Here is a 57,671-nt window from a genome sequence, read left to right as displayed (position 1 = left end):
TTTTTGTAAGCATTATAAAAAGCTGCCCAGTAAGGGTCTTTGCTGTAGTAGGGCATCGGGCTTGCTTTGCCATTTTCTACCAATAAGCAGCCGTGCGCTTGTTCTTTCAGTTCGCCTACGATGGTCGCGCTGATGCCCTGCGCTTGCATTTGCTGAACTATTGCAGGAGCATAAGCCGGGTCGGCAGCCATTACCATAGCACCCGCGCCAATGCAGAAACGGGGATCAAGATCAAACAATTCGCAAATTTCTCGCTGTGCTTCGCCGACGGGGAGTTGATCATTGTAAATCAATACGCCATTGCCCGATGCTACAGCCATTTCGTAAATAGCGCCCAATACACCGCCTTCGGTAACATCGTGCATGGCGTTCAGTCCTGATGAGCTGACTGCTTTTGCCGCGAGGGCGTCAGGTAATGAGGATGTTTGATAAAAAAGCGCGCAGCCATCGTTATAAACTTCGGTACCGAGTTTGTTCTTCACCGTTTCCGGGAAACTCATGGCCAATATAGCGGCAGATGACATGGCGCATTGCTTGGTAACAATAATTGCATAGCCGGGGCGGGCATATTTGCTCAATAAAATCTCGTGAAAAGGTGCGGTTAGCACCATGGTGCCGCCGCCTGCAATAGTAGAGTTTTGCCCTTCAATGCTGCCGGTATGCCCGCCGGTTATGGCTACGCCAATAGCTTTACAGTATTGATGCACAAACTCCCAATAGGTTTTAAAATCGGTTTCGGTGAGGGTAGGCGGCAGGTTAAGCACCATTTGCGCGTATTGCGGAGCAAAGCCGGTGGTAGCCATATCATTAGCCATAAGGTGCACCGATAGCCATGCCGACTCCTGCAAACCAAGTGATGGAATAAGCGACAACGGGTCGCTGGTGAGTGCCAGCCCGAGTTTGCCGGGCAATTCAATAAGCGATACATCAACCCCAAAGGCGGGGCCGCTTTTTACCTCGGAGCGATGGTGCCCGCAGTAAGGTAAAATGATCTGCTCAAAACCCGGATGGTCTATTTTTCCTGATAATGCCATGGGTGTAAATTAATCGAGCAGTTTAACATATAAACCGAAGAAGTCGCCAACGGGCACACCCCACTGTTGCACCGGGAACCATTTTGGTAAGCCTGTACAAGTCCACTCTACACTATACTGACGGCCTTGCAGGGCTTCGTCTATTTTTTGAATGAGCAAAGCCGGTGTGTAAAAGGTAGCCGTAACATAAAACGGGTTTTTACCGAACATTTGCTGCACACGCCTGCGCAATACTTTGGGCGAATTGCGGTTCATCATGCCAAAGGCAATGCCATGCTTGCCAACACGGGCAGCCTCGCGTATCACCTGCACTGGGTCGCGGTAGTATTCAAAAGTAGTTATGAAGGCTACCGCGTCAAATGTATGATCCTTAAACGGCATAAAGTGCGAGTCGGCATTTACCAGGTCGCCGTTGAACAGGTGCACGGCCTGCCCCAGCATAAAAGGGGAGATATCGCCGCCAGTGGCTTCAATACCTATCTCATGCCACCAGCGGGTAAAGCGGGTAGTGCCGCAGCCAAATTCCAGCAGTTCTTTAACGCGGGTATCCTTGCCCAATAGCTGGCCCATTACTTTCTTTTGCCATACTTCGGCACGTTTGTAACGGCCCTCGTACCATTGCTCGTAAGTATCGGTATGTTCGCGGTTAAAAAACCATTCTTTACGGCCCTGCCAGTTGCTGAGGTCGCGGGTAATGAGTCCGAAATTGTTTTGGGGTAATGTTTCCATAAATGCTGTAAATGTTAAAAGCCTTGCCCGCTGCGCCGGTAATGCGGTACAGGGGACAAGGCTTTTTAGTATACAAATACAGCTTATGCTGAAACGTGGATCTAATTATGCCCATGCATTCCTACGCCGGTATTATCCGTATCAGGTTATCGGGTATTATCTCAGCCTTTACCAAAACAGTAAAAGCACCCCGTGCAAGTATGAAAGCAAATATAGTTAATTTGGCGGCTTGGCAAAACGCATATTAAACCAGTTTTTCCAGTTTAAAATAACCCAGGTGAATCTCATCTTCGGCCAAGCCCGGGGCAGGTGTTATTTGAATATGGTACTTAGCTTTTTGAGCCGGGCTTAATATTTCTTCTATCCGATAAATATCATCCACATCTATACCGTACTTTTCATCGATATGTGAGTTAGCACCCTTAATGGTATTGGTTTTAAAGAACACGGTTTTCTTGGCATGCTGTACCGCCAGCGCCCTATCTGTTTGCACGGTGAGCAGGGTATAATGCTGCTCTTCCAGTTTACCATGCTGGTATCCGCCTAAATTGATAAAAAAGAGTTGCTCCGCGGATTCTGCACCGGCATTCTCCTTTAACACCGCTTTGATTCGGTATCCTTCTACCACGTTCACTTCGCGCCAGCCATCTAAATGGATGCTGTTGCCGGCTTCGGGCCAAAAGGCTTTTATTTCGGGCACCAGTTCTTTTAAACTCGTTGCTATCGCGAAAAAATAATCATGCTGTTCTACATTGCGCTGCGGCGCTTTTGAGCCTAACAGCAGCAGGTATAATTTAAGTTGGGGCGATGCCTGTTGTATGGTAGTCATATTAATAATAATTGAATAGCCGGACAGATCAACTGCTCAGCATACTTTTAGCAATACAATCAGAAGCGGTATCGCAAAAATCAAGCCCGGAGTAATCGGGGTTGTAGCCGCCAATATAAGGTACGGCCATCATGTAAATACGTTCGTTATATGCGCCGTAGCTATCCACCACCTGGAAACAATCGTTAATGGTAACGCCCGGCACTTTTAAATAATAGTTCCCTTTGGCATCGGCTTCAACATCGGTATTGCCTTTCTCCATTATTTCCCGTGCGGCATCATTATCCCTGAACTGCAGCTTCGCCGGACTGACTGTATGCTTGTCGATCAAACTTTTATAAGGCAGTTCACTGAAAGGCAGCGGCGGCTGTCCTACGCTATCAATAAAGGTTTCGTAATGCTTGTCGCATTGCTGCCCGTCGCAATCGGTATAATGGTAAATGATGCCGCCTTTTTCAACAGGTTCAACCCGGCTGTCGTCATCTACCGATATCAGATCGAGCACCCCGGCCTCATGAAGCGCCAGTATCACTTCTGCCGAACTTTGGGGCACAAAAGCTATAACGATGGAGATCAACGGCATCAGCACCTTTTTCAAGCGCAGCATATCCTCGGCCGAAAAGTATTTGGCAGGATAGTTCATCACGTAGCTCAACTCGGCCAGCATTTCTTTCCAGTAGATAGATTCGTGCCGTTTTATTGATTGCTCGGCTTCTTCGTATTCGGCTTCAAACAGTTCAAAGGCATCACGTTTTTCGCGGTGGTCCATCATAGCCGTCACAAAATCTTCCATGCGCATGTCTTTGATCTGATCATAAATCTCCGGTTGTTTATCGCGAAAGCTAACCTTAAAGCTCTTCTCAAATACGTAATCCAATTGCAGAAAACCCTCGTTGGCATCGCGGTTGGCCTTAATCTCTTCGGGACTAAGCAGCGCGTCCTGCGTAACCAGCGATTCCTCTAAATGGAACCTGATAGCGGGCAGCAAGCCATTACGCGAGTGCATCACAATTTTAAAGTCGGGACTGTCATCGGCTAATTTAAAAACCGGGCGCTTGTTACCTTCGTGCACAAAAGTACCGTTATGCATGGCCAGCGTACGTATGGCATCAATAGCAGTTAAAGATGCTCCCTTTATAGCCACCGGATGATTGGCCCTGAATTGTAACTTTGCCGGGGGATAAGGCGAATCAAAATAACCCGGTATAGTACCCTCGTGCTTTAAAGGCCAGCAATGCCCGGTACTGACGATCACCCTATCAAACTCAAACTTGCCATGGTCGGCAGTATCAACAAGGGTGATGTTTTGCTCGGGATAATCTGCCACATCGGTTACCCGGCAACTGAAACGGGCGTTTACCTCGATGCCTTTCTCTTTGGCTATCTGCTGTAGCAGCACAAACTGATGCGCAAGGTACCTGCCGAATAACAGCCTTGGCAGCACTTCGTATTCATGAAATTCGTTGGGATCGATTTTAAAGCGGTGCAGGGTATCACGGTCAACGGTTTTTATCCAATCAACAATGGAAGTAACCAGGTGCGGTATCTCATTGTCGGATATGTTGGTGATGTGTTCATCGTTAGCACCATCGTGGCTGTAGGGCATGCCCGGCCCCAACTGTTTTTTCTTCTCGAAAATATCGATAGCGATGTCGTCCCTGCCGCTATCGAGCAGTTTTTTAAACAGGAACAAACCGGCCGGGCCGCCACCCAGTATGGCAATACGTAAAATAGTTTTCAATTAAATTATAGTAAATGGTTGAACGGTATCAGCAGGAAAAGCACAATAGCATAAATGCTGAATAAGTACAAACAGCCGGGCTTGTTTGTTTGGAAAAAATAACCTTTTACAAGTTAACCATATACCTCGTTGATATCCTCAAATAAGGATAATTACGGTTTACGTCGGGGTAATCCTTATAAGTTCCGCGCAGGGTAAAATAGCCCGGTTCAACGGCAATCAGCAGGTCTTTCACAATGGCATAACTCACTTCGGTTGATACGGTATGCAGAAAATAACTCGACTCATTCCCGTTAAGTGTTCTCATCCAGCCGCCACGGTAATAAAAGTTGTAAAAGAATTTATTGGCTATGTTAAACCCGCCGCCGCCGTTAATAGCAAAGCCCGGTCCGTAATTATAGTTGCGACCTTTGTACAGGTAGGGGTCGGGTACGGCGGCCAGTATCACCGGACCGGCTCCCAATGTGGTGTTCGCTTTTATTTTTTTAGAGATGTTATAGTTGGAGTACAGGTTCATTTTTACGCTTTGCGCGCCGTAAAAGAATGCTTCGTTACGGATATAATCGTAATTGGCCGATAGTATTGCGAGATGCTGCGTACGCCCTGTCGATTTTATTTCCCAGCCTGCCAGTGAACCATACACGCTGATTACGTTCACCTTGGTACTGTCATCCTGCCCGAACTCGGCATTAATGGTAATGTTACTAAAAGGGGTATCATAATCTTCATAAGGCGTGCCATAAATAAAGCGCGCATGGCCATACCAGCCAAACCTGCCGGAGGTAATGAGGTTGCTTTCATCGGCATTAAACTTTCTTAAACCAATATCAAATTCGGCGCTTATTTTTGATGAATCGCGCTTTGCCAGTCCCGATACCTTGCCCCATTTACCATCCAAAATGCGGTTCAATCCATTCATCGGACTAACGATAAAGCCCATTACTTCGCTCACCTGCCTTTTAAAACCACGGCTATTATTGTTCACTATTTTGTTGGATAAGCGATAGGTCATTTCGCCCAATACAATACCGCCGAAGCTGGTATTCACAAAATCGTTAGGAGAGGGGGCCTGATTCTCGGCGAAGGTTTCCCATAAATAACTGCCCACTACCGCCGCTGGTGCCGATTGCCAAAAGCTGTAACCATTGGTACGAAAGGAATTGAAGAACTGGCTGCCATGGTAAGGGTGCCCAAACTGGTTGGTTTGAAAAGGGTCGTTATCCCAGCTCCAGCTACCGGGCTTTATATTATGCCCTACGGTTTTCCATGATATTTTAGCGTAATCAACCTGGGCTACGTAGCGGTCATAAGTCCAGGGAATCACTTCTGCAAGGCCCAATTCAAACGCTGCCCGGCCGAAATGCTTTTTTACTAAGGAGGTGTCTTTTACAGGCTTTTTAAACAAGTTGGTTTTAAATACCTGGTCGTTATAAATGGGAGGCTGTTGTGCAAATGTTTTTTGGCAGATAAACAAAATAGCTATAAACAGTAGTCTTTTAGTAGTTGTAGAGATCATCAAATAAACGCGCTGTAAAATTTCGGCAATCAATTTTTTTAATGAGGATAATACCCTGTTAACCTACCGTTTGTTTTACGCTAATATAGCCTTAATGCCAAACTGATGCTGCTAAGCCCGTTTTATTAAATTAATTTGACAATTGTCGTATTATCACGCTATCAGAACGGCCTGAACCAAGGCCTGCTGATAAGCGGTGAAAACGCCCACGGAATTGATGATAAGATAACCAGCAAACCTATGGTGAACCATATAGCCTGTGTACGAAATTTATCATTATCGGTAAGTTTCCTTTTGGCTTTTGCCGAACCTATGGTAACGAGCACAATGCCGGTGAGCATCATGGTAACATGCTCCATACCAAAAAAGCGGATCTGGCGCATGTGTACCGCCTCTTTAAAGTTGTGCAAAAAGTAGCCGACAATAGGGCTGATAAAATATAAAGCTACACCAATAATCAACTGTATATGCGCAATGGTGGCGGTAATGTGCCTTACCGTATTATCAAAGCCCGTGTAGGTTTTCTTTTTTAACCAGCCACTATACGAGCGGAATATAACGAATAGCAGGCTCAGCAAAACCAGCCAGCGCACCAGCGAATGTAAAGCTAAAAACAGGGGATACATATTATGCCTTTTTTACTTGTCGTTTTAAGGTGATCACTGCTATTTCGGGCCATATACCCACACGGCCTTTTAACCCCAAAAAGCCGAAGCCACGGTTTACATACAGGTACTTGCCGCTTTGCTGATATAGCCCGGCCCATTGCTTGTACACGTATTTGATAGGGCTCCATTTGAAGCCAAACAGCTCAATACCGAACTGCATACCGTGCGTATGACCTGCAAAGGTTAAGTGAATATGCTGCTGATGACCAAGCGTTACCGCTTCCCAATGTGAAGGGTCGTGCGATAGGAGGATATTGAACGAGTCGCCGGATATTTGGGCAGTGGCTTTTTGCAGGTCGCCGTATTTATGGAAACCGCCTTTGCCCCAGTTTTCTACGCCGATAAGCGAGATCGACTGGTCGCCTTTATGTATCTTAACGGTTTCGTTAAGCAATAGCTTGAAACCGATATCGCCATGCACTTCCTTAAGTCGTTTTAAATTATCCTGCTGAAGTTCTTTGCTTTCCCATGGGATGTAGTCGCCGTAGTCATGATTGCCGAGCACCGAATATTTGCCAAAAGGAGCGCTTAGTTGAGAGAAATATGGGATCCACGGATCCATTTCAGATGCCTTGTTATTTACCAGGTCGCCTGTAAAAAATATGATGTCGCTTTTCTGTTCGTTCACCAGGTCGATGCCTTTTTGCACTCCCTGTGCATCACTGAAGCTTCCCGAATGAATATCCGATAACTGGGTGATGGTGAAGCCGTCGAATGCCTCCGGCAGATCGGGGAAGTATATGGTTTCGCGGCGCACCTTATAAAAATGCCTGCCCCTGGTAATACCAAATAGCAACGAGCCGAAGATGAACAAGGCCAAAGCCAATGTCAACTCGCTTACTATAGCCGAACGTGGCGGGAAGCCCCTGAACAGGCGGGTAATGTCTTCAAGTAACAATAACGGCATCGAAAAGAGCCTCGGCACAAATGATAACAGCATCAGCGCCATTAACCAGGTAACCAATTGCTGCGGGTTGCGGTTAACGCGGCGCGCAAATATGACGGCTATAAGCCCGGCGATAAGTGTGAAGTCAACAAGCCAGTAACCCCAGCGCAGCAGGTTGTTATGGGAGAGGGTTTCAATTGCGTTATAAAAATAAATATCAGTAAATAACCAAAGGAGGAGTATTAGGGGAAGTCTTTTTGCCATGTAGAAATTAAAAAATGCAATGTGTTTGCTTATATAGACGATTGCCGCTTCAAAACATTTTAAGCAATCGTCTATATTTTTTGCTACAGGTAAATTAAAGGTTATTTTAAATACCCATCGTCATTTTTTAATCAGGAATATTTACTTGGTTTTCGGCGTAGCTGCCATATATAATTCGAGCTGACCACCGGCGATTATATCTTTAAAGCTGATGTAATTAGCATTCAATACCTTACCGTTCAACTTTACCGACCGGATGTAAATATTCTTGGGCGAATTATTGTATGCCTTGATAATAAACTGCTTGCCTTTAAAGTATTTAGGGTTCAGATTGATCTTAACGTAATTAAAAAGCGGACTGGTAAGATCTATCCGCAGATCGGGCGAGGTGCCGCCGTTCATTTCAAATATCCCGAGCGAGCTTAGCACAAACCAGGCACCCATCTGACCTTCATCTTCATCACCATTCCAGCCTACGTAGGGCGAATCGTCATAAAAAGTATCCAGCAGTTTGCGGGTATAATATTGGGTAAGGTATGGTTTTGAAGTATAATTGAACAGATAAGCCGCCTGCATGTTCACCTCGTTACCGTGGTTGATATAGTACTCGGCAGATTGCTCCATGGTGCGATCAAGTGCGTGAGCGGCGAATTTATGTTGCTCTGATTTTTTAAAACCTGTTTCGAGCCTGTTTAAAAAGGTGCTTTCGTTAACAAATTTTACCAAACCCTTTACATCATGCGGAACATAAAACGAGTACTGCCACGAGTTACCTTCTACAAAGTGGTTAACCGAAAATAGGTCGAAATTATCAATGAACGAGCCATCGGCCTTTTTGGGGACTACATACCTGCTTTTAGGGTCGAAAACATTCTTCCAGCTGTCAGCACGTTTCAGGAAGAAGTTACAATCATCGGTTTTGTTAAGCAGTTTCGCCATTTGGGCAACGCACCAATCGTCGAAAGCGTAATCGAGTGTTTTGGAGGTAGCACCTTTTTCAACCGGCACAAAGCCCAGTTTAGCATAAGATGTGATCTGCGGATTACCCGGATTGCCACCACAGGTAGGTTGCGGCTCTACTTCCATGTTCTTTTTCATAGCGGCGTAGGCCAGTTCGGCATCGGTTTTTACAATGCCTTTCAGGTAAGCGCTGGTAATGAGCGCCATTTCGTGCGAGCCCTCCATGATTCCCGAATATTCCACACCGGCCGGACCTTTTGAGAGCCACCCTGTTTTTTCGTACATCTCCAGTTGTGTTCCGGTCAGGTCTTCAACAGTTTCAGGCGAAGTGAGCGTCCACAGCAGGTTCAAATTCCAATAGGTGTTCCAGAATGCATCGCCGCCTATCATCGCTTTACGATGGGCAGGGAGTTGCTGCACATTTTCACAGGCATCGGTATATTTGCCGTTGGCATCACTCATGATCATTTTGCCGGTAAAGCAACGGTAAAAGTTGGTGTAGAATTTAGTTTTATCTGCTTCGCTCTTGCCATCAACAACAATCGTTTTCAAAATGCCGTTCCACTTAGCGCGGTTGCTTTTTACCAGCTTATCAAAATCCCAGTTAAAGTCTTTTAGTTCGATGTCGAGATTTGATCTTGCCTGATCTATACTTACAAATGAGATCCCGGTTTTGATGATCAGATGCTCGGGTTTGGCGGTAGGGTAGGTTACATACGCGCCCACGTCTTTGCTGCCTTTTACCTCTTTATCGCCCTTGGTTTCCTGCTGGTTCACATAGCCATGAAAGCCGGAAAATGCCTTGCTGAACTGCATTACAAAATATAAGGTATACTCGTTAAAACCCGCGCATGATGAGCGGGCGTAACCCTGTACTTCTGTATTTGATACTTTGGTGATCACAGCATCGCGTAGCTCCAAACCATATTCGGTAGGCATATTGAGCTGTATCATTACCCGGTTGCTGCTGTCTTTAGGCAGATGATAGCGTTGCACGCCGGTTCTTTCTGTAGCGGTAAGCTCGGCTTTAATGTGCGAATCGAGCAGGTATACCGAATAATATCCCGGTGAAGCATGCTCCTGGTCGTGCCTGAAACGGGAGTGGTAGCCTGCATTTGCACCTTTGAAAGGTTCGTCGGGTGTGCCTGGTTTCAGGGCGAGGTCGCCGTTGGTGGGCATGGTGAGTAAGCCCGCCATTGTCCACCCGTGGATATGCGTAAAGCCATGTATACTACCCACCGAATACTCATAACCGCCCTGCCAAACATCGCCCTGGTTATCCGGACTCAATTTTACCATCCCGTTAGGCATGGTAGCCCCCGGAAACAACATCCAGCGGCTGTTGGAGGTGCCGATAAAAGGATCAACGTAATCAACAGGTTCTTTTTTTACCTGCGCGTAGCTATTGACATAAACTCCCGAAAGCAGGCAAAACAATAAGGCGGTTTTAAGTATATTCATGTATGGTTTACAGACTAATAAAGTACAAAAACGCCTGCAATATAGCACTTCATTTTAATTGTATGTACATATATACATAATTAAATAAAAAAATGGTTTTAAACAATATTGTCATTGCGAGGGACGAAGCAATCTCGTCGCGTTTTAGTCCGCTTTCTATCACTATCGTCATTGCAGTATGAAGCAATTTCTACTTAGGTTAAGCTTGTGCTGTAATCAATGTCAGCCTGCTCCTGGGCGCAGTGCCCCATTACTTTTGAGGGTAAAAGTAACATACTAAGCGAAGCGATCTCATGAGCACCAATAAAAAACAAACAACAGCGAATAAACCCTTGTCCAGCAAAAGGCTTCTTTGCCGCACAAGGGCCATCGCCCTGCAAACCGTGCAGAACTTAGGGCTGGAACTTTTGCTCCTCCGCTCATTTCCTTCCCGCATGCAACAAGTTCACTATGCCCGCCTTTGCGCGCGTGGCCAACACAGTTCTGCCCGTTTTCGCCCGAAGCTGTTTGCTGACGGTAGGGGCGAATTGAACGCCTGTCAATGTAATGACAGGCGTTCAATAAGACTCAAGATTTACTCTTAACCCGGAAAGCTTATGCCTGTAACTTCTTCAGCAAGTTCCCATAGTTTTATGGCAGCGGCTTCATCCACTCCGTTAGCGGTAATAACCGATTGTGCGGGAAAGCCACGGTAGCCGTTATCCTGATCGGGTCCATACAATGCGCCGCCCAACGCGCGGGCATTAACGGCGGCGTAAAGCTGCGATAATGTGCCTTGCCATGGTTCCATCAGTTCGCCAACACGTTCAATCGCGGCCTTGTATTCCTCATCCGTCATGTGGCGGGCAAGGTCGGTTTTATTGGCGCCGGGCTGGGTCGCTATGGATAGTACATTATGTTTTGCCGCATTGATGCGACGTTGCAGTTCGAGCGAGAAGAGGAGATTGCCCAGTTTGCTTTGGCTGTATTCGCGCATGGCATCGTAAGATACCTCTGATCTTAAATTATCAAAATCAATACTACCGCGCAGGTATGCGCCACTGCTTACCGTAACTACCCGCGAAAAGGGCGTTGCTTTAAGCAAAGGATACAAACTGCCGGTAAGCGCGAAGTGACCTATCACATTTACCCCGAACTGCAATTCAAAGCCATCCACAGTTTTTGATGCCGGCGGAATCATCACACCCGCGTTATTAATAAGTATGTCCAATTGCCGGTGCGTTTTTAAAAACTCCGCAGCGAATTGTTTTACCGAATCGATACTGCCCAGATCGAATATCGCGGTTTCTAAAGAACCTGTTCCGCTGGTTGCCTGCAAACGGGTAACCGCCTGTTCTGCATTGGCCGCGCTGCGGCAGGCGAGTATCACATGCGCGCCTGCTTTGTATAGTGCAAGCGCGGTTTCAAAACCAATACCTGTATTTGCCCCGGTTACCATGGCTACTTTGCCGGTTAAGTTGGGGATGTTTTCTGTTGTCCACATAATTAAAATATTTATGGCACAAAGTTGAGGTATTATATGGCGACAGTTTAACGGATATAAATCCAAAAACTACAAAAATCAATCAATATTCAATTGACGAAACTTTTTGGGTGTGGTTTGAGCCATCTTCTTAAAAAAGCCCGAAAAATGATTGGGCTCCTTAAAGCCGAGGCTCCAGGCAATTTCATTGATGGTCCAGTTGGTACTTTTCAGCAGGATCTTGGCCTCCTGTGCTACGCGGTGGTTAATGAGCTGTGAGGTACTTTGTCCGGTAATTTCTTTCAGTGCTTTGTTGAGGTGGTTAACGTGTATGTTAAGCTGTTTGGCAAAAGCCGATGGGGTGTTGAGTTGAATAACCTGGTCTATCATTTCAATAGGGAATTGGCGTTCCAGCAACTCTGCAAACAATGAAGCTATGCGTTCCGCGGCGTTTGAGCCGGTGGCCGGGTTGCCAATTGCAGGCTGCATTTTTTGCGCGCCGTGTACTATCTCCATTAACAGGTTGCGCAGCAGGTTATACTTATAGGCATAATCGCCGTGCAGTTCATCAAACATCCTGTTAAACAGGCTGGTGTAATATGGTTTTTCATCGGCTGATAATGGAATTATGGCCGCATCGGCAGAATGAAAAACGGGATAATCCTTAATATGCTCGAACCGGTTAAAAAAGGCTTCGGTAAAAATACACACATAACCGCTGTGCTGTGCGCTTATGCGTTCCCAAAAATAGGGGATCAGCGGATTAGTGAAAACCAGCGCGGTATCGGCCACCTCAATACACTGATCGGCATAATATATTTTGCTGTGCCCGGTAACCAAACTTATCTTAAAAAAATTACGGCGACTATAATTAACCGGTCGCTGTTGCTGTGGCAGCAACAGGTCTTCTACCTTGAAAATATTAAAATGGCCTATCTCATCAGGCACCGGTCTTAAATTTTCGTTAAGCAGTTTATAAAAAGCCGGTAATTCAACAAGTTTCATTAAGTACAAAGGTACATAAATCAAATGGTGAAGGGGCAGTGAGTGAGTGAGTGAGTGAGTGAGTGAGTGAGTGAGTGAGTGAGTGAGTGAGTGAGTGAGTGAGTGAGTGAGTGAGTGGCGGTTGGTTAGTGGGGAGTGGTGAATTGATAGTGAATAGGGGTGACAGAAACGCGAAAATGTCATTTTGAACGAGGTACGAGGAGAAATCTTCTTCACTGTAAAAGTAGAAGATATACAGAGCGAGGAAGATCTCTCCATGCTGTTCGGGATGAACCGGTTTCGGTACCTATAAATAATTATTTAATTAAGCTTCAGTTGCATCGTAAACGATCACCTTTTCCCATAAATGGCTGTAGTTTTTTACGAAGGCCAGGTGTACGGGGTGGGTTTGATAAGTGGCTTGCCCGGCAAGGTCTTTAAAAAATATCAGTTCAGACACGCCCCAGCTGTTATCAACCACGTCGCGTTTTTCGGTGCCGGCCACTATGCCTACACGCAGCGAGTGTACAGTTTCAATTTTTGATAGTGTTTTTACACCTTCTACCAGTTTGTCCCTGTCGGCAGTTGAAGCCGGGTTTTTAAGCCAGAAGAATACATGGTGTACAATTGGGTAAGTCTCTTTGGTCATAACTAAATTGTTTGCTGATGCCGCGGCGGCGGTTGTTGCTAAAACCGTACCTGTGGCTATAAATTTTCGCCTGGTTATTGCTTTCATAATGGATATAATAAAAGGCTTAATTTATGTATAATTTAATAAAGTAGGGATGATGCACGGCTATTCAATTTATAATTTAATATAACGACGATGTTTTAAGTTTTATATTAGCGGTATACGGTTGTGGCCGTAAAACTTAAATCTTGCTTATGCGTGTACAGTCGTTTACATCAGCCTTGTTAATTATTGCGGTAAGTATCATTAGCCTTAATAGCTGTAACCGTTCGGCCAAGAAAGCCAAAAAGAAGCGGGATACCGTACACAAAGCCTGGAACAAAACCATTCCCGGCAGCTTTAGTGAGCAAACTATCCTGGTGTTTGATAGCGGGCAGGTGGCTACTTTTTTAACCCAATACCCCGAACTGGATGCTTATAAAAGCGATATCAGAAACTTCTACACCAAAAGAAAATACGCATACGCTTGGTTTGAAAAGAACGCGCTGATTGAGCAGGCGGGCAACCTTGCCAACCGGGTAATGAACATACAGCAAGAGGGCATTTACAAAGCGCCGCCCTATCAAAAGAAACTCGATTCTTTACTATATACGGTTAATTCGGCTAAAAAGCAAAAGCCCAACCCCGAGCTGGAACTGATGCTTACCGCGCAGTATTTCGTATTCGCTAAAATGGCTTGGAACGGTTTGAGCAATGCCGAAAGCAAAGCCAGCAGCTGGTATGTGCCACGCAAAAAAATATCTTACGATCAATATCTCGATAGCCTGTTATCGGCTAAAGGGCGTTCGGCTGATGAGCCTGTTTACCGCCAGTACGATCTGCTTCGGGGCTTCCTTAAAAAATATACACAACTGGATACCCTCGAAAAATGGGTGCCTATAGTGGCTGCCAAAACATTAAAACCCGGCGATTCATCTGCAGTGATAGCGAAGATAAAACGCCGCCTTTTCCAGTTAAGTGATTTTAAGGGCGATACCACCGGGGCTTTGTACGATACCACCTTACAGGCATCGGTAAAACAGTTTCAGGAACGCCACGGGTTATACATCAGCGGGCAGGTGAACAAAGCCACGCTAACCGAACTAAATGTAACGCCTAAAGACCGCATCAGGCAAATACTGGTTAATATGGAACGCAGCCGCTGGTTGCCGGTTAGTGTAGATAAAGATTACCTGGCAGTAAATATCCCCGAATTCAAACTACATGTATACCATGCCGATAGCCTGCTTTGGAGCTGTAATGTGGTGGTGGGGCAAACGGTGCATCAAACCACGGTATTTTATGGCGAGGTTAAGTATATAGTATTTAGTCCGTACTGGAACGTGCCGCCGGGGATCCTGAAAAATGAAATATTGCCCGGCATGCGCCGTAACCCCAATTACCTGGCCGCCCACAATATGGAGCTTACCGGTTATGAGGGCAAAACCCCTGTTATAAGGCAAAAGCCAGGCGCATCAAACTCCCTGGGTTTGGTGAAATTCCTGTTCCCTAATAGTTATAATATTTATTTGCACGATACACCATCTAAATCCCTTTTCGGCGAATCATCCCGTGCTTTTAGTCATGGTTGTATCCGTGTGGGCGAACCCGCACGACTCGCCGCTTTCCTGCTAAGGGACAAACCCGAATGGACTCCCGAAAAAATAGACAAGGCCATGCACGCCGGTAAAGAGCAGTACTACACCCTAAAACAAAAGGTGCCTGTATTTATAGCCTACTTTACCGCCTTTGTTAACCGCGATGGCCGACTGAACTTCCGTAAAGATATTTACAAGCTGGATGAGCGTTTGGCAGCTACCATCATGTCGGGAAAAGGTAGTTATTAATAGATTAGCTGCTTAGTTAAATCTTCCTGATCCTTCTTAATAGATTGACGTGTTTAATGGCGAATGGCTTTGCTATAGCTATTCTTTTATCGGCGATAAATCAATTTGCAACCAATTTTAAAAAGTGCCGAACATCACATTTTACCCTGACGCCCATCATCCCGCAGGCCGTAAAACCATGCCATATTTGTACAACAAAACAATTAAAGGATTTTCAATCATGGCAACTTTAAAAACTATAGCACCCGCAACATTTAATACTGAGCATACTATTGAAATTGGTCATCTTAATTTATGGGCCAGGTTTATGAACTATGCCGATACACAAAAGCCAAATCATACACTTTGGTTTTTTATTACCCTTATGGTACACGGCGTTTTAATACTACCTATACCTGCTGTTTTAATGTATTATTTTAATGCCCCGGTATGGGTGCTGGCCATCACCATGACCTGTTTCTTTACCAATATCATCGCCAATATGGGCGGCGCGGGTATCCGTGCAACTTTAAGCTTCTTTGTGGCCAGTGTGTTCATCCACGCGGTATTATTACTGGCTTTTATTTTATAATACCCAATTAATGTTTAACAAGGGAAAGCGGTTAACAGCCGCTTTTTTTATGCAAAATTATTTTCACTATGTTACATACTTTCCATATTCCGGTTTTAGGCCTTGCTTACTCTATTGATACCCCTTTAAAGGTTGCCCGTTATGGCATATCGTCGGTAGTATCTATTGTTGATGACGAACTGGTTGAGCGTATGCGCCAGTACCATTCCCTGCAAAATAACGAACCTTATACACCCATCATCAAAAATGAACCCGACTACCGCGCGCGCCGAATTACTGCTTATTTAAACTTGCTGCATAAGCTGGTGAGCGCGCAGTTTGAGCTGATCCGTAATGAGACGTTTACACCGGGGAGCGACATTTGCCGGTATTTCGAACTGCTGCCGCCTGCATCGGCAGTAAAAAAATTGTATAACCGCATGCTGCAAATACAGGATGATATAGTGCGCACCTCGCTGCAAAATGTATTGCGCGGGCGTATGCGGGCAGGTGCCATCGATGTAAATATTATGGCCAAGGTAGATAAGATGAACTACAACGCCGCAGGCGAACCTGACGGCGAACAAAATACCGACGCGCTGGCCGCCTTGCGTGGCTTTGCCATTAGCGACCTTAGCTCGGCAGTAACGTTATCTGCCGGGATGAACCCAAGGTTGTACAGCTACCTTGAAAGCTTTAAAGAATTCTTTCCGGATGAGGCGGCCCGTTTGCACAAGCGGGTGATATTGAAGGTGAGCGATTTCAGGTCGGCATTGATACAGGCTAAGTTTTTAGCCAAGAAGGGGGTGTGGGTATCCGAGTTCAGGATAGAATCGGGCTTGAACTGCGGCGGGCATGCTTTTGCTACCGATGGTTTATTGTTAGGTCCGATACTGGAAGACTTTAAACAAAAACGGCAGGAAATGCAGGCCGAACTATGGGCTATGTGCAGCACTGCTTTAAAAGATAAAGGATACCATTTACCCGTTGCGCCGCCTTTACAAAGGGTGAGTGTACAGGGCGGTATAGGTACTGCCGGTGAAAATGATTTTTTACTGAATTATTACCGCCTGGATGCAACAGGCTGGGGTAGTCCGTTTTTACTGGTGCCCGAAGCTACCAACGTTGATGACGATACGCTGCAAAGTATCGCCAAGGCAAGCAACGATGATTATTATGTAAGTGATGCCTCGCCTTTGGGGATCTTGTTTAACAATTTCAGGGGCAGTACCGCCGAGGTGCAGCGTTTAGAGCGAATAGCTCACAATCGCCCAGGAAGCCCTTGTACCAAAAAGTTTTTGGTTACCAATACCGAATTTACCGAACAGCCTATCTGCACGGCATCGCGCGAGTATCAGCACCTCAAATTGAAGCAATTGCAGGCAGCTAATCTTACAAATGAAGCCTATCAGGAACAGTTTGACCAGGTAACAGCTAAAATATGCCTGTGCGAAGGGCTTTGTACATCGGCTTATATTAAGAACGATATGCTGCGCCCGCGCGAAAACAGGGCGGTAGCTATTTGCCCAGGGCCGAACCTGGCTTATTTTTCAAAGGTGTATTCGCTGGATGAGATGGTGAAGCACATATACGGCAAGCTCGATCTGCTGGAGGGCATCAGCAGGCCCAATATGTTTATTAATGAGCTGAATTTGTATATCGACCACCTTAAAAAAGACATTGGCCAGCAACTCAAAAACTTTACCGATAAGAAAGAAAAATACCTGGTTAAGTTTAAAGACCAACTGTTACAGGGCATCAATTACTACAAACAACTGATACCTCAAATTAGCGGGCAAACCGAAGATAAGCTGAAAGAGATGCAGCACATGTTACTGGGCTGCGAAGCCAAACTGAACGCATTGATCTAAACCTTTAAACATTATCACTTGCAGCAAAAAGGGAGCGGTTATTTACAACCGCTCCCTTTTGCATAACAAAACACTAAAAAAATTAACCGGCCATGCTGAATAGCTGCGCCGCCGGTTGGGCTACCCATAAGCGGGCATCAAGCGCCATGCATATATTGCGCAGGTAACGTTTGCCCAGGGGAGTTACCTTAAGGCTCCATGAGTTGAGTTCAACCAGTTCATCATCGGCCAAAGCCTGCATGCGCTCCAAGCCGGATAGAAAGGCTTCGCAGCGATGGGTATGGTGGTTCCAGCTGGTTTCGCCTTTACACATTATATTGAGGATGTGACGACGGATCACCAGGTCTTCCTGCGTAAGTAAATGGCCCTTAAAAGCCGGGAAATGATTTTCGTTAAGCAGGGTGATGTAAGCCTCCACACTCTTTACATTTTGAGCATAGACATACCATGTATCGCTAATGGCAGATACGCCAAGCCCGATAAGCAATTGTGTATACTGATGGGTGTAGCCCATAAAGTTGCGGTGCAATAGTCCTGCTTGTTCGGCCTTGTAAAGGCTGTCGGTCACCAGCGCGAAGTGGTCCATGCCGATCTCCTGGTAGCCATATTGGGTGAACAGGCTGTAACCCACTTCGTAAAGTTTACGCTTGGTGTGGGCATCGGGCAGGTCGTGCTCGGTAAACATGCGCTGACCCGGTTTTATCCAGGGTACATGTGCATAGCTGTAAAAAGCGATACGGTCAGGTGCCAGTTCAGATACCTTTTGAATGGTAGCGGCCAGGCCTTCCAGCGTTTGGAGGGGCAAGCCGTATATCAAGTCGTAGTTAATAGATGTGTAGCCAATGGCGCGTGCATCTTCGGTCACTTTTTTTACCTGCTCAAAGCTTTGCCTGCGGTTAATGATGCGCTGCACCTCGGGGTCGAAATCCTGAATACCTAAACTAAGCCGGCGAAAGCCCAGATCGTACAAGGCTTGTAAATGGGCAGTGCTGGTATTATCCGGATGCGCCTCAAAGCTGAATTCCGCCTGCGGGTGTATCACCGATCCCCACAGGAGGCCATTGATAAGTAATTGCAAATTGGCCGGGTTAAAGAACGTGGGCGTACCGCCACCCAAATGTATCTCGCGAATGATGGGTTTGTCGTTAAAAAGCTCGCGGTATAGAGTCCACTCTTTTAATACGGCCTTTATATACGGCTGCTCAACATTATGGTTTTTGGTGATGCGGGTATTGCAGCCGCAGTAAGTACACAGACTTTCGCAATAGGGCAGGTGTATGTACAGGCTGATGCCATCTTTACTATTGCTTTGCTTAAACGAAAACTTAACCGATTCTTTCCAGCCCTCTATATCAAACTTGTTATTATCCCAGTAGGGCACGGTAGGGTAGCTGGTGTACCTTGGCGCGGCGGTGTGGTATTTTTCTACCAAACTTACATGAGCACTCATGATGCGGAAATTTATAAATTAACGATTTTCTTTTCGGCAGTTACGCGGCAACTGTTGGCACAGGCGCAGGCATCGCCCACGCATTTGTTCTGCTGCCACATATCAATATTTTTGATGGTTTGATCGGCAATTTGCTGTATAGCTTCGTGTGTTAAAAATGCCTGGTGCGGCGTAATAATTACGTTAGGGTAGGCCAGCAATTCTTCCAGCAGATGGTCTTTTTTAATATCCTTGGAATGATCGCTGAAGAATAAACCTTTTTCATATTCATAAACATCTAACCCGAGGTAACCTATTTTGCCGTTGCCTAATGCTTCGAGCATGTCTTCGGTATTAATTAAAGCTCCGCGCGAGGTATTGAGCAGCATTACACCGGTCTTCATTTCGGCAATGGTTTGCTTATTGATGAGGTGCATGGTATTGGATGTTAAAGGCGCGTGCAGCGAAATAACGTCGGAGGTGCGCAGCAATTCGGCTAATGATACACTTTCAATACCATCGGCATCGCTAAGCGTAACTACATCATAAGCTATCACCCGGCAGCCTAAACCTTTAAATATGGCGGCGGTAGCCTTGCCAATATGGCCTAAACCTATCAACCCTACGGTTTTGCCGTAAAAGTTAAAACCTATCAGGTCGTCGAGTTTAAAATCAAAATCGTGGCTGTGTTTATTGGCCGTGGTAATGCGCCTGCTTAAGGCCAGTGCCAGCGCGACGGTATGTTCGGCAATGGCTTGTGGCGAATACAGCGGAACGTTGGCCAATTTAATGCCTCTTTTTCCGGCGGCATCCCTGTCTATATGATCGGTACCAACCGAGCGTGTGGCGATGTACCTGATACCCATATCGGCCAGGCGGTTTACCACCGGTGCCGATACATCATCATTGGTAAAAACCACCACCGCGTCTTTCCCTTCGGCGTAACTAACGGTTTCGAGGCTTAGCGGATTTGATATAAGGGTTATATCGTGCTTTTTTTGGTTGGCCTTGGCCAATGATTCTTTTTCGAAGTTTTTTATGCTGTACGCTACCACTTTCATCTTCAGGATGTTTTTGATTCAGTGTCAAAGCTATCCCTAAAAAATGGCAGCGGGCATGCGTGCGGTCATGCCAAAAAGTGATGCTCGTCAGTTCTTCATTTTTATCAGGCGGTTAATGTCCAGTATGCGGATGTGACTGCCCTTTTTTTCTATCAGGTTTTCCTCTTTAAAATCGGTTAAGGTACGGCTCACGGTTTCGGTGGCCATGCCCGCCATGGCAGCCAGTTCATCGCGCGATATTTTGAACGATTCCGGGTCGGTTAACTGTTTGCTTAAACGTACCAACACCTGTGCCAGCCTTTTGCGTACCGAGTGGTAGGCCAGCTCCAGCAATTGCTCTTCTTTTTCGCGAATATTGTCAGACAGTATTCTGATGAATTGACGGCTCACCGAAGGATATTTATTGATGAGGTTAACGATCATGTCCTTCGGCAAAATGCACACTGCCGAATCATCTGCCGCTTCGGCGGTTTCGCTGTAAACATCGTCGGTAAGTACGGCGTTTATGCCGAGGTAATCTTCCGCCTTAAACAAACCGGTCATAAGTTCTCGGCCGTCTTCGGCTTGTTTAATAGTGCGGATATTACCCTCCAGCACAAGGTACAGGCCCTGCGGCTGATCACCCTCGTAATAAAGAATCTGTTTCTTTTTAATTTGACGTACCCTTCTGCTGGCAATCAGGTTCTTTAGTTCTTCTATACCCTGCGCGTTGCCTGCGGCGAGGTCTTCCAGGCTGGCCAGCGATTTACTGTAATATGCCTCCTGCTTCTCCTTTTTTTTCAGACGGCTTTCAATGGCATTGAGCAGCTCAATCTCGTCAAAGGGTTTGGTAAGATAATCGTCGGCACCCATTTCCATCCCTTTCCTGAAGTCAACCCGCTCGGCCTTTGCCGTTAAAAATATGAATGGGATAGAGGCCGTATCATTTACCTTACCCAGCATGTACAACACGCCGTAGCCATCCAGTTCGGGCATCATAATATCGCATAGTATCAGGTCGGGCTTGTGTTCCATTGCGGTGTGTACGCCAGCCTTGCCGTTATCGGCCTGTAATACGGTATAGCCCGAAAGTTCGAGTATTTCGGCAGTGCTTTCGCGGATGTCGTTGTTATCTTCAATGATGAGGATGGTGGTCATACAATAGGAAATGTAATAGTAAATGATGTGCCCTGGTTCACCTGGCTTTCAAATTCAATTTTGCCGTTCATTAGCTCTACATAGCGGGTTACAATGTTTAGGCCCAAACCCGTTCCGGGTATGTTGCCCGTATTATGCGCCCTGAAAAATGCTTCGAACAAATGTTTCTGATCGCTTTCGGGGATACCGATGCCATTATCTTTTATCACTACGATAAGGCTGTCAGCGGTTATTTCGGAGTTAAACTCGATAAAGCTGTCTTCGCCCGAATATTTGATAGCGTTACCGATCAGGTTGATGATGCAATTTTTCAGCAGCACCTGGTCCAGTGTAACCATGCTGCCTGTGCCGGTGTGCTGGTAAATAATGTTTTGATTTTGCTTGGCCACCAACTGCATCTCTTCGGTTATCTCTTCGGCAAATTTTACAATATCAAAAGCGGTATGCTGCGGTTCTACCTTACCGGCCTCCAAACGTTCGAGGGATAAGAAGTCGTTTAAAATAGAGGTAAGGTTATTTACCGAACTCTTGATCTTGCTTACGTGTTTGGTGATATTGGGGTTGTTAAACTGCTCGGCATACCGTTCTATCAATATGGCCGATAGTTGTATGGAACTCAAAGGCGTACGAAACTCATGCGACGCCATAGATACGAAACGGCTTTTCAGTTGCCCCAGTTCTTTTTCTTTTTCGAGCGATTGACTGACCTCTTCCTTGGCTTTTTGCAGGGCGAGTACAGTATCTTTCAACGATTGTGTACGCTCTTCTACCTGGAATTCTAAATTGGCGGCGTAATCTTTCAGGCGTTCTTCGGCTTCCTTTTCACGACTCAGGTCATGAATAAAACCGGTATAGATCTTTCGCCCCGAAAATTGCACCTCACTCACCCCCAAACGGAACGGAAAGCGTGAACCATCTTTACGTAAACCGGTTACCTCGCGGCCTATACCTATAATGTGGGCATGCCCGGTGCGCTGGTAGCGGTGTATGTATTCGTCGTGTTGTTCGCGGTCGGGTGGGGGCATCAGCATGGCAATATTGTTACCTATTACCTCTTCGGGCTCGTATTGAAAAAGCTTACAGGCTGATGGGTTGATAGATTCTACCCGGCCGCGTTCGTCAATGGTGATAATACCATCAATGGCGTTTTCAATAATTGCTTTTAATAAGGCAGCGCTTTCCATGCATGAAATATAGAGAAAATGATGATGATCACAAATATCGTAAACCGCATTTTTACCCCGGCTGACTAACATCAGGGCATAAAATGATAAAGATCATTTTTTTGCTGCGCCATGTACAAATACGCATTTATATAAACAGGATACTTTAAATGATGTTAATAAAAGAACGTTTACAGCCATTACACCCTCGCTTATGCTTAAATACCGTTACGTTAAATATACTTTTACTACGCTGCTGTTATGTGCAAGCTGCCTGATAGCCAAGGCGCAATTTACAGATTCAACCCATTACCATGCCGTGCTTTCTTCATCGGGCGCTATCAATAAAACAAACGACGGACGATCATACCTCCTCAATAATTCACTCAACTTCGGCGTAAAAAAGAAGAGCATCACCTTTAATACCAGTAATACGTGGATCTACGGTAAACAAAATAAAGAACTCACCAATAACGATTTTTCATCATCGGTTTATGTGAACCTGTATAAAACGTTCAACCATTTTTATTACTGGGGACTGGTGAATTACAATACCAGTTACTCATTAAAAGTAAATAATCAGTTATTGGCAGGCGTGGGAGTAGCCTACAGCTTTTTTGATCAACCGAATGTGTATGTAAATGTAAGCGATGGTGTGCTGTACGATCAGAGCAATTTACTGGTGAACGAAATTTACAACACCTACCGGAACTCATTCAGGCTGCAATTCCATTTTTTGATAAAAGATATGATCACGCTGGATGGCAGCCATTTTCTGCAAAGCTCTTTCTCAAACGGAAACGATTACATCATCCGCTCCAACACCACGCTTGGCATCAGGTTACGCAAATGGATAAGCCTTACCACCGCGCTCAATTATAACCGCATGAATATTACACGAAGCGACAACCTCAACTTTACGTATGGATTGTCGTTAGATAAATATTTTTAGGAAGAGTAGCTTGCAGCTAAGTGAGGACTTTTTCAAATCCCTCCTTGGGGAGGGGCGCGCCGGGAATTGCGATGGCAGGGAGGGGTTTATACAGTATTTCAAGTGGAGAATATAGTTGATTGTTTAGCCTGTGGTGATAACACTGACCTTAGGCAGGAATGAAACTTTTTCAAATCCCTCCTTGGGGAGGGGCGCGCCGGGAATTGCGATGGCAGGGAGGGGTTTACACATCAGATACCATTAACAACAAAGCCACCGTTTTATCAGTGGCTTAGTTTATTTTATGATGCTTTCGCTATAAAGCGAAGTTTGCTTGGTTCGTTTTCCTCTGGCTTCAGCTCCCTTTCAACAGCCGGTGTGCCGGTGTAACCGTATTTCTCTTTCATCTTTCTGAATATCTCAAAACTGAACGCATCCGCCATCGGTAAATGGTATCTGCCTACTGTTTTGGCATGCAGTTCCAACGAATCGGACGGCACTTTCAAATTGAAATGGTTAATGTGGGTAAGGCCTGTGGCCACATCAGTGTCGAATACCACAAAGGTATCGATCATCTGCCCCTCCGGACTGGTGTATATTACGGTTTGATTTTCATGGAAGCGTTTCATATAATATCAACAAGGTACAGTGAATAAATGTTTTACAAAAAGTTGAAATAATTAATAAATTATCTTTTTACTTAACCGCGGCGGCAATCCCGGTCTTCAGTAATTCAACGGTGATCTCTCTGGTGTACGATTTTATTTCGCCCAAAAACGCTTCTATTGATGCCCCTCCGCGTATTTCTTCGAGGCGTTTTTCCCAGGTTCCGGTAAGTTCGGCCTGTGCTATCTGGCGATGTTTTACCACCTCGTAAACAGCCAATCCGGTATTGGTAGGCACCAGGTTTTTCTTCTCGCGGGTGATGTAAGTACGTTTGATCAGGGTCTCAATAATGGCGGCACGGGTGGCGGGGGTGCCTAAGCCACTATCTTTCATTGCATAGCGCAGCTCTTCGTCGTCAATTTCCTTGCCTGCGGTTTCCATTGCTTTCAGTAAACTGGCTTCGTTGTAAAGAGGCTTGGGTTTGGTTTGCTTTTCGAGGATGGCCTTTTGCGGCACAGGCAGGTTTTCGCCCTGCTGTACTTTTGGCAGCGAAGCGTTTTCCTCGTCCTTTTTTTCCTCGTCGGGCTCGTTAAAAACCGCGCGCCAGCCGGGGGTATTGATCACAGTTCCGCTGGCGGTAAATTTTGAACCGCTTTGCACCGTTATCTTGGTGATCTCCTTTATACAATCCTGGTGAAAAGCTTCCAGCATACGGCCCGCAACCATATCGTAAACCGCCTGCTGATCGGGTGTTAAGTGGTTAGACTTTTCGCCGGTAGGTAAAATAGCGTGGTGATCGGTCACCTTTTTAGCATTCACGCTGCGCTTGCTCAATTTGGCCCCGGATAGGGCAGTAGCCTGTTTGCCAAAATCGGGATGATTCTCAAATTTGGTTATCAGCTCGGGCACACCGGCAAATACATCGTCGCCAATATAGCGGCTGCCCGTACGCGGATAGGTTACCAGTTTACCTTCGTACAGGTTTTGTAACAGGCCGAGGGTTTGGTCGGCGGTAAAGCCTTTGCGTTTGTTGGCTTCCTGTTGCAGGCTGCTTAAGTCGTGCAATAGTGGCGGCGGTTCCTTGCGGGGTTTGGCTTCCACACTTAATATATGGCCGCCGTTAGGGAAGCCCGAAGGTACATCTTCTACCTTATCTAATATAGTTTGCGCGTCTTCACGGGTTTTAAAGTTTTCGGTAGATATCGCCCGGAAAACCTGCCCGTCCTTATCTACCTGAATAGCTACCTGGAAGTAGATCTGCGGAACAAAGTTCTTGTTCTCCAGATACCGGGCGCAAATCATGGCCAGCGTTGGCGTTTGTACCCTGCCTAAAGACAGCACCCCACGGTTACCCGATGCAAGGCTCAATGCCTGGGTGGCGTTCATCCCCACCAACCAGTCCGACTGTGAACGGCAGTGCGCCGAGTAAAACAGCGTATCGTAATCACTACCCGGTTTAAGGTTACGGAAACCATCCTTAATGGCCGCGTCAGTTTGCGAGGAGATCCACAAGCGCTTGAAAGGCTTTTTACATTTCAGGTAGTAATAAATATACCTGAAGATGAGTTCACCCTCGCGCCCGGCATCCGTTGCTACAATAATTTCGGTAGCTTCATCAAACAGTCCTTTAATAATATCCAGTTGTTTTTTTACCGATGGATCGTCGACCACGCCATCCTTAGTTTTTACCTTACGAATGGAGAGCTTGAACTTTTGCGGCAGCATAGGAAGGTTTTGCACGCTCCAGCCATAAAAGCCATACTCCTGCGGCGGGGCCAACTGTAAGAGGTGACCGAAAGCCCAGGTGAACGTATAACCTTTGCCTTCCATATAGCCATCTTTTTTTGTGGTAGCGCCAAATACTTTGGCTATCTCACGGGCAACAGATGGTTTTTCGGCAATAATAACTTTCATACGCTGACTTTACTCCTGGGTGGTAAATGTTAAAACAGAGGTCGAAATTAGGCATTTGATTGTGGGGCTGCAATGGTTGTTGATAATTGGGAGGGCTGGTACATCAATCTTACTCATCCGGTCTTCGCTTAGCCCGACCACCTTCTCTGCGCAAGCGCAAAGAAGGTTTTATCTTTTTCAATCCTCTTTGCGCAGCAGAGAGGGTCGACCAGCGTAGCGTAGTCGGGGTGAGTTGATTAAAGTGTTTTCCATTAATATTATCCCCAATATTAGTACCACATCACACATGCAACTAATATTGAATATTGGTAGCTTTGCAGCCGTCCGCGGGTAATGTTATTATCACTATTATTGCCGGCGGATGTACCTTTAACAACCAATACGTCATACAATTATATAAATGAAAAAGATAATTTTAGTTACCGGGGCTTCTTCGGGTTTGGGCCTTGCTACAGCTAACGCGCTTGCCGCGCAAGGGCATACTGTTTATGGCACCAGCCGCAGCCTTAGCCGCATAAAAGACGCGTCGTTTAAACCACTCGAAATGGACGTTACCGACGATGCTTCAGTACAGGCCGCGGTTTCAAAAATTTATGCTGCCGAAGGTCGTATAGATGTATTGGTGAACAATGCGGGTAACGGCATCACAGGGCCGCTTTACGCCATGCCGGTTGATGCTGCCAAAAAACAATTTGAAGTGAACTTTTTTGGTGTGGTGCGTGTGTGCACCGCTGTGCTGCCGGGCATGATAGAAAAGAAAGCCGGGTTGGTAATCAACATAGGCTCGCTGGCAGGTTTATTCGGTTTGCCATACCAGGGTTTATACAGCGCGTCGAAATTCGCTATTGAGGGTTACTCGCAAAGCCTGCGTATGGAACTGCAAAATACCGGTATAAAGGTAACAGTGATCAACCCCGGCGATTTTAAAACGGATTTTACCGGCAGCCGCGAAAAACTACCTTTCACCCTGCCAAACGAGCAGTTGAAAAAAGAATTTGAAGCCGCCGTTGCCAGTATGGAAAAAGACGAAAGCATAGGCGCAAGTCCCGAAAAACTTGCCGCGCAGATCGTTAAAATTGTAGGTAAAAGCAGCCCGGCACATAGTTACCTGGTGGGTGCCATTGGGCAAACCATTGTACCTACGCTAAAAGCCATATTGCCCGGCAATTTGTTTGTTAAGCTGATGAACGACCATTACGGTATAAAATAATTAAGTTCAATAACAGAGAGGGGAGTGTTCATCATTCCAGTGGAAGCGATTTTTAAAATATTGCGCAACGGAATTGTGCGATTCCCCTCTTGAGAGGGGTGGAGGGGTGTGTTATTTTGAAGAGAAATGTTCATATACACACCCCTGCCAACGCTCCATCTCTCGCGCCCCCTCTCAAGAGGGGAGTGAAAATTAAAAGCGATTTCCCGTTCATCATTCACCTTTCGGTTTCTGATCAGTATGTGATTTTATGCAAGAAAAAAATAACAAAAAGACCATCTGGGCCTGGGCCATGTTTGATTGGGCCAATCAGGCTTATAACATGGTGATCATCTCTACCATATTCCCGGCGTATTATGTGGCCATTACGGCGGCTAAGCCTTATAATGGTATGGTTACCTTTTTTGGCAAGCAATATGTAAACACGGTGCTGTCGAGCTATGTACTCGGTGCATCGTACCTTATTATTGTGTTCCTGCTGCCTATACTAACTTCCATTGCCGATTATAAAGGCCATAAAAAAGGTTACCTGCAAGCCTTTACCTGGCTGGGTAGTTTAGCCTGCGCGGTTATGTTTTATTTTACTATGGATAACTTCGAGCTGGGTATGATCTGTTTCGGCCTGGCATCGATAGGATATTGCGGTGGTTTTGTTTTCTACAACTCGTACCTGCCGCAAATAGCCACGGTTGATCAGCAGGATGCCGTAAGTGCCAAAGGTTTCATCTATGGTTTTGTAGGCAGTATTGTGGTGCAGGTAATATGTTTCGTGTTCGTATTATCGCCCCAAACATTTGGTATTACTGATGATGTAGCCGCGCGCTTATCCTTTTTAATAGTAGGTATATGGTGGATAGGTTTCTCCATGATCGCTTTTTACCTGTTGCCTAAAGGCGTGCCTAACACAGGTTCACATAACTATAATATACTAACCGGAGGTTTTAAAGAGCTGGCCAAAGTTTGGCGACAGGTTAAGGAGCTGCCCCTGTTGAAGCGTTTCCTCCCTGCGTTCTTCTTTTATTCGGTAGGGGTGCAAACTATTTTGCTGGTGGCTGCCAACTTTGGTGCTAAAGAGTTAAAAATGCCTGAAGATAGCCTGATCAGTATTATCCTTATTATACAGGTGGTGGCCATTATAGGGGCAACCATTACGGCTAAAATGTCGGCCAAATATGGTAACGTAAAAGTGTTATCGGCCATAGTGGGTATATGGTGTTTGATATGTGGCTCGGTATATTTTGTTAGCAGTGCCCAGCAATTTTACGCTGCTGCCGTGATAGTGGGTTTGGTGATGGGCGGGGTGCAATCGCTTTCTCGTTCTACCTTCTCCAAATTCATTCCGCAAAACATCCCGGATACGGCCTCGTATTTCAGCTTTTATGATGTAACCGAAAAGCTATCAATTGTGGTAGGCTTGTTCACCTTCGGTTATGTTGAGGCCGTTACTCACGAAATGCGCGATTCGGCCTTGGTGCTCGATGGCTTTTTCATTATCGGCTTTTTTCTGTTGATCGTATTGTGGCTTTTCCAATCAAAAACGAAACAAAACCTGGAAGTAGCCTGACCACATTTACAAGGTTTTTATTCCTGAAATAATAAGAAAATATGCAAGATACTGAACCCGGCTAAGCAAACAGCCGGGTTTTTTATTATACTTGAAAAAGAAGCGCTAACATTAGAAAACAATAAGTGTATTGTTAACACAATGTCTTCGCAGTATAATATTTAAGTAAACATGTAACTTAGGTGGTGAATCATCAAACAAATTCAAAAATGATTTATTAACTCTGTATATGAAAACAAAAACAACTATCACAATACCCAATACAAGCTAATGTTTACCGGTTGTTTTGCCGCTTATTGCCCCTAATGATCAGCGGGGCGATACTTAGTAACGTAATATCGTTTTTAAGTTCATCACTTTACTATATATCGTTACTGGTTTAGGCGGATAAATGGCACTTTGTGTTGACCTTCAAGTGTTTGTGCAAATGGCACAGTTGTAGTTTAATACAAAATGTTATTACAGATCAGAAATTTAATTATCACACAGTATAATACCTGCTATTGTTTAACTTAATAGTATCAACTATTCATTTACCATCATGACTGAAAAATCATTCAACTCCCTCGACGAACTCAGCGTTAACACCATCCGTTTTCTGGCAACAGACATGGTACAAAAAGCAAATTCAGGCCACCCGGGCTTACCGCTTGGCGCTGCGCCAATGGCTTATGTATTATGGAGTCGCTTTTTAAGGTTTAATCCTGCCGAGCCGCACTGGCCAAACCGCGACCGTTTCGTATTATCGGCCGGCCATGGTTCTGCGTTATTATATAGCTTGCTGCACTTATACGGATACGATCTGCCATTATCAGAGGTTGAAAAATTCAGACAATTAGGTTCAAAAACTCCGGGTCATCCCGAGTCTACTTTAACTCCGGGTATCGAAGTAACCACCGGTCCGTTGGGCCAGGGCTTTGGTAACGGTGTGGGTATAGCTATTGCCGAGGCATTTTTAGCTACTAAATATAACCGCGACGGTCATAAACTGATCGACAATTATACGTACAGCATTGTAAGCGACGGCGACCTGATGGAAGGCGTAGCTTCTGAAGCTGCTTCACTGGCCGGTCACTTAAAATTAGGCAAACTGATCTACCTGTACGATGATAACAAAATATCGTTAGATGGTCCTACCAGTTTGGCTTTTACCGAAGACGTACAAGCCCGTTTCAAATCTTATGACTGGCAAACACTAACCGTTGAAGACGGTAACGACCTTGCCGCTATCGAAGCAGCTATCAAAGAAGGTCAGGCCGAAACAGAAAGACCAACCCTTATATCAGTAAAAACCATTATCGGTTACGGTAGCCCGCAACAAGGCACCAACAAGGTACACGGTAGCGCTTTAGGTGTTGATAACCTGAAGAAAACCAAGGAGTTTTTAGGTTTCGATCCTGAAAAGAATTTCTACATACCTGCAGAAGTAAAAGAATACCTTTTAGAGCCGGGTAAAAAAGGTGCCGAACTACAATCAGCCTGGAAAGAAGGCTTTGAAGAATATCGTAAAGCCTATGCCGAAGAAGCACAGGAGTTTGCTACCAGTTTCGACGGTAAATTACCTGAAGGCTGGGATGCCGCTTTGCCAACCTTTAAAGTAGGCGAGAGCTTAGCTACCCGCGAGGCATCAGGTAAAGCACTGGAGGCCTTACGCAGCAGCATTCCGTGGTTAATTGGTGGTTCTGCCGATTTGGCCAGTTCAAACAGTACACCTACTAAAGGCGACGAAAGTTTCCAACCCGGCCGTTACGATCTGCGTAATATTTGGTTTGGCGTGCGCGAGCATGGTATGGGCGCCATCCTTAACGGTTTGGCATCTTATGGCGGTACCCGTGTTTATGGCGGTACTTTCCTTACCTTCTCCGATTATATGCGCGGTTCTATCCGCCTTGCGGCCTTAACCAAAGCGCCGGTAACTTATATATTCACCCACGATAGCGTTGCGCTTGGCGAGGATGGCCCAACCCACCAGCCGGTTGAGCATGTATCATCATTACGTATGCTCCCTAATTTAACGGTTCTTCGTCCGGCTGATGCTTACGAAACCGTAGCTGCCTGGAAGATAGCCATGAGCAGACTGAAAGGCCCTGTTGCGTTGATCTTATCGCGTCAGAAATTACCTGTTATCGACCAGGAAAAATACGCACCGGCCAGCAATGTTGAAAAAGGTGGTTACATCCTTAGCGATTCAAAAGGCGCTCCGGATATCATCCTGATCGCTACCGGTTCTGAAGTGCATTTGATACTGGATGCCCAGGCTAAACTGGCCGAAGACGGTATTGATGCCCGTGTGGTAAGCTTACCATCGTTCGAGTTGTTTAATCAGCAGGATAAAGCCTACCAGGATTCGGTATTGCCACCAAGCCAGCACAAACGTTTAGCTGTTGAGGCCGGTGTTACCCTGCCATGGTACAAATACGTTACTGCCGAAGGCGCTGTAATAGGTATCGATACCTTTGGTGAATCGGGCGAAGGACTGGCTGTTTTAGAGCACTTCGGTTTCACGGTTGAAAATGTGTATAACAAAGCGAAAGCACTTCTAAACAAATAATAAAATGAAAATAGGTATTGCAGCAGACCACGCCGGTTTCGAGCAAAAAGCAACCCTGATAGGTTTGCTTAAGGATGCCGGTGTTGAGGTTGTAGATTACGGCGCTTTCGCTTACGACGCGGCCGATGATTACCCCGATGTTATTGTTCCGCTTGGCGAAGCCATAGCCCGCGGCGAGGTGCAAAAAGGCATTGCCGTTTGCGGCAGTGGTGTAGGCGTATCCGTTGCGGCCAACAAAATACCCGGTGTAAGGGCGGCTTTAATTACAGAAAGCTACTCGGCCCACCAGGGGGTGGAGCATGATGATATGAACCTGCTTTGCCTTGGCGGCAGGGTAATTGGCCCCATGCTGATGTGGGAAATTATACAAGCCTACCTTAAAGCAAATTATGATGGCGGCGAACGTTTTCAACGCCGTTTAGATAAAGTTATCGCCTTAGAAAAAAAATATTAAAAAGAAAAGACATGAAAAACCCTCTTGCACAAATTCCGGATTATGGCCAAAGCATTTGGCTTGATTATATCAGAAGATCATTCATTCAATCGGGCGAGCTTAAAAAGCTGATCGATGAAGATGGCCTGCGCGGTGTAACCTCAAACCCGGCAATTTTTGAAGAAGCCATTGCCCGCAGCAGTGACTATAATGATACTATTAACGAATTGGCCAAAACAGACCTGACTACCGAAGAGATCTTTTTGAAACTGGCCATTGAAGATGTACAAAGCGCGGCCGACGAGTTTAAAGGTGTTTACCAGGATACTGACGCTTTAGATGGTTATGTAAGCCTTGAAGTATCGCCTAATTTGGCGCAGGATACCGAAGGTTCTATCGCCGAAGCCCGTTCATCATGGGAAACGCTTGACCGTAAGAACGTGATGATCAAAATTCCGGGAACTAAAGAAGGTTTGCCGGCCATTACCCAGCTCATCAGCGAAGGTATCAACATCAACGTAACCCTGCTGTTCGGTTTAGACAGGTACCGCGCCGTTGCCGAAGCTTACATTGAAGGTTTGGAAAAACGTGCCGCCAATGGCGAATCATTAGAGAATATCGCTTCGGTAGCCAGTTTCTTTTTAAGCCGTATTGATAGCATGGTCGATCCTTTACTGGAAGCCGCCATCAAAAACGATAAAGAAAAAGCCGTAGCAGGTGAAAAATTGTTAGGTAAAGTAGCTATAGCCAGTGCTAAAGTAGCTTATCATATTTACAAAGAGCTGTTCCATTCGGCACGCTTTAAGGCTTTAGAGGCTAAGGGCGCTAAACCGCAGCGTTTGCTTTGGGCCAGTACCAGTACTAAAAACCCGGCTTTCCCCGATGTAATGTATATTGAGGCTTTGATAGGCCCTGATACGGTAAACACGGTACCAAAAGATACACTTGAGGCTTACCGCGACCATGGTCAGCCTGAATCTCGTTTAGAGAGCGGCCTGGAAGAAGCGCAATGGGTATTGTACCAGTTAGAGGATGTAGTAGGCATTAAACTTGCCGACGTAACTCAAAAACTGGAAGATGAAGGTATCCAGAAGTTTATTAAACCTTTTGGTAGTTTGATGGATGTATTGGCGCAAAAACGCCAGGAACTGATAGCATAATGTTAAACGGAGGCAAAACAATAAAAGCGCTGTTTTTAGATATTGGCGGCGTAATGCTTACTAACGGTTGGGATACCGCGGCAAGGGTAGAGGCGGCAAATATTTTCTCGCTCGATTTCGCGGAGATGAACGGCCGTCACCGCATCATATTTGATGCTTATGAATCGGGTAAAACCACATTGGATGAATACCTTGACCTGCTGGTGTTTTATGAGCCGCGTTCGTTCAGTAAAGAGGAATTTAAAACCTTTATGGCCGAGAAATCGCAGCCGTACCCGGATATGTTAAAGCTGATCAGCGATATTAAGCATAAGTATAACCTGCGCACTATAGCGGTAAACAACGAGGGGCGCGAGCTTAACGAGTACCGCGTAAAGCAATTTAACCTGCGCAGCTTTATTGATGTATTTGCCTCGTCGTGCTATATCCATGTACGCAAGCCCGATAAGGATATTTACAACATGGCCATTGATTTGGCACAGGTTGATCCGGATGAAGCTATTTATGTTGATGACAGGCTCGTTTTTATACAGGCCGCACAAAAAATGGGCATAAATACCATCCATCATACAGATATTAGCAACACAATCGAAGCTTTTGCTACATTTGGCATCGAAACAGAGAATTTAACCGAAAACACAAACTCTTTAAGCAATTAAAATAAAAATTATGGAAAATCATGATTTTGGCATTGTAGGCCTTGGCGTAATGGGCAGAAACCTGCTCCTGAATATGGCGGATCATAACTTCGCGGTGGCCGGTCTTGACCTTGATGCCGAAAAAGCAGGCTCTTTAGAAAAAGAAGCTAAAGATGGTCAGCACGTTAAAGCAACAACCTCAGCAGAAGAATTTATAGGATTATTAAGAAAACCACGTGCTTTAATGCTGCTGGTACCTGCCGGTAAACCGGTTGATGCCGCTATAGCAAGCCTGGTGCCTTACTTAGAAAAAGGCGATATTATTATTGATGGCGGTAACTCATATTTCCCTGATACCGACCGTCGTTTTACCGAACTGGCCGAAAAAGGTATCCACTTCTTCGGTATGGGTATTTCGGGTGGTGAAAAAGGAGCCCGTTTCGGCCCGAGCATGATGCCGGGTGGCGATAAAGGTGCTTACGAAAGATTGCGCCCTATATTTGAAGCCGTTGCCGCTAAAGTGAATGGCGAACCATGTGTTACTTATTTGGGTAGCGGTTCAGCCGGTAACTATGTTAAAATGGTGCATAACGGTATCGAATACGGTATTATGCAATTGATCTCTGAAGTATACGACCTGCTAAAAAGAGGTTTGGGCATCAGCGACGAAAAAATACAGCAAACGTTTGAGGCCTGGAACAAAAGCGAACTGCAATCGTTCCTGGTAGAAATTACCGCCGAGGTACTGGCTAAGTTTGATGACGAAACCGGCGAAAGGTTGGTTAACCTGATATCAGACCAGGCTCGTTCAAAAGGTACCGGTAAATGGACTTCGCAAAACGCGATGGACCTGCAAGCGCCGATTCCGGTTATTGACGCCGCCGTTACCATGCGCGATCTTTCAAAATACAAAGAAGAGCGTGTTAAAGCATCTGAAAAATTAACTTATGAGCCATCAACCGAAAGCTTTGGCAGCGACGATGAAGTAATTGCTATTGTAAAAGATGCCTTCAACTTCGCCGTGCTTAACATATACGCGCAAGGTTTAGCTCAGTTAACCATCGCATCTAAAGAATATAACTACGGCCTTAACTTAGAGGAAGTAGCTAAAATTTGGAGAGGTGGTTGTATCATCAGGGCGGTATGTTTAGAGGATTTCCGCAAAGCGTACGCACGCAATGCCGACTTGCCGAACATTTTGCTTGATGATGAAATTGGCCAAACATTGGTAAACACACAAGGCAACGCACGTACTGCTATTAAAATAGCCATTGATAAAGGCGTACCTGTACCGGCATTTATGGCCGCTTTAGGTTACTTTGATGCTTACCGCAGCGCTAAATTGGGTACCAATATCGTACAGGCACAACGCGACTACTTTGGCGCGCACACTTACGAGCGTATTGACAAACCGGGCGTTTTCCATACTAACTGGAACTAAGTTTTAACTATTTACCGATACAATTAAATATATATTACCATGAAAACAGGTAAAAGAGCCGAGCCTACCGTAATTGTTATTTTTGGTGGCACAGGCGACCTGGCCAAAAGGAAATTAATCCCCGCATTTTACAACCTGTTTTTAGATGGTTGGATGCCCGAAAAATTTGCCATTATTGGTTTGGGACGTACCGAACTTGACGACGAGCAGTACCGCGAAAGACTGCAGGAGGGTTTAGGCGAATTTTCGCGCAGTGGTAAACCCGTTGCCGATAAATGGGAGATATTCAAACAATCAATTAGTTACTTTACCTCCAATATCGACGACCCTAAATCTTACGAAGGGCTTGCAGGTAAAATAAACGCTATTGATAAAGAGTGGAAAGTACGCGGTAACCGCTTGTTCTACATGTCGGTAGCGCCAAGGTTTATTGAGGCGGTTACTGTTAACATTAACAAAGCAGGCTTAGCCAGCAATGCCGATATCGACCGTATCATTATCGAAAAACCTTTCGGTCATGATAAGGCAACCGCTATTTCATTAAATAACCTGCTTACCAATACCTTCCAGGAGCAGCAGATCTACCGTATCGACCATTATTTGGGTAAAGAAACGGTACAGAACATCCTGGCGTTCCGCTTTGCGAATGCCTTGTTTGAGCCGCTTTGGAACCGTAACTACATAGATTATGTACAGGTTACCGTTGCCGAGCAGGTAGGGGTAGAAGACCGTGGCGGATACTACGAAGGTTCGGGCGCGTTGAAGGATATGATCCAGAACCACCTGTTGCAAATACTTTGTATGATAGCCATGGAAGCCCCGGTAAGCTTTAGCGCCGAGGAGATCCGTAACCGTAAGGTTGACGTGCTACGAGCTGTACGCCGTATTAAAACCGATGAGGTACATAAATATGCCGTACGCGGCCAATACCGCGAAGGCTGGTTGCAGGGCAAAAAAGTACCCGGCTACCGCGAGGAGCCTGAAGTAAGCCCGAAATCGAACACGGAAACGTTTGTTGCTATCAAATTTTATTTAGATAACTGGAGATGGCAGGGCGTACCTTTTTACCTGCGCACAGGTAAAAGGATGCAGGAGAAAACTTCGTCTATCACGATACAGTTCCGTCCGGTGCCGCATACTACCTTCCAGGGCAGTTCGGGCGATAATTTGATGGCTAACCGTTTAACCATCAACATTCAACCGCAAATGGATATCAGGTTGAGATTCATCGCTAAAAAGGCAGGTTTGGAAATGGAATTGAATCCTGCCGAAATGGTGTTTGATTACGATACCTGCTCAACCCAAACCCCTGAAGCTTACGAAACACTGTTGCTTGATGCCATGCGTGGCGACGCTACGTTGTTTATGCGATCAGACCAGGTAGAAGAAGCATGGGATGTAATTACGCCTATCCAAACTGTTTGGGAATCGCGCGAATCGTTAGATTTTCCTAACTACGCGGCAGGTTCATGGGGGCCGGAAGATGCAGAGGCTTTAATAGCCCGCAGCGGACATGTATGGGCGGCTAATTCGCACGCTAAGGATAAACCTCATAAATAAGCTATGATAAGCATATTAAAAGATAAGCACGAGATAAGCGTTGCGGCTGCCGATATTTTTGTAAAGGCCGCTAAAGCGGCTATACAGGAAAAAGACAGTTTTACTGTGGCCTTAACAGGTGGCAGTTCACCCGCTGAGTTATATGCCTTGCTGGCTGCTTCGCCTTATAAAGAACAGGTAGACTGGGAAAAGGTATATATATTTTGGGGCGACGAACGCTGGGTACAGCTTGATGACGAGCGCAGCAATGCCCGTATGGCTGCTGAAACGCTGCTTGATCATGTGCCGATCCCGAAAACGCAGATCCACCCGATGTGGGCAGATGTGGAAGACCCTGAAAAATTCGCCCAGTATTATGAGCAATTATTGAGGAGGATCTTAGGTCCGTCGGCATCGTTTGACTTGATCTTGTTGGGTATGGGCGATGACGGGCACACGGCTTCATTGTTCCCGGGCAAACCTGTATTGTACGAAAAGGATAAATGGGTAACCACCTATTACCTTACCGAACAAAGCATGGTGCGTATCACCCTGACGGCTCCGCTGATCAACCAGGCAAAGAAGATCGTATTTGTGCTTTTTGGTGCCGGCAAAGCCCCGGCCTTATACGAGGTATTGGAAGGTGAGCGTAACTTTGAAAAGTATCCGTCGCAACTGATACAGCCTGCTGTTGGCGAAGCGATATGGTTAGTTGACGAAGCCGCCGCTGCTAAATTATCAAACAAATAAAACCAGGTACCGGAATCAATCCGGCCAAAATATGAAAAGCAGGAAAGCGAAAGTTTTCCTGCTTTTTTGTTGTTGAGAAAGTGAAATATTGGATTTTACTAAAGTCAACCTGTCATCCTGGAACGAAGTGAAGGATCTTCTTCGCTTTACTAATTTTTAACCGCTGAGATAACGGAGGATTGCGCAGAGTTCAGGGAGGGGTCAGGAGATATAGATAGACTTACGAGGTTTTTAAAACTTCGTAAGTCTTAAAAGCCCATACAGCCTGTGGTCGGTGTTTTCACCACACCACATTTTAAGTCAAACTATTCTTCTTCTTTCTCTTCCTGCAATTCATCTTCTTTTTTGCCTCTTCCCAGGCGAACTTTTGGTTTTTCCTGGGTACCGGTGATGGTCATCGGTATACCGAAAATACCGAAAGGCGGCAGACCGAGTCTGAATTTCAAATTAAGGTTACCGCTAAAACTTACCTGCCCCTCAATACGCGGACGGAAACCTGCCATGCGCATTTTGGTGCGTTCAATGGTAATGATATTGTTGGCGATGGTGGTCTTCATGTCAACTTTTGAAATATCGCCCTTACCTAAGCTATCGCGACCTGTTTCTTTACCCACCGCGTTGAAAAGTTTAAAGCCTCTCACTTTTACTTTTTTTACCGATAGTACGCCGCCGCCTTTTAACGATGGGTATATCGGCATCATATCGCCGTTGAGTTTGCCGCTTAGCTGGTAATTTAATGATACGTTGCCCTGTATGTATTTGGCAGAGGATGCCATATCATGGAACAGCTTTATTTCTTTATATGCCCTTTGTATATCAAATTCTTTGGCATCAATACGGTAATCAAAAAACGCTTTCTGCGGGCTAAGGCTGCCATAGGTTGCATCCATTACCACCGGTGCGCCAATGAGGCTGAAGCCTGTTTGTTTCAGTATGATCTGTCCGTTGCTGATGTTCATCTGGCCTTTGGCATCGCTAACATCGAGGCCGTTATATTTTACCTTTTTCACGTTGGCCTTAAACTGAAGATCAAGGTTTTGTGGAACGAGGATAACACCGGATGCCTTACTTGGTTTAGCAGGGGCAGGCGTACCGGCAAAAGCCATAAAATCATCGGCAATAATCAGGTCGCTGTTTAAACTGAACTCACCTTTTAACGGCGATTTCGGCTGAACCGCGTAAGCGATAACATTTGATAAAGCCCCGTTAAGCACAATGGTTGATTTGCCATATTTAGCCCTGAACTGGTCGAAGTTCATCTTATCCTGGTTAAAGCTGAATACACCCGTCTTAATTACAAATGGCTTCGGGAACAGTTCTGATCTCAATGTAAGATCTTTCACCTTCATACTGCCCGAGTTAGCCAGCTTATCATAATGCCCGGCTGTGGCATCACTTTGTTTGCCTTTAAGCGAGAAGTTGGTACTGATGAAGCCTTTTACATCATAACCCTTCATGGCAAACACACGGTATATCCGGCCTATATCCAAGCCGCCGTTTGAAGCGATTTGATAATCGAGATCATCAAAATTGCGCAGGTTGGCACGCAATACAAATGGTTGTCCTTCAAACTTAAACGATACGGGTTTAATATTAACTTTAAGACCTTTTAACGAGCCTGTGTTGTTATAAATATCAGTGCTCACCTGTATGTCGTGCACCGGGTGCGGGTAGTATTTGGTTTGCACATAACCGTTCACCCAGGCAATGTGCGCGTTAGTTACGGGGAATATGCGCCGCGCCGGAATATAGCGGCCTTTGGTCTGCACGTCGGCGTTAAGATCGCCTCGGATGTCGATACTATCCAGCGGGTAAAATTTCTTAATATCATCCAGCCTGAATTTGGTTTTGATGCCCGCGTTAATAAGCGCGCCGGTTTTATTGCTCAATTTCAGATAGCCTTTTATGTAGTTGTTTAACGCTTCGGCGTTCAGGTTGCTCACATCCATGGTGGCATTGGCTATATCATGATCAGGACAAGCGGCATTCAGGTCGAAACTGATATTCTTAAGGGCTTCGGGCAGCTTGGTGTATTTGACGTAACCATTCCGAAATTTTGATCGTAAGGTGAATTTGGGGATACTGGTGATCACCGTATCCACCTTTTGCCTTAGTCCGCTTTTGCGTATCCCGGTGGTATACTTACCATCGGCCAGCATGTGTAGGCTGTAGCGTCCCTTAACCTGGAATGGCTTTATGCCGAATACTTTATACCATTGTTCCAGGTCGATCTCGGTATTGATCTTGGCAAAAATGTATGGCGATTTTGTACCATGTACCTTAATTACCGAACCAAAATAATCTTTACCGATGTTAAAATACACCGAATCGATATTCAGATTCAGGCTGTCGGGGTTTAAGCCGGGGAGCTTAACATCCATATTAAGGTATAGATTTTTAACCGGGGCCGGTGTGCTCTTGTTAGCTACATAACCATTGCGAATGTTCATGCTCAGGCTTAGGTCGGGCATAATGTTTTTGGCAGCGATATATTTCCCCGTAAGGTTTAGCTGAATGATGCCATTGCCATTAATATCAATACCGTTGGCAAGTTTGGCGTATTCATCGGGTATAGCGGTAAAAATATCACTCAAATCGTTTTGATCAGATCGTACCCTGAAATCCATATCGTAACCATCTTTCAAAAATTCAAACCTGCCTTTAAAATTAACCGGCAGCTGGTTGATCAACAGGTCGTTCTTTTGAAAAGCGAAGGCCAGTGATTTTGTGTTGATACTCGTTACCAGATCGGCATTTACCTTTTTATTGACAACGTAAGCCTTACCGCCGTAAGAGAAATCTACAGAGCTGGCATCGGTATGCGAATACAGGTCGAACACATCTTTACTCAAATCGCCGCTGCCTTTGTAGTTGAAACCACGCGCGTTAATAAGCATGGGCATAGAGCGGTCGTTATAAACCAGGCGGCTGTTCTCTACCAATATCTGCTCAATGCCTAACGAGGCGCTGGCGGTATCTGCCGGGTTAGCGGCTTTGGCACCCGCTGATTTATATACGTTATAGTTGGCCTTGCCGCTGCTATCAACCTGTATGTTAAAAAAAGCGTTGCTAAGGTATATTTTGTTAATGTTGATCTTGCTTTTAAATACCGACGAAATATCAATAGCCAGCGAAACCTCTTTCGCCGAAACTAAAGTATCGTGATCAAATGGCGCACTGCCATTCAAAGCGAAATCGTTCAGCGTAAGCGTTAACGAGGGGAACTTTTTGAAGAATGACAGATGGGTTTCGGTGAATGATATTTTGCCATTGATACTGTTACCTGCCCATTGTTTTATTTTTTGCGTAACCGTTTCGGGGAACAGATAGGGCAGCAGAAACATAAGCGCGAACAGACTTACAATAGTAATAGCGCTTATTTTAAGCGTTTTTAGCAGTATTTTTTTAACAGGCACCGGCATAAATATAATTGCAAAAAGGTGCATGAAGATACTGATAAAAGCCCAATACAAAAATCAATTCCCCGTTGTTTTGCAGCTTTTCATGGTAACTTTACTAAAAAGAAATTACTGTAAGCCTATACTAATACCCGTTTAAACTCATAGGATATATTCAAACAGCAGGTTAACCGCTCGCTTTTGCTAAAAAGGTTGTTTGAAATGTATGAAATGTGATTTTTATCATTAAAAAAATAACGCATCTACTTGCAACGAGTGCACTTTATGGGGTAACTTGCGCCCAATTTCACAGCATGCCCCACCGGGCATAAAACGGAGCAGGTTTTACACGATCTTCGCGCTGCTTTGCTGCCGGTTTGCAGGCCCTACATACCCAAAAAGGCCGTTAATGCAAACAGAACTTTGGCAGGCTGTGTTGTTAAACTACCTCATTTAAAAAATAGCGGCAACTCAAAAAATGACCAAAACTGTTTTTATTACCAGCACAGAAGCCAACAGTGGCAAATCTATCATCTCTATAGGCTTGGTTAATATGCTGTTGGGTAAGGCTCAAAAAATAGGTTTCTTTAAGCCTATCATCAGCGAAACCCAACCCGGCACCAAAGATCAGCACATTCAAACCATACTAAAAACCTTTGAGCTGCCCATGGCTTATGAGGATACCCATGCCTTTAACTGGCAGGATGCCATGAACCAGGCCGAAGGCGATAGCCAGGGCGAAATGGTAGATACAATTATACGCAAGTATAAAAACCTGGAGGATAAATACGATTTTACCGTGGTAGAAGGTACCGATTACCTTGGCGATGGTTCTGCTTTTGAGTTTGACGTAAATGTACTCATCGCTAAAAACCTGCGTGCACCGGTTATAGCGGTGGTATCGGGCGCTGATAAAACTACGGCGCAAACCATCAATTCGGTATTAACGGTGATGCGCAATTTCGAATCGCGCGAGATACAGGTTTTGGCCGTGGTGGTAAATAAAGTAAAGCCCGAGCAGGTAGAAGATGTGCAGGAGCTATTGGCCGCTCAATTATCTGCCGAAATGATACTGGCCGTAATACCGGCAAGCAAGAGTTTGCAAAGTCCGTCGATAAAAGAAATTTGTGAGAAATTGGATGGCAAACTGCTCTTTGGGCACGATCAGCTTTCAAACCAGGTAGACCATTTTGTTACCGGTGCCATGAACGTGCCTAACTTTTTGGGTTACTTAAAAGAGAACGTATTAATAGTTACGCCCGGCGATCGAGGCGATATCATCATATCGGCTTTACAGGCCAACCTGTCGGTAAATTACCCTAAAGTATCGGGGTTAATACTTACCGCCGGTTACGAGCCGGAAGAGCAAATTCTTAAACTGATAGAAGGTTTGCAAACCGTGATCCCAATAATAGCGGTAAAAACCGGAACGTTTGAAACCAGTAATGCGGTGGGTGCTATCCGCTCAAAAATTACTGCCGATAATACCAAGAAGATTCAGCTCGCTATTGATACGTTTAACAAGTATATCGACATCAATGCCCTGGATGAGCGTATTGTAACCTTTAAACCATCGGGTATTACGCCGCGCATGTTCCAGTACCAGCTGGTAAACTGGGCAAAAAGCCAAAAGAAACACATTGTACTGCCCGAGGGTAACGACGAACGTATTTTACGTGCCGCCGCCCGTTTAGTTAATCAAGAGGTGGTTGACCTTACCTTACTGGGTAACCCCGATGATATACTGGCCAATATAAAAAGGCTGGGACTGAACCTCGATCCCTCAAAGATCAACATATTTAACCCTGCCGATGCCGACCGTTACAATGAGTACGTGAACATACTGTACGAGTTGCGTAAAAGCAAAAACGTGAACATGGAAATGGCGCGCGATTTAATGACCGATGTATCTTACTTCGGTACCATGATGGTGTATTGCGGCCATGCAGATGGTATGGTTTCGGGAGCCGTACATACTACCCAGCATACCATTCGCCCGGCATTGCAGTTTGTAAAAACTAAACCGGGTACATCACTGGTATCGTCGGTATTTTTTATGTGTTTGCCTGATAGGGTATCGGTTTTTGGCGATTGTGCCGTAAATCCTAACCCTACTGCCGAACAACTGGCAGAGATAGCCATTTCATCGGCCGATAGCAGCAGCATGTTCGGTATTGAGCCGCGCGTGGCCATGTTATCTTACTCATCAGGAACATCCGGCGAAGGTGAAGATGTAGAAAAGGTTCGTCGCGCTACTGAAATTGTGAAAGCTAAACGCCCTGATCTGAAGGTTGAAGGACCTATTCAGTACGATGCCGCGGTTGACCCTGTAGTGGGTAACAGCAAGCTGCCGGGATCGGAAGTGGCAGGCCAGGCCAGTGTATTGATCTTCCCCGATCTTAATACCGGGAACAATACTTACAAAGCAGTACAACGCGAAACAGGTGCATTAGCCATTGGGCCGATGTTACAAGGCCTTAACAAGCCGGTAAACGATTTAAGCCGTGGTTGTACGGTCGACGATGTTTTCAATACCGTGGTGATCACCGCTATACAATGTCAGCAATAATTTAAATTAAAAAAACAGCTCCTTTTACATGAACATATTTGTTATCAATTCCGGCAGCAGCTCTATAAAATACCAGTTATTTAAAATGCCGGCAATACAACCGGTTTGCAGCGGACTGGTAGAGCGCATCGGGCTTGACGATGCCACCATCACCCATAAAATATTTAAGGACGGCGAAGAAAAGGTAATTCAAAAAACCACCGAGATAGACGATCATGAAGCCGGTCTGAAACTGGTGAACGACCTGTTGACAGATGCCTCCATAGGCGTAATACACGATCCTGCCGATATTGAAGTGATTGGCCACCGCATAGTGCATGGCGGCGAGGCTTTTACCACCACAACGGTTATAACAGCCCAAGTAAAGGAAAAGCTAAAAACCACATTTCAATTAGCGCCGTTACATAATCCGGCAAGTTACTTAGGTGTTGAAGTGGCCGAGAAGATATTTACCAATGCTACACAGATAGCGGTTTTTGACACGGCCTTTCACCAAACTATGCCCGAAAAGGCTTTCCGTTTCGCGTTGCCGAATAGCTATTATACCGATTACAATATCCGCTCGTATGGGTTTCATGGTACCAGCCATAAATACGTTACCGAGCAGGCCGTTGCTTATTTAAATAAGCCCGATGCCAAACTGATCAGCATACATTTGGGTAATGGCTGTAGTATGGCTGCCGTGCAAAATGGTAAATGCTTTGATACCAGTATGGGCTTTGGTCCGCTAAGCGGATTAATTATGGGAACCCGTTCGGGCGATTTGGATCCTACCGTAATATTTTACCTGGTAAACCAATTAGGATACGATATTGAGCAGGTAAGCAACATGCTGAACAAACGCAGCGGTATGCTGGGCCTAACCGGTTACAGCGATATGCGCGATATTACCGCCGCCATTAACGCAGGCGATGCGAACGCGAAATTGGCTTACGACTTATATACCTACCGCATAAAAAAATACATCGGCGCGTATGCTTCGGCGTTGAATGGGGTAGATGCCATCATCTTCACCGCAGGCGTAGGCGAAAACGACAGCCTGGTACGTGAACTGGTTTGCGCTGATATGGATTATTTAGGCATCAGCATTGATACCGCGGTGAACAGTACCCGGGCAAAAGGCATAAGAGATATCAGCAGCACAGATGCAAGAGTGAAGACATTGATCATCCCTACTAATGAAGAGTTGGAAATTGCTACGCAGTGCGTGCAGTTGTTGAAGGGGTAAAAGAAATGTAGTGCGGTGAAAACACCGACCACAGGCTATAATATTGTTTAAACTTACGAAGTTTTTAAAACTTCGTAAGTCTTCTATAAAACGTTAATATCTCCTAAAACCTCCCCGAACTCCGCGCAAACCTCTGTTATCTCAGCGGTTAAAACTTAGCAAAACGAATAAGATCCTTCACTACGAGGATGACAGTTGGAGAGGTGAGAACTCTTCTAAACTCTCCGAACTCCTTGAAAACCTCCGCTACCTTAGCGGTTATAAACAAAGCAGGATAGAACAATCCCTAAAGCATCCCCATACGTTCCGCCAGGTTTTGTACGGCATCCTGTCTTGATAATCCTTCGTAAAACATTACAAACTCAACCGGACCGCCGTCTTTACCGCAGCCGAAGCATTTGAAACTGTTCTTTTCGGGCGATACCATTAACGACGCGCCGTTATCAGCGTGAAACGGACAGCTGCCTTTTAACATCTTGCGGCTTTCCTGCAATGGAAGATATGAAGTAATTAGTTTGACCAGATCAGCCTTGGCCAATACAATAGGGGTAAGTTGCTCTAAAGACATTTTTATCAATAACACCCAAACATACAAAAACGACAGTTGCCGCCCACGCTAAACACGCAGGTTGTGGAAAAATAGTGCGTTTAAACACCTTTTGATGTGGTTATTAACAAAAATGAGGGTATCAAAGTCCCGGGTATATTTAAAATAACACTTTACATACTAAAAAACATAAAAAAGCCCGCGATCAACCGATCGCAGGCAATATATTAGGGGTATTTATGTGCTTTTTGTTTTAGATAGCCTTGGTTTTAACCGCGCTGCTATCGCGGATCTCTTCGGTAGCGGCCTTAATAATATGGTCGCCTTCCGTAAGCGGACCAAATACTTCGGTTTGATTATCGGCCTGGCGGCCTGTTTTTACAGGCACCCAATACGCTTTGTTATCGGCTACCTTAATAAGGTACACACCTTGGGTAGAGTTCAACACCGCTTTTGATGGCACCACAAAGGCATCGTTACCACTAACCGGGATATGCACTTCGGCCACCATACCGGGCAAGAGTCTTTTGTTGGTATTGATCACGTCCATCTCTGTACGCTGCGATCTTAAACGTTGATCTAAAGCACCCGCCAAACGGGTTACTTTGGCTGTGAAACTTTCACCCGGGAAAGCTTTAACTGTAAAACTGATCTCGTTTTTGTTGTTCAGCACACCGGTATAACTTTCGGGTACGCTAACGGCAAGACGCAGTTTCTTTTGTTCCTGCAAGGTGAAAACCGGTAATTCCGATCCTTTGCCCGACGGACCAACGTAAGCACCAGCGCTAACATTACGTGCGGTGATTACACCATCAAAAGGAGCACGTATTTGCAGGTAATTCTTGTTATCGCCCACCTCGCGGTAAGCCGCACGGGCCGATTCTAACTGTGCCAGGTCTGAATTTTGTTTGGCTTGCGCCAAATCCAATTCGTTTGGCGATACCGTGCCCGGTGTTTTACTGGTTTCGAGCAGGCGTTTGTAAGTAGCCTTGCTGGCCATGTATACCGCTTCCTGCGATTGCAACCTCGATTGCGCCCCCAATAGCTGCGAACTGTACTCCGGCGCTTCCATAACGGCAAGTAACTGGCCTGCTTTAACTTCCGAACCTATATCTACATACAGCTTTTTTATAAAGCTGCTCACTTTGGCGTAAAGGTCAACCTGTTGGTAGGCTACCAGTTCGCCGGGCATATCAATGGAGGTTTTTAAAACGCCTTTTTTGAGGGCGACAACTTCCTGGGCAGGCGCTTCTTCGGCTTCTGCTTTTTTCTCTTCTTTACCTTGCGACGAACCACAGGCTTGCAGCGTGGCCGCGATTGCTAATAGCTTTAAGAAATTTATTGCTGATGACTTATTCATAAACATTTTTTATGACAGGTTACTTGTGTTAACATAATATTTGCTCTCTTCATCTTCCGGATCTAACGAAACGCTTTGTGTGGTGGCTTTGCCTTGTCCCCATGCAAATGCAAGCGGCAGTATAAATAAGGCGGCAAAGGTAGACGCGATCAAGCCGCCCACTACGGCGCGGCCCAATGGCGATGATTGATCACCGGCTTCGCCCAGTCCGCTTGCCATAGGTATCATACCTACCACCATGGCCAGCGCGGTCATTACAATCGGGCGCATCCGCAGGGCGGCAGCTTCTTTGGCCGATAGGGTAGCGTTGCCGTTAACCTTGCGCAATTGCTCGGCATTGGTAATTAACAACACCGCGTTGGATATAGATACACCCACCGACATGATCATACCCATATACGACTGCAGGTTAAGCGTTGATCCGCAGATCATCAACAGTGCCAGCGAGCCTAAAATTACCGCCGGAACTGTTGCCAGTACCACCGCCGATACTTTGAACGACTGGAAGTTGGCCGCCAGCATCAGGAAGATCACAATGATGGCTACAATTAATCCGCTCTCTAAACTGCTCATGGTTTCGGTTAACGTTTGGCTTAGGCCTATCATTTCAATGTTAAGTCCCCTTGGCAGTTCGCCTACTGCGGCTATCGCTTTTTGTACATCTTTAGCAGCCGCGCCTAAATCTTTATTGTTAAGATTGGCCGTAACAGATAATACCGGCATGGCACCCAGGTTATCATTTTCACCATAGGTAGTGCCGGGAGTGATGGTTGCTACGTCGCTCAATACCGGGCGATCTTTGTTTTTGAGCAATGGCGTTTCGCCAATGTTATTAATACTGGCCATTTTACTTTCGGGCACCTGTATCTGCACATTGTAGCTGTAGCCCGATTTTTCATCCACCCATATATTCTTTTCCGTAAGGCGCGATGAGGAGGTAGTGGCGGTTAACGAACGTGATATATCATTCATATCCACACCCAGTTGCGCAGCGCGTACCCTGTCAATCTCCACATTAATTGAAGGATATTTGGTTGATTGGCCCAACTGCACGTCGCGCAGGTAACTGATCTTGTTCAGTTCGGCTATCAGCTTTTGCGCGTAAGCCTCGTTCAGTTTTTTGTTTCGGCCGGATAACCTTACCTCAACCGGGGTAGGTGATCCCTGGCTTAGTATTTTGTCGGTTAGTTCTATCGGCTCAAAAGAGAGTTTTAAATCGGGCATCTCTTTGCCTATTTCATGCCTTATTTTATCTTTCAGTTCATCCAGGTTGGTATGATAATCTTCATTAAGTGCCACCTGTATAACGGCTTCGTGCGGCTGCGCCATCCATAAAAATATCGGACTGATAGAGAACGTGGAAGGGTGAGTACCTACATAAGCCGATGTAATAGCAACGTTTTCTTTACCGGTAATACCTTTTATGGCCTCAATAGCACGCAGTGTTCTTGCTTCGGTACGTTCAATACGGGTACCTTCAGGAGCACGTAAACGCACCTGGAACTGGCTGCCGTTCACTTTTGGCAATACATCGCGGCCAATGCTGGCCATCATTAAACCGGCTGCCAAAATAGTAATAAGCAGGTAGCCGATAACGATAGGCTTGCGCATGGGTATCAAACGATCAATAAAGCGCATATAGCTGGCACGTACACGTTCAAAAAAGCTCACTTTGCCATCGCGGTTACTGTCGGCACGTTCTACCAGTTCTTTCTTTTGCGCCCAGGTATCGTGTTCGCCCTCTGCGGTTAAACCTGCGGCTTTAAATTCTTCGGCATCGGTCATGTCCTCACCATTTGGCTTTTTATGATGCTTTATCTTCATCAGCCAGTTAGCCATAACCGGTACAAAGGTTTGTGCCAAAAAGTACGATATCACCATACTAAACCCGATAGCCAAAGCCAACGGCAGGAATAGTGAGCCCGGTATACCACCCATACTGAACGCCGGCGCGAACACCGCCAGTATACAGAACAGGATCAGCAATTTAGGGAAGGCGATCTCCTTACAGGCATCCCAAATGGCCAGGGCCTTGGGTTTACCCATATCAAAGTGCTGGTGTATGTTTTCGATGGTTACCGTACTTTCATCCACCAAAATACCAATGGCGAGCGCGAGTCCGCTAAGTGTCATGATGTTGATGGTTTGCCCAAACAGACTCAGGAACAGTACCGCCGATATAATAGCGATGGGAATAGTTAATATCACGATACAGGCACCCCTTACGTCGCCCAAAAAGAGCAATACCATTAACCCGGTAAGCAGCGCGCCTATAGCACCCTCGGTGAGTAAACTTTTTACAGAGTTGATTACGTAGGTAGATTGATCGAACTCGTAACTGATCTTCACGTCATCTGGCAGCTGGCTTTGTATCTTAGGGATGGCTTTCTTCAGGTTTTGTACCACTTCCCAGGTACTGGCATCCGCGCTTTTGGCTACGTTAAGGTAAACCGAACGCTTGCCGTTCACCAGGCCATAACCAACGCTAACGTCGGCGCCATCTTCAACAGTGGCCACATCTTTAAGGTACACGTTTTGTACGCCGCCTTTAAACAGCGGAATGTTCTCAAAATCTTTTATAGTATGCTCGGTAGTATTTACCGGTGTAATGTAGTTTTTATCGCCGATGCGTACGTTACCCGATGGCGCGGTAAGGTTGTTCACGCGCAGGGCTTCCACCAGTTGGTCGGTGGTCATGTTATGCGAACGCAGCATCTCGGGGTCGGCTTTAATTACCACGGTACGCACGTTACCACCAAATGGCGGCGGCGCAACCAAACCCGGTATAGTGGTGAACGATGCCCGCACGTAAACGTTAGCCAAATCGAGCAATTCGTTATTGTTGCGCTGGTTACTGCTTAATATCAGTTGACCAACCGGCAGGGTAGAGGCATCAAACCTGATGATGAACGGCGGGTTAGAACCGGGAGGGAAGATAGCCTGGATACGGTTAGCGAACGCGCTTACCTCGGCCGCGGCCTGCGCCATGTTGGTGCCGGGGTAAAAGTTGATCTTCATAAGGGTTAAGCCCTGTATGTTTTTGGTTTCGATACTTTTAACACCGTTTACAAACAGCAAGATGTTAATGTATTGCTTACCAAACATGGCCTCCATTTGCGATGGAGTATAACCCGAAAACGGGTGCGACAAGTAAATTACCGGCAGATCAAGCTTCGGAAAAATATCAACCTTAATGGTAGTTGCCGATTTGATACCGAAAAACAGCAGGCCGGCCACCAGCACCATAATGGTTATAGGTTTACGAAGCGCGAAACGAATTAAATTCATTATTGTAGATTAAAGTTCATTGATAAATAGGTTGAAATCGCCTGCGGCGGCGGCTTTTAGCAACAGGGCCTGCCATACATTATTGTAGGCTATATCCCTGTCGGTTTCGGCACGTATCAGCGCGTAGCGGGCCTGGGTAACATCAACAAGGGTTGATAACCCGTTTTTGTACAGTACCGATTTTTGCACCCATGCATCTGAAGCCGCTTTTATTTGCACCGGCACCTCGCGGTAGTTGGCCAAAGCGTTCTTTATCTTTTGGTCGGATAGGTTCAGTTGCGCGTTCAATTCCTGCCTGGTAAGGTTATACTCATCCTGCAAGCCCTGGCTAATGTAGCGTTGTGCCTTTACCTGCTGCGATATGCGCAGCGGTTGGGTAATGTTCCAGGTTACGCCAACCCCTATCAGGTAGTTAGAGCGGGTGGGCTTAATACCATCAGAGTAACTGGTGGTATAAGCGCTTTGATCTTGCGCGTAAGAACTGCTGAAGCCCGAACCCCTGGTTTGAAATACACCTACCAGCGAAAATACCGGGTAGTTAAATGTTTTATAGTACGCGGCCTGCCTGTCGCTTACATCAATGCGGCTTTTGTACCAGCTTAATAAGGGGTGGTTGCTCACCACATCGGGCGAGTTCACCGCGCTGATGCCTGTGGGTACTTTGGTAATGAACAGGCTGTCCAATATAAAATTGTTGTTGTCGGCACCTATCAGTACGGCCAGTCGTTTGGCTTGTTCCTGTTCGGCATCAAGCGCCTGGGTAAGTAGTATCTTGGCGCCCGATATTTCGGCATTGGCCTGTGATGAATCTACCCCGGCTATCAAACCTCCTTTGGCCCTTGACAATACCACCCGCCTTGAAGTATCGGCGCGGTTAAGGTTTTTACGGTATGATGCCGTAAGGCGCTGCGCCGCCAGCAGGTTAAGATAAGCGGCTGTTACCCTTACTTTTTGCTGGAAAAGTTCCTGTTGAAAATCGTTATTGTCACGTTCGGCAACGGCCTGGGCGGTCTTGATCTTTTCCTTGAATCTGCCGAAGGCGAAAAAATCCCAGTTAACGTTGGTTAAATAGAGCGCGCCAAAAGCGGCGTTCCAGTTTTGATGATCGAGCGGTAAACCCGATGAGGCAACCGATAATCCACCGAAACCATAAAGTGGGCCATTTTGACCGTTAACTGTTCCGTAATCTTGTTGGGCGCCTATGTTTAAGTTGGGCAGGTAATCGCGCTTGGCCTGTACCACGCCGGCCTTTGAGGCATTAGCGTAATTGGCTTTCGCTTTTACGGTACCGTAATTATCAACGGCTTGTTGAATGGCATCTTTTAAACTTAGTTTTTGTTGTGCCGATGTACTATCTGCAATCAATAAAACAGACAGTAGTAGTAAAGGTTGTAGTATCTTCATGTAAAACCCCAAAATTTGCGGGTCACTGTGGGTAGTAATCCTTGTGCAAGAGTACTATACCATTTTGAAGCAAACTTGAAGTTTTAATACAGAATTGGTGGTTTTATTGAAGTAGTGACAAAAATATTACACAAGTGCTATGTTTTTCTCAAAGTTGAGGTCTTCGCCGGGTAGCGGGCAGTCCGTAAATACCTGATGGTCAGAAAAACTCACCTGTAACACATGGTAACCATCGCAATAAGTATAACTCACATTAAACTTATTAACGGTGCATATTTGTTTAACAATAGCCAGGCCCAAACCGATGCTATCGGCCGAGTGGCTGCTCTTTTTAAACCTGCGGAAATATAATTCAGGATCGGCATCGGGCGGCAGGCCGGTATTTTTTACGGTTAGCGATTGCGCCGTAAGGCACACATCAATATGGCCGTCCTCTACATTATACCTTATGGCGTTGCTTAACAGGTTGGTAACCAGTATTTCGGCCAGTACGGGGTGTATTTGCAGGGAAATATTTTTATCTACATTGGTATTAACAGCAATATTTTTAAGCTGGATCCAATGATCGAATGAACTGATAACGCTGTTGGTGATCTTACAAAAACGGATATTCTCGTTGGTTTCAAACTCCAAATTATCAAGCTTGGTAAGCAGCAGGAGCGAGCGGTTGATCTTAGCCAGTTTATCAATGGCGTTCTGCATATCCTCAATCAGCACCGATTGATTTTCGCTGATGCCGGTTTCGGCCAGTAATTCCAGTTTACTGCGGATGATAGCGAGGGGCGTTTGTACTTCGTGCGAGGCGTTCTCGCTAAATTCTTTCACGCGCGAATAATCTTCGATGGCCTTATCGGTCATCTTCTTTAAAAAAAAGTTGAGCTCTTTAAATTCGGTAGTAGTAGTGGCGGGGAGTTCTATCTTTTCGCGCTGGCGCAAGTTGAAGTTTTGGATAGTCTTTAAAGTCTGCTGAAAAGATGACAGCACATACCGCGAGATCAGCCTTCCCGAAACCGCTACGAATACGGTGATCAGCACCATTTTCCAAAACAAGGCACGCATCATCCCCGCTATAATTTGTTCGCCCCGGGTAATGTAATTGTAAGTAGCTATGCTGTAGGCCGTGTTATTAATGCGGTAATAAGAAGTTACATCTAACCGGCATTCATCACGTTTAAGGTCTTTATTGTAAACCGCACGTGTAGCCGAAACCATTTTTGTTGCAGGCAGGCTGCCGATCTTTTTTATATCGATAGGCCTGTCGAGCATGTAACGGTGCGGGGGAATGCCCGCCCTTAACTGCGTGGCTACCTTGTCGTTTATTTCTTGCAAGCGTCCTACTTCCGACTCGTTTATTTTATCTTTAATACTGTGGTATGATATAACCATACTGATAGGTGTTACCAAAAACACCACGCCCACCAGCCACAGCGTAAGTTTATCAACTAATTTCATGCTTCTGTTTCTGCTGCTGTAAACCTGTATCCTAAACCGTAAACGGTATCAATATAATCGGCCCCGTTTAGCAGGCTTATTTTTTTACGTAAATTTTTAACGTGCTGATATACAAAATCTAAGTTAGCTAAATTATCGGTATAATCGCCCCACAGGTGCGCCGCTATGGCTTGTTTTGACAGCACGCGATTTTTGTTCACCACAAAATACATCAGCAATTCAAACTCTTTGCGGGTAATATCAAGCAGTTGGTTGTTGATGAAAGCCTGAATAGTATCGGTATTCAGGCTGATCTCGTTGAAGGAGATGATATTGCTGTTATTGCCGTTAGAATGCTTGCGGCGATAAATAGCACGCAAACGGGCATGCAGTTCTGATAGGTGGAATGGTTTGGTGAGGTAATCATCGGCACCGCTTTCCAGGCCTTTTATCTTATCATCAAGGGCTTCTTTGGCTGATATGATGAGCACACCGCTTTGTATCTTTTCGGCCTTGATGAACTTTAACAGATCGAGCCCGCTGCCGTCGGGTAACATAATATCGAGCAAAATACAATCGTACGCGAAGGAGAGCAGTTTGTTTTTAGCCTGCGCCACGTTTTCGGCCAGTTCGCATATATAACCGGCCATTGAAAGAAAATCGTGTATGCTGCCCGCCAATTCTTTATTATCCTCTAACGCAAGTACTTTCATTTTTCAAATATAGAACGCAATTCTGTATCAATTTTGAAATGGACAAAAAGCTTACGCTAACATGATGTTTTTCAGGGCGATACTTCATCCGCTAAACATAATCAGAAAACAAGGCTACCAGTCCCGTCCAGCCGGTTTGATGGTCGGCGCCGAGGCCACGGCCTGTATCGCCGTTGAAAAACTCGTAGAACAGGATATAGTCTTTAAAGTGCGGATCGTGGTTATATTTAGGATTGCCGCCAAATATGGCACGTTCGCCTTTGTCATCTTTCAAAAACAGGCATTTCAGCCTTTCGCTTAACTTATTGGCTATCTGCGCGAGTGTAAGGTAATCGCCGGACCCTGCCGGAAATTCTACCTTAAAATCATCGGTATAATACTCGTGAAAACGGTACAATGCGCGGATGATAAGGTAATTGATAGGCATCCATATAGGGCCGCGCCAGTTGCTGTTGCCGCCAAACATGTAAGAATCGCTATCTCCCGGAACATATTTAACCGAAAAATCTTCACCATTGAGCTTGTAATGATAAGGCTCTTTATCGTAATGTTTTGATAAAGAGCGGATACCAAAGCGGGAAAGAAACTCGTCGCTATTGAGCATACGGCGAAGCAATAACTTCATGCGGTGCCCGCGCAGCAGCGAGAAAAGGTGTTTCTGATCGCCATTGGTATCTTCCCAGCGGCTTACCAGTTCTACCAGGTCGGGGCGTTGATGCATAAACCAATCGAGCCGGTTGGTAAGGCCGGGCAGGGTTTTCCAGCGGGCTTCGTCAAATACGTTGGTGGCAAACATGGGGATCAGGCCAACGAGCGTACGCAGACGTAAGCGATCCCAACTGCCGTCGGGCTTACGCAGCAGGTCGTAATAAAAACCATCCTGATCGTCCCACAAACCAATAGCATCTAACCCCATATTGGCAATAGAGCCGGCTATGTACAAAAAGTGTTCGGCAAATTTGATCGACATGCTTTCATAAGCCTTGTTTCTCACGGCCAGTTCCATGGAAATGCGCATCATGTTGAGCGCATACATGGCCATCCAACTGGTGCCATCGGCCTGCTCTAAAAAGCCACCGCCAGGTACAGGGGCGCTGCGGTTAAACACGCCTATATTATCCAGCCCTAAAAAGCCGCCTTCAAAAATGTTGTTGTCTTTACTATCCTTACGGTTTACCCACCATGTAAAATTGATGAGCAGTTTTTGAAAGATCTCTTCTAAAAACTTAATGTCTTTATTGCCGGTAGCTTTGCAGTCGGCCTCGTATACGTGCCACGCAGCCAGGGCATGCACGGGTGGATTAACATCGCTAAAATCCCACTCGTAAGCGGGCAGCTGCCCATTGGGGTGCATGTAATTGGCGCTTACCAGTAGCAACAACTGCCTTTTGGCAAACTCCACATCAATAGGGGCGAAGGCGATGCAATGAAAGGCAAGATCCCAGGCAGCAAACCACGGGTATTCCCATTTATCGGGCATAGATAGGATATCCTCGGCCACAAAATGTTTCCAATGGCTGTTGCGGGCGTGCTTGCGATTAGCCGGAGGTGTTGGCTGACCGGGATCGCCGTCGAGCCATTTTTTGATATTGTAATTATAGTATTGCTTGTTCCACAGCATTCCTGCCAAGGCCTGGCGCTGCACCAACCGCTCGTCGGCATTAGTCACCTTTGCCTGTTTTGCGGCATAAAATCCGTCTGCCTCGTTACGGCGAACCGTAAACGATCTGTCAAAATCTTCAAAGGGGCGTTTATGTTCCGTTTTGGTTAGGCGAAGGCGTATGGTAGCGCTGCTTTTAGCCGGGATATTCAATTTATACCAGGCCGCTGCCTTTGTGCCTGTTTTGTTGGGATTAACCGCTTCTTTATCGCCGTTTACCACCCGGTTATTAATACCATCTTTAAGGTAGGCCGAACGGTTATCGGCATTATAAAGCCTGTGGTTATTGGTTTCGTTATCAGTAAATAGAAACTCGGCATCGCCCTCTGCGTAAAAATAATACCGGCCCAGGCAATCGCATTTGGTTACAATTTCGTGCGAGGTGTGCTCAAATAGCAAGGGTTTTGAACCGCCATCCTGCCAGGTATTACGAAACCATAGCTGCGGCAACAAATGTAAAGGTGCATCGGCAACGCCGCGGTTATGGATGGTGTATTGTATCAGTATATCCTCTTCGTTGTGTTTGGCGTATTCGGTAAATACGTCAAAATAGGCATCTTCATTAAAAATGCCTGTGTCGATAATTTCAAATTCTGGCTGCGTTTTATCGCGGCAGCGGTTCTCTTCAATTATACGGCTGTAGGGGTAGGCTTGCTGCGGATATTTATACAGCATTTTCATGAAGCTGTGCGTAGGCGTATTATCAAGGTAGTAATAAATCTCCTTAACATCTTCACCATGGTTGCCTTCGCTGTTAGTGAGGCCGAACAGTCTTTCCTTTAAAATGGGATCGTTGCCGTTCCATAAACCCAGCGCCAGGCATAGCTGTTGCTGATCGTCGCAAATGCCCGACAAACCTTCTTCGCCCCAGCGATAGGCCTTACTGCGGGCCATATCGTGTGTAGTGTAGTTCCAGGCATCGCCGTTGCTGCTATAATCTTCGCGAACGGTTCCCCATTGCCTTTCAGATACGTAAGGCCCCCATTTGAGCCAGTTTTGTTTGCCTTCGTAATGATCTTTTAACCTCTTTTTTTCTGCATCCATAGTTTTTACCGGTAGAAGTATTTCGGGGGGGACGATTTTGCTAAGGTATTAAACATAAAAATGCGCCGCTACATTAAATGTTTAAAAATTACCTAACACTTACTTAGCTGGTGAAATAGTGAGCGAAAGGGTATTTGTCATCATAATGTTGAGAAATAAATAAATCGTATTTTTTATTTGGAACGATTGTTCCCGAATTATTACATTTGTCCTGTCAATAATTAAAAAAAACAATCTTTTAAAAATAAAACAATGAAAAATTTAACAAACAAAGTGGCCGTAGTTACAGGTGGTAACAGTGGCATTGGTTATGCAGCCGCAAAAGAATTGGCAGCACAAGGCGCTAAAGTGGTAATTACCGGTCGTAAAGCCGAGGCAGTAAAAAACGCGGCAGCCGAACTGAATGTAACCGGCATCGTATCTGACCAAGGTAAGCTTGATCAAATTGATAACCTTGTTGCCGAAGTAAAAGCCACTTACGGCAGTGTTGACATCCTGTTTTTAAATGCAGGCGTTGCCAGCTTTAGTCCGGTAGAATCAGCCACCGAAGATCACTTTGATACTATCATGAACCTGAATGTTAAAGGTGTTTATTTTACTGTTCAAAAATTTCTGCCAATTATTAATGATGGTGGTTCTATCATCTTCAATACATCGGTAAACGCGGTATTAGGTATGCCAAACAGCAGTGTTTATGCAGCAAGTAAAGCAGCAGTACTATCTATTAACAAAGTGTTGTCAGGTGAACTTGCTCCTCGTAAAATAAGGGTTAATGCTATATCTCCCGGCCCGGTTGAAACTCCTTTATATGGAAAAGTTGGTTTGAGTGAAGAAGAAGTGAACGGCTTTGGTGCCATATTAGGCCAGAAAATATTACTGAACCGTTTTGCGCAAGCCGAAGAAATTGCTAACGTGGTAAGGTTCCTGGCCTCTGACGATGCGTCATTTGTGAATGGTACCGAAATTACTGTTGATGGCGGTTTAACTGTAAACAAAATAGTTTATTAATTTTTAGCACTTAATTTGGAACGATTGTTTCAAATTGGTATGAATTTTGTATCATTAAAAACCAAAAGCAGGCGCAGGCAGGCTTTTGGTTTTTGCCATTAACAGGCAGAAGTAAAAAGGATTAAAGTATTTAAGATCATGGCACGTAAAAAAGATTTCGACGAAGAGGCTATACTTGATAAGGCTGTAACATTATTTTGGCGTAAAGGCTACCATGCCACTTCCGCGCAGGATTTGGTGGATGAATTGAAGATCAACCGTTCAAGCCTGTATAATACGTATACGGATAAGCGTACGCTGTTTACCAAATCATTAAAGCAATACCAGGATAAGCAAACCAATGCCATGCTCACCATGCTTAAAAGTGCTGCTGATGCCGAAGTGGCGGTAAAAAAGATCTTTGATGGATTGATAAAGGAAAGCATAGAAGATCAACTGGCTAAAGGTTGCTTTATGGTGAATACAGCTGTTGAACTTGCCGGGCAAGATAAAGAAATAAACGATATGGTTGCGCAAAACAACCTGAGTGTGGAGGATGCCTTAACCGATATGATAGCGAAAGGGCAGGAGGCCGGTCAGTTCTCGATGAAACATTCGGCACGTACGTTTGCCCGCTTTATATTCGCGGCTATTACTTCTATAAAAGTTGCCGCCCGTTCGGGCAGTGATGCCCAAACATTGCATGATATTGCTAATGTGGCGGTGTCGTCGTTAAAGTAAGAGAGTATGTGTGATAGCGAGTTTTAAAATCCGGGAAATATTAAAGTGAGATGATGAGTATGGCCTGTCACCCTGAGCTTGTCGAAGGTGTGTGGGTAAAGGCCTCTGCGCACAATCCTTCGACAAGCTCAGGATGACCCTTTGATAAGCACATTAAAAAACGCGTCATTGCGAAGAATGAAGCAATCTCTACTTAGGTTAAGCTTGTGCTGTAATTAACGTTAGTCTGCTCTTGGCCGCAGAGGCCCATTACTTTTGAGGGCAAAAGTAACAAAACCCTTGTCCAGCAAAAGGCTTCTTTG

General features: G+C 45.6%; 42 protein-coding genes and 1 riboswitch (1 of these 43 running past the window's edge). Of the genes, 17 read left to right on the top strand and 25 right to left on the bottom strand.

What is annotated here, in order from left to right:
- The 11 genes from AC07NA_RS14150 to AC07NA_RS14100 form a co-directional block, all read right to left on the bottom strand.
- Positions 1-1,034: the 5' portion of an AIR synthase family protein gene (locus tag AC07NA_RS14150; protein ID WP_494898198.1), read on the bottom strand. Its footprint begins 13 nt before the window's first position; only the first 1,034 of its 1,047 coding nucleotides appear in the window; the start codon lies at positions 1,032-1,034; the stop codon falls past the left edge of the window.
- Positions 1,035-1,043: 9 nt separating this feature from the next.
- Entirely contained in the window at positions 1,044-1,763 is a 720-nt protein-coding gene (locus tag AC07NA_RS14145; RefSeq protein ID WP_345211163.1) for a class I SAM-dependent methyltransferase, read from the bottom strand.
- A gap of 101 nt (positions 1,764-1,864) precedes the next feature.
- Positions 1,865-1,966, bottom strand: a riboswitch (TPP riboswitch).
- Positions 1,967-2,007: 41 nt separating this feature from the next.
- Positions 2,008-2,592 (bottom strand): DUF1543 domain-containing protein, encoded by a 585-nt coding sequence (locus AC07NA_RS14140; RefSeq protein ID WP_494898197.1) that lies wholly within the window; start codon positions 2,590-2,592, stop codon positions 2,008-2,010.
- Between the two features lie 28 nt (positions 2,593-2,620).
- Positions 2,621-4,333 carry an FAD/NAD(P)-binding protein gene (locus AC07NA_RS14135; protein WP_494898196.1) on the bottom strand — a complete coding sequence of 571 codons (1,713 nt, stop codon included), beginning with the start codon at positions 4,331-4,333 and terminating at the stop codon, positions 2,621-2,623.
- 106 nt (positions 4,334-4,439) lie between these two features.
- Positions 4,440-5,849: a DUF3943 domain-containing protein gene (locus AC07NA_RS14130; protein ID WP_494898195.1), complete on the bottom strand. Its 1,410-nt coding sequence runs from the start codon at positions 5,847-5,849 to the stop codon at positions 4,440-4,442.
- A 161-nt stretch (positions 5,850-6,010) separates the two neighbouring features.
- Positions 6,011-6,475, bottom strand: a complete 465-nt coding sequence (locus AC07NA_RS14125) for a hypothetical protein (RefSeq protein ID WP_494898194.1) — start codon at positions 6,473-6,475, stop codon at positions 6,011-6,013.
- Between the two features lies 1 nt (position 6,476).
- Complete coding sequence (locus tag AC07NA_RS14120) at positions 6,477-7,667, bottom strand: metallophosphoesterase (RefSeq protein ID WP_494898193.1); 1,191 nt, start codon at positions 7,665-7,667, stop codon at positions 6,477-6,479.
- A gap of 141 nt (positions 7,668-7,808) precedes the next feature.
- A complete protein-coding gene (locus AC07NA_RS14115) occupies positions 7,809-10,088 on the bottom strand; it encodes a GH92 family glycosyl hydrolase (protein WP_494898192.1) in 2,280 nt (759 codons plus the stop codon).
- 580 nt (positions 10,089-10,668) lie between these two features.
- Entirely contained in the window at positions 10,669-11,571 is a 903-nt protein-coding gene (locus tag AC07NA_RS14110) for an oxidoreductase (protein WP_494898191.1), read from the bottom strand.
- Between the two features lie 78 nt (positions 11,572-11,649).
- Positions 11,650-12,555 (bottom strand): helix-turn-helix domain-containing protein, encoded by a 906-nt coding sequence (locus AC07NA_RS14105; protein WP_494898190.1) that lies wholly within the window; start codon positions 12,553-12,555, stop codon positions 11,650-11,652.
- Positions 12,556-12,859: 304 nt separating this feature from the next.
- Positions 12,860-13,270, bottom strand: a complete 411-nt coding sequence (locus AC07NA_RS14100; protein WP_494898189.1) for a Dabb family protein — start codon at positions 13,268-13,270, stop codon at positions 12,860-12,862.
- Between the two features lie 149 nt (positions 13,271-13,419).
- Here AC07NA_RS14100 and AC07NA_RS14095 point away from each other — a divergent pair, with 149 nt between their 5' ends.
- The 3 genes from AC07NA_RS14095 to AC07NA_RS14085 all read left to right on the top strand — a co-directional run bounded on the left by AC07NA_RS14095 (position 13,420) and on the right by AC07NA_RS14085 (position 17,472).
- On the top strand, positions 13,420-15,051 hold the full coding sequence (locus tag AC07NA_RS14095) for a L,D-transpeptidase family protein (protein WP_494898188.1): 1,632 nt from the start codon (positions 13,420-13,422) through the stop codon (positions 15,049-15,051).
- A 220-nt stretch (positions 15,052-15,271) separates the two neighbouring features.
- Positions 15,272-15,622 (top strand): hypothetical protein, encoded by a 351-nt coding sequence (locus AC07NA_RS14090; RefSeq protein WP_345211152.1) that lies wholly within the window; start codon positions 15,272-15,274, stop codon positions 15,620-15,622.
- Between the two features lie 68 nt (positions 15,623-15,690).
- Positions 15,691-17,472: a hypothetical protein gene (locus AC07NA_RS14085; RefSeq protein ID WP_494898187.1), complete on the top strand. Its 1,782-nt coding sequence runs from the start codon at positions 15,691-15,693 to the stop codon at positions 17,470-17,472.
- Positions 17,473-17,554: 82 nt separating this feature from the next.
- On the opposite strand, the gene hemN is transcribed toward AC07NA_RS14085, so the two are convergent.
- The 4 genes from hemN to AC07NA_RS14065 form a co-directional block, all read right to left on the bottom strand.
- Complete coding sequence (hemN, locus tag AC07NA_RS14080) at positions 17,555-18,922, bottom strand: oxygen-independent coproporphyrinogen III oxidase (RefSeq protein ID WP_494898186.1); 1,368 nt, start codon at positions 18,920-18,922, stop codon at positions 17,555-17,557.
- Positions 18,923-18,933: 11 nt separating this feature from the next.
- Positions 18,934-19,962, bottom strand: coding sequence for a 2-hydroxyacid dehydrogenase (locus tag AC07NA_RS14075; RefSeq protein WP_494898185.1), 1,029 nt, complete (start codon positions 19,960-19,962; stop codon positions 18,934-18,936).
- An 87-nt stretch (positions 19,963-20,049) separates the two neighbouring features.
- Positions 20,050-21,099: a response regulator gene (locus tag AC07NA_RS14070; RefSeq protein WP_345211148.1), complete on the bottom strand. Its 1,050-nt coding sequence runs from the start codon at positions 21,097-21,099 to the stop codon at positions 20,050-20,052.
- Positions 21,096-22,283, bottom strand: coding sequence for a PAS domain-containing sensor histidine kinase (locus AC07NA_RS14065; RefSeq protein WP_345211147.1), 1,188 nt, complete (start codon positions 22,281-22,283; stop codon positions 21,096-21,098). The genes AC07NA_RS14070 and AC07NA_RS14065 overlap by 4 nt, the downstream gene beginning before the upstream one ends.
- A 193-nt stretch (positions 22,284-22,476) precedes the next feature.
- Here AC07NA_RS14065 and AC07NA_RS14060 point away from each other — a divergent pair, with 193 nt between their 5' ends.
- Positions 22,477-23,214, top strand: coding sequence for a DUF481 domain-containing protein (locus AC07NA_RS14060; RefSeq protein ID WP_494898184.1), 738 nt, complete (start codon positions 22,477-22,479; stop codon positions 23,212-23,214).
- Between the two features lie 281 nt (positions 23,215-23,495).
- Here AC07NA_RS14060 and AC07NA_RS14055 read toward each other — a convergent pair whose 3' ends face one another.
- Both AC07NA_RS14055 and AC07NA_RS14050 read right to left on the bottom strand, forming a co-directional pair.
- Complete coding sequence (locus AC07NA_RS14055) at positions 23,496-23,822, bottom strand: hypothetical protein (protein ID WP_494898183.1); 327 nt, start codon at positions 23,820-23,822, stop codon at positions 23,496-23,498.
- A gap of 67 nt (positions 23,823-23,889) precedes the next feature.
- A complete protein-coding gene (locus AC07NA_RS14050) occupies positions 23,890-25,713 on the bottom strand; it encodes a DNA topoisomerase 3 (RefSeq protein ID WP_494898182.1) in 1,824 nt (607 codons plus the stop codon).
- Between the two features lie 400 nt (positions 25,714-26,113).
- Here AC07NA_RS14050 and AC07NA_RS14045 point away from each other — a divergent pair, with 400 nt between their 5' ends.
- The 9 genes from AC07NA_RS14045 (at position 26,114) to pgl (ending at position 36,999) form a co-directional block, all read left to right on the top strand.
- On the top strand, positions 26,114-26,923 hold the full coding sequence (locus AC07NA_RS14045; RefSeq protein ID WP_494898181.1) for an SDR family oxidoreductase: 810 nt from the start codon (positions 26,114-26,116) through the stop codon (positions 26,921-26,923).
- Between the two features lie 250 nt (positions 26,924-27,173).
- Entirely contained in the window at positions 27,174-28,487 is a 1,314-nt protein-coding gene (locus tag AC07NA_RS14040) for an MFS transporter (protein ID WP_494898180.1), read from the top strand.
- A 541-nt stretch (positions 28,488-29,028) separates the two neighbouring features.
- On the top strand, positions 29,029-31,038 hold the full coding sequence (tkt, locus tag AC07NA_RS14035; protein ID WP_494898179.1) for a transketolase: 2,010 nt from the start codon (positions 29,029-29,031) through the stop codon (positions 31,036-31,038).
- A gap of 4 nt (positions 31,039-31,042) precedes the next feature.
- A complete protein-coding gene (locus tag AC07NA_RS14030) occupies positions 31,043-31,492 on the top strand; it encodes an RpiB/LacA/LacB family sugar-phosphate isomerase (RefSeq protein ID WP_494898178.1) in 450 nt (149 codons plus the stop codon).
- 11 nt (positions 31,493-31,503) lie between these two features.
- Positions 31,504-32,631 (top strand): transaldolase, encoded by a 1,128-nt coding sequence (tal, locus tag AC07NA_RS14025; protein WP_494898177.1) that lies wholly within the window; start codon positions 31,504-31,506, stop codon positions 32,629-32,631.
- Complete coding sequence (locus tag AC07NA_RS14020; protein ID WP_494898175.1) at positions 32,631-33,290, top strand: HAD family hydrolase; 660 nt, start codon at positions 32,631-32,633, stop codon at positions 33,288-33,290. Before tal ends, AC07NA_RS14020 begins: the two co-directional genes overlap by 1 nt.
- 10 nt (positions 33,291-33,300) lie before the next feature.
- Complete coding sequence (gene gnd / locus AC07NA_RS14015) at positions 33,301-34,710, top strand: NADP-dependent phosphogluconate dehydrogenase (protein ID WP_345211137.1); 1,410 nt, start codon at positions 33,301-33,303, stop codon at positions 34,708-34,710.
- A gap of 39 nt (positions 34,711-34,749) precedes the next feature.
- On the top strand, positions 34,750-36,270 hold the full coding sequence (gene zwf, locus AC07NA_RS14010; protein WP_494898174.1) for a glucose-6-phosphate dehydrogenase: 1,521 nt from the start codon (positions 34,750-34,752) through the stop codon (positions 36,268-36,270).
- A 3-nt stretch (positions 36,271-36,273) separates the two neighbouring features.
- Positions 36,274-36,999 carry a 6-phosphogluconolactonase gene (gene pgl / locus AC07NA_RS14005; RefSeq protein WP_494898173.1) on the top strand — a complete coding sequence of 242 codons (726 nt, stop codon included), beginning with the start codon at positions 36,274-36,276 and terminating at the stop codon, positions 36,997-36,999.
- A 305-nt stretch (positions 37,000-37,304) separates the two neighbouring features.
- On the opposite strand, the gene AC07NA_RS14000 is transcribed toward pgl, so the two are convergent.
- Positions 37,305-40,445 carry an AsmA family protein gene (locus tag AC07NA_RS14000; RefSeq protein WP_494898172.1) on the bottom strand — a complete coding sequence of 1,047 codons (3,141 nt, stop codon included), beginning with the start codon at positions 40,443-40,445 and terminating at the stop codon, positions 37,305-37,307.
- 430 nt (positions 40,446-40,875) lie between these two features.
- Between AC07NA_RS14000 and pta the strand changes: the two genes are divergently transcribed.
- Complete coding sequence (gene pta, locus AC07NA_RS13995; RefSeq protein WP_494898171.1) at positions 40,876-42,966, top strand: phosphate acetyltransferase; 2,091 nt, start codon at positions 40,876-40,878, stop codon at positions 42,964-42,966.
- A 28-nt stretch (positions 42,967-42,994) separates the two neighbouring features.
- Complete coding sequence (locus AC07NA_RS13990) at positions 42,995-44,194, top strand: acetate/propionate family kinase (protein ID WP_494898169.1); 1,200 nt, start codon at positions 42,995-42,997, stop codon at positions 44,192-44,194.
- A 286-nt stretch (positions 44,195-44,480) separates the two neighbouring features.
- On the opposite strand, the gene AC07NA_RS13985 is transcribed toward AC07NA_RS13990, so the two are convergent.
- From AC07NA_RS13985 to AC07NA_RS13955, 7 genes are all read right to left on the bottom strand, one after another.
- Positions 44,481-44,762: a CHC2 zinc finger domain-containing protein gene (locus AC07NA_RS13985; protein ID WP_345211130.1), complete on the bottom strand. Its 282-nt coding sequence runs from the start codon at positions 44,760-44,762 to the stop codon at positions 44,481-44,483.
- 232 nt (positions 44,763-44,994) lie between these two features.
- Positions 44,995-46,101, bottom strand: coding sequence for an efflux RND transporter periplasmic adaptor subunit (locus AC07NA_RS13980; protein ID WP_494898167.1), 1,107 nt, complete (start codon positions 46,099-46,101; stop codon positions 44,995-44,997).
- Positions 46,102-46,110: 9 nt separating this feature from the next.
- Positions 46,111-49,389, bottom strand: coding sequence for an efflux RND transporter permease subunit (locus AC07NA_RS13975; protein WP_494898166.1), 3,279 nt, complete (start codon positions 49,387-49,389; stop codon positions 46,111-46,113).
- A 9-nt stretch (positions 49,390-49,398) separates the two neighbouring features.
- Positions 49,399-50,793, bottom strand: coding sequence for a TolC family protein (locus tag AC07NA_RS13970; protein WP_494898165.1), 1,395 nt, complete (start codon positions 50,791-50,793; stop codon positions 49,399-49,401).
- Positions 50,794-50,919: 126 nt separating this feature from the next.
- Entirely contained in the window at positions 50,920-52,245 is a 1,326-nt protein-coding gene (locus AC07NA_RS13965; RefSeq protein ID WP_494898164.1) for a sensor histidine kinase, read from the bottom strand.
- Positions 52,242-52,937 carry a response regulator transcription factor gene (locus AC07NA_RS13960; protein ID WP_345211125.1) on the bottom strand — a complete coding sequence of 232 codons (696 nt, stop codon included), beginning with the start codon at positions 52,935-52,937 and terminating at the stop codon, positions 52,242-52,244. The genes AC07NA_RS13965 and AC07NA_RS13960 overlap by 4 nt, the downstream gene beginning before the upstream one ends.
- Before the next feature lie 91 nt (positions 52,938-53,028).
- On the bottom strand, positions 53,029-55,641 hold the full coding sequence (locus tag AC07NA_RS13955) for an MGH1-like glycoside hydrolase domain-containing protein (protein WP_494898163.1): 2,613 nt from the start codon (positions 55,639-55,641) through the stop codon (positions 53,029-53,031).
- A gap of 252 nt (positions 55,642-55,893) precedes the next feature.
- Between AC07NA_RS13955 and AC07NA_RS13950 the strand changes: the two genes are divergently transcribed.
- Together AC07NA_RS13950 and AC07NA_RS13945 are read left to right on the top strand one after the other, a co-directional pair.
- Positions 55,894-56,649 (top strand): SDR family oxidoreductase, encoded by a 756-nt coding sequence (locus AC07NA_RS13950; RefSeq protein WP_494898162.1) that lies wholly within the window; start codon positions 55,894-55,896, stop codon positions 56,647-56,649.
- A 138-nt stretch (positions 56,650-56,787) separates the two neighbouring features.
- Positions 56,788-57,369, top strand: coding sequence for a TetR/AcrR family transcriptional regulator (locus tag AC07NA_RS13945; protein WP_494898161.1), 582 nt, complete (start codon positions 56,788-56,790; stop codon positions 57,367-57,369).
- The last annotated feature ends 302 nt before the right edge of the window (positions 57,370-57,671 follow it).

Source organism: Mucilaginibacter sp. GW821-FHT07G05 (assembly GCF_059418565.1).
This window is presented reverse-complemented; position numbering and strand designations above follow the sequence as displayed.

Coding starts and splice junctions, on each gene's coding strand:
- AC07NA_RS14140 (WP_494898197.1), bottom strand. CDS start 2,592: ATGACTACCATACAACAGGCATCGCCCCAACTTAAATTATACCTGCTG.
- AC07NA_RS14100 (WP_494898189.1), bottom strand. CDS start 13,270: ATGAAAGCAATAACCAGGCGAAAATTTATAGCCACAGGTACGGTTTTA.
- AC07NA_RS14030 (WP_494898178.1), top strand. CDS start 31,043: ATGAAAATAGGTATTGCAGCAGACCACGCCGGTTTCGAGCAAAAAGCA.
- AC07NA_RS14075 (WP_494898185.1), bottom strand. CDS start 19,962: ATGAAAGTGGTAGCGTACAGCATAAAAAACTTCGAAAAAGAATCATTG.
- AC07NA_RS14090 (WP_345211152.1), top strand. CDS start 15,272: ATGGCAACTTTAAAAACTATAGCACCCGCAACATTTAATACTGAGCAT.
- AC07NA_RS14115 (WP_494898192.1), bottom strand. CDS start 10,088: ATGAATATACTTAAAACCGCCTTATTGTTTTGCCTGCTTTCGGGAGTT.
- AC07NA_RS13950 (WP_494898162.1), top strand. CDS start 55,894: ATGAAAAATTTAACAAACAAAGTGGCCGTAGTTACAGGTGGTAACAGT.
- AC07NA_RS13970 (WP_494898165.1), bottom strand. CDS start 50,793: ATGAAGATACTACAACCTTTACTACTACTGTCTGTTTTATTGATTGCA.
- AC07NA_RS14145 (WP_345211163.1), bottom strand. CDS start 1,763: ATGGAAACATTACCCCAAAACAATTTCGGACTCATTACCCGCGACCTC.
- AC07NA_RS13985 (WP_345211130.1), bottom strand. CDS start 44,762: ATGTCTTTAGAGCAACTTACCCCTATTGTATTGGCCAAGGCTGATCTG.
- AC07NA_RS14055 (WP_494898183.1), bottom strand. CDS start 23,822: ATGAAACGCTTCCATGAAAATCAAACCGTAATATACACCAGTCCGGAG.
- AC07NA_RS14105 (WP_494898190.1), bottom strand. CDS start 12,555: ATGAAACTTGTTGAATTACCGGCTTTTTATAAACTGCTTAACGAAAAT.
- pgl (WP_494898173.1), top strand. CDS start 36,274: ATGATAAGCATATTAAAAGATAAGCACGAGATAAGCGTTGCGGCTGCC.
- AC07NA_RS14000 (WP_494898172.1), bottom strand. CDS start 40,445: ATGCACCTTTTTGCAATTATATTTATGCCGGTGCCTGTTAAAAAAATA.
- AC07NA_RS14045 (WP_494898181.1), top strand. CDS start 26,114: ATGAAAAAGATAATTTTAGTTACCGGGGCTTCTTCGGGTTTGGGCCTT.
- AC07NA_RS13980 (WP_494898167.1), bottom strand. CDS start 46,101: ATGAATAAGTCATCAGCAATAAATTTCTTAAAGCTATTAGCAATCGCG.
- AC07NA_RS13975 (WP_494898166.1), bottom strand. CDS start 49,389: ATGAATTTAATTCGTTTCGCGCTTCGTAAACCTATAACCATTATGGTG.
- AC07NA_RS13960 (WP_345211125.1), bottom strand. CDS start 52,937: ATGAAAGTACTTGCGTTAGAGGATAATAAAGAATTGGCGGGCAGCATA.
- AC07NA_RS14125 (WP_494898194.1), bottom strand. CDS start 6,475: ATGTATCCCCTGTTTTTAGCTTTACATTCGCTGGTGCGCTGGCTGGTT.
- AC07NA_RS13955 (WP_494898163.1), bottom strand. CDS start 55,641: ATGGATGCAGAAAAAAAGAGGTTAAAAGATCATTACGAAGGCAAACAA.
- AC07NA_RS14060 (WP_494898184.1), top strand. CDS start 22,477: ATGCTTAAATACCGTTACGTTAAATATACTTTTACTACGCTGCTGTTA.
- zwf (WP_494898174.1), top strand. CDS start 34,750: ATGAAAACAGGTAAAAGAGCCGAGCCTACCGTAATTGTTATTTTTGGT.
- hemN (WP_494898186.1), bottom strand. CDS start 18,922: ATGAGTGCTCATGTAAGTTTGGTAGAAAAATACCACACCGCCGCGCCA.
- AC07NA_RS14110 (WP_494898191.1), bottom strand. CDS start 11,571: ATGTGGACAACAGAAAACATCCCCAACTTAACCGGCAAAGTAGCCATG.
- AC07NA_RS14040 (WP_494898180.1), top strand. CDS start 27,174: ATGCAAGAAAAAAATAACAAAAAGACCATCTGGGCCTGGGCCATGTTT.
- tal (WP_494898177.1), top strand. CDS start 31,504: ATGAAAAACCCTCTTGCACAAATTCCGGATTATGGCCAAAGCATTTGG.
- AC07NA_RS13945 (WP_494898161.1), top strand. CDS start 56,788: ATGGCACGTAAAAAAGATTTCGACGAAGAGGCTATACTTGATAAGGCT.
- AC07NA_RS14070 (WP_345211148.1), bottom strand. CDS start 21,099: ATGACCACCATCCTCATCATTGAAGATAACAACGACATCCGCGAAAGC.
- AC07NA_RS13965 (WP_494898164.1), bottom strand. CDS start 52,245: ATGAAATTAGTTGATAAACTTACGCTGTGGCTGGTGGGCGTGGTGTTT.
- AC07NA_RS14020 (WP_494898175.1), top strand. CDS start 32,631: ATGTTAAACGGAGGCAAAACAATAAAAGCGCTGTTTTTAGATATTGGC.
- gnd (WP_345211137.1), top strand. CDS start 33,301: ATGGAAAATCATGATTTTGGCATTGTAGGCCTTGGCGTAATGGGCAGA.
- AC07NA_RS14120 (WP_494898193.1), bottom strand. CDS start 7,667: ATGGCAAAAAGACTTCCCCTAATACTCCTCCTTTGGTTATTTACTGAT.
- AC07NA_RS14130 (WP_494898195.1), bottom strand. CDS start 5,849: ATGATCTCTACAACTACTAAAAGACTACTGTTTATAGCTATTTTGTTT.
- tkt (WP_494898179.1), top strand. CDS start 29,029: ATGACTGAAAAATCATTCAACTCCCTCGACGAACTCAGCGTTAACACC.
- AC07NA_RS13990 (WP_494898169.1), top strand. CDS start 42,995: ATGAACATATTTGTTATCAATTCCGGCAGCAGCTCTATAAAATACCAG.
- AC07NA_RS14095 (WP_494898188.1), top strand. CDS start 13,420: ATGCGTGTACAGTCGTTTACATCAGCCTTGTTAATTATTGCGGTAAGT.
- AC07NA_RS14050 (WP_494898182.1), bottom strand. CDS start 25,713: ATGAAAGTTATTATTGCCGAAAAACCATCTGTTGCCCGTGAGATAGCC.
- pta (WP_494898171.1), top strand. CDS start 40,876: ATGACCAAAACTGTTTTTATTACCAGCACAGAAGCCAACAGTGGCAAA.
- AC07NA_RS14065 (WP_345211147.1), bottom strand. CDS start 22,283: ATGGAAAGCGCTGCCTTATTAAAAGCAATTATTGAAAACGCCATTGAT.
- AC07NA_RS14085 (WP_494898187.1), top strand. CDS start 15,691: ATGTTACATACTTTCCATATTCCGGTTTTAGGCCTTGCTTACTCTATT.